47 protein-coding genes and 1 tRNA gene (1 of these 48 cut by a window edge) are annotated in these 49,692 nt (G+C 30.6%); 32 read left to right on the plus strand and 16 right to left on the minus strand.

Translation table 11 applies throughout. From position 1 onward, the window contains the following. The 3 genes from recG to ACEQT4_RS12170 all read left to right on the plus strand — a co-directional run. A protein-coding gene (recG, locus tag ACEQT4_RS12160) for an ATP-dependent DNA helicase RecG (RefSeq protein WP_370228014.1) crosses the window boundary here: on the plus strand, window positions 1-1,438 show its 3' portion. 701 nt of this gene lie to the left of the window's left edge; 1,438 of the gene's 2,139 nt are visible here — the last part of the coding sequence; its start codon lies beyond the left edge, outside the window; the stop codon is at window positions 1,436-1,438. Between the two features lie 54 nt (window positions 1,439-1,492). Continuing rightward, window positions 1,493-2,023: a CIA30 family protein gene (locus ACEQT4_RS12165; RefSeq protein WP_370228016.1), complete on the plus strand. Its 531-nt coding sequence runs from the start codon at window positions 1,493-1,495 to the stop codon at window positions 2,021-2,023. Window positions 2,024-2,296: 273 nt separating this feature from the next. Then, a complete protein-coding gene (locus ACEQT4_RS12170; RefSeq protein WP_370228018.1) occupies window positions 2,297-2,872 on the plus strand; it encodes a hypothetical protein in 576 nt (191 codons plus the stop codon). A 129-nt stretch (window positions 2,873-3,001) separates the two neighbouring features. Here ACEQT4_RS12170 and ACEQT4_RS12175 read toward each other — a convergent pair whose 3' ends face one another. The 3 genes from ACEQT4_RS12175 to ACEQT4_RS12185 all read right to left on the minus strand — a co-directional run bounded on the left by ACEQT4_RS12175 (window position 3,002) and on the right by ACEQT4_RS12185 (window position 5,265). After that, entirely contained in the window at window positions 3,002-4,207 is a 1,206-nt protein-coding gene (locus ACEQT4_RS12175; RefSeq protein WP_370228020.1) for a peroxiredoxin family protein, read from the minus strand. A gap of 87 nt (window positions 4,208-4,294) precedes the next feature. Next, complete coding sequence (locus ACEQT4_RS12180) at window positions 4,295-5,050, minus strand: hypothetical protein (protein ID WP_370228022.1); 756 nt, start codon at window positions 5,048-5,050, stop codon at window positions 4,295-4,297. A 2-nt stretch (window positions 5,051-5,052) separates the two neighbouring features. Beyond that, on the minus strand, window positions 5,053-5,265 hold the full coding sequence (locus ACEQT4_RS12185; protein WP_370228024.1) for a hypothetical protein: 213 nt from the start codon (window positions 5,263-5,265) through the stop codon (window positions 5,053-5,055). Between the two features lie 290 nt (window positions 5,266-5,555). On the opposite strand from ACEQT4_RS12185, the gene pheT reads away from it, so the two are divergent. The 5 genes from pheT to ACEQT4_RS12210 all read left to right on the plus strand — a co-directional run bounded on the left by pheT (window position 5,556) and on the right by ACEQT4_RS12210 (window position 10,144). Further along, window positions 5,556-7,985, plus strand: coding sequence for a phenylalanine--tRNA ligase subunit beta (gene pheT / locus ACEQT4_RS12190; protein WP_370228026.1), 2,430 nt, complete (start codon window positions 5,556-5,558; stop codon window positions 7,983-7,985). Between the two features lie 7 nt (window positions 7,986-7,992). Then, entirely contained in the window at window positions 7,993-8,850 is an 858-nt protein-coding gene (locus ACEQT4_RS12195; protein WP_370228028.1) for a phosphatase PAP2 family protein, read from the plus strand. 12 nt (window positions 8,851-8,862) lie between these two features. Beyond that, window positions 8,863-9,048 (plus strand): hypothetical protein, encoded by a 186-nt coding sequence (locus tag ACEQT4_RS12200; protein WP_370228030.1) that lies wholly within the window; start codon window positions 8,863-8,865, stop codon window positions 9,046-9,048. 101 nt (window positions 9,049-9,149) lie between these two features. Then, the gene (locus tag ACEQT4_RS12205) at window positions 9,150-9,866 is read left to right on the plus strand and encodes a hypothetical protein (protein ID WP_370228032.1); all 717 of its coding nucleotides are present in this window, start codon (window positions 9,150-9,152) and stop codon (window positions 9,864-9,866) included. A 50-nt stretch (window positions 9,867-9,916) separates the two neighbouring features. After that, window positions 9,917-10,144 carry a putative signal transducing protein gene (locus ACEQT4_RS12210; protein WP_027879736.1) on the plus strand — a complete coding sequence of 76 codons (228 nt, stop codon included), beginning with the start codon at window positions 9,917-9,919 and terminating at the stop codon, window positions 10,142-10,144. Window positions 10,145-10,214: 70 nt separating this feature from the next. Here ACEQT4_RS12210 and ACEQT4_RS12215 read toward each other — a convergent pair whose 3' ends face one another. Together ACEQT4_RS12215 and ACEQT4_RS12220 are read right to left on the minus strand one after the other, a co-directional pair. Further along, a complete protein-coding gene (locus ACEQT4_RS12215) occupies window positions 10,215-10,793 on the minus strand; it encodes a fasciclin domain-containing protein (RefSeq protein WP_370228034.1) in 579 nt (192 codons plus the stop codon). Window positions 10,794-10,951: 158 nt separating this feature from the next. Next, window positions 10,952-12,571 (minus strand): ABC-F family ATP-binding cassette domain-containing protein, encoded by a 1,620-nt coding sequence (locus tag ACEQT4_RS12220; RefSeq protein ID WP_370228036.1) that lies wholly within the window; start codon window positions 12,569-12,571, stop codon window positions 10,952-10,954. A 191-nt stretch (window positions 12,572-12,762) separates the two neighbouring features. Between ACEQT4_RS12220 and ACEQT4_RS12225 the strand changes: the two genes are divergently transcribed. Further along, window positions 12,763-14,157 (plus strand): TlpA family protein disulfide reductase, encoded by a 1,395-nt coding sequence (locus tag ACEQT4_RS12225; protein ID WP_370228038.1) that lies wholly within the window; start codon window positions 12,763-12,765, stop codon window positions 14,155-14,157. Window positions 14,158-14,202: 45 nt separating this feature from the next. Here the strand turns inward: ACEQT4_RS12225 and ACEQT4_RS12230 are convergent, their stop codons facing one another. The 4 genes from ACEQT4_RS12230 to ACEQT4_RS12245 form a co-directional block, all read right to left on the minus strand. Further along, window positions 14,203-14,559, minus strand: coding sequence for a heavy-metal-associated domain-containing protein (locus ACEQT4_RS12230; RefSeq protein WP_370228040.1), 357 nt, complete (start codon window positions 14,557-14,559; stop codon window positions 14,203-14,205). An 11-nt stretch (window positions 14,560-14,570) separates the two neighbouring features. Then, window positions 14,571-16,808 carry a TonB-dependent receptor domain-containing protein gene (locus tag ACEQT4_RS12235; protein ID WP_370228042.1) on the minus strand — a complete coding sequence of 746 codons (2,238 nt, stop codon included), beginning with the start codon at window positions 16,806-16,808 and terminating at the stop codon, window positions 14,571-14,573. Window position 16,809: 1 nt separating this feature from the next. Then, complete coding sequence (locus ACEQT4_RS12240; RefSeq protein ID WP_370228044.1) at window positions 16,810-17,535, minus strand: heavy-metal-associated domain-containing protein; 726 nt, start codon at window positions 17,533-17,535, stop codon at window positions 16,810-16,812. Window positions 17,536-17,599: 64 nt separating this feature from the next. Continuing rightward, window positions 17,600-17,992: a hypothetical protein gene (locus tag ACEQT4_RS12245; RefSeq protein WP_370228046.1), complete on the minus strand. Its 393-nt coding sequence runs from the start codon at window positions 17,990-17,992 to the stop codon at window positions 17,600-17,602. A gap of 120 nt (window positions 17,993-18,112) precedes the next feature. Between ACEQT4_RS12245 and ACEQT4_RS12250 the strand changes: the two genes are divergently transcribed. From ACEQT4_RS12250 to ACEQT4_RS12270, 5 genes are all read left to right on the plus strand, one after another. After that, on the plus strand, window positions 18,113-18,904 hold the full coding sequence (locus ACEQT4_RS12250) for a DUF3108 domain-containing protein (protein ID WP_027879728.1): 792 nt from the start codon (window positions 18,113-18,115) through the stop codon (window positions 18,902-18,904). 5 nt (window positions 18,905-18,909) lie between these two features. Then, entirely contained in the window at window positions 18,910-19,242 is a 333-nt protein-coding gene (locus ACEQT4_RS12255; protein WP_106678690.1) for an FUSC family protein, read from the plus strand. A 160-nt stretch (window positions 19,243-19,402) separates the two neighbouring features. Then, a complete protein-coding gene (locus ACEQT4_RS12260; protein WP_370228049.1) occupies window positions 19,403-20,437 on the plus strand; it encodes a M28 family metallopeptidase in 1,035 nt (344 codons plus the stop codon). A gap of 95 nt (window positions 20,438-20,532) precedes the next feature. Further along, window positions 20,533-22,092: a M28 family metallopeptidase gene (locus ACEQT4_RS12265; protein WP_370228051.1), complete on the plus strand. Its 1,560-nt coding sequence runs from the start codon at window positions 20,533-20,535 to the stop codon at window positions 22,090-22,092. A gap of 134 nt (window positions 22,093-22,226) precedes the next feature. Beyond that, window positions 22,227-22,679 (plus strand): hypothetical protein, encoded by a 453-nt coding sequence (locus ACEQT4_RS12270; RefSeq protein WP_304145453.1) that lies wholly within the window; start codon window positions 22,227-22,229, stop codon window positions 22,677-22,679. Between the two features lie 45 nt (window positions 22,680-22,724). Here the strand turns inward: ACEQT4_RS12270 and ACEQT4_RS12275 are convergent. From ACEQT4_RS12275 to ACEQT4_RS12290, 4 genes are all read right to left on the minus strand, one after another. Continuing rightward, window positions 22,725-22,800, minus strand: a tRNA-His gene (locus ACEQT4_RS12275). A gap of 81 nt (window positions 22,801-22,881) precedes the next feature. Beyond that, window positions 22,882-23,598, minus strand: a complete 717-nt coding sequence (gene bshB1, locus ACEQT4_RS12280) for a bacillithiol biosynthesis deacetylase BshB1 (RefSeq protein ID WP_370228053.1) — start codon at window positions 23,596-23,598, stop codon at window positions 22,882-22,884. A 4-nt stretch (window positions 23,599-23,602) separates the two neighbouring features. Continuing rightward, window positions 23,603-24,493: a 23S rRNA (adenine(1618)-N(6))-methyltransferase RlmF gene (rlmF, locus tag ACEQT4_RS12285; protein WP_370228055.1), complete on the minus strand. Its 891-nt coding sequence runs from the start codon at window positions 24,491-24,493 to the stop codon at window positions 23,603-23,605. A gap of 4 nt (window positions 24,494-24,497) precedes the next feature. Further along, window positions 24,498-25,652: a PLP-dependent aspartate aminotransferase family protein gene (locus ACEQT4_RS12290; RefSeq protein ID WP_370228057.1), complete on the minus strand. Its 1,155-nt coding sequence runs from the start codon at window positions 25,650-25,652 to the stop codon at window positions 24,498-24,500. Between the two features lie 142 nt (window positions 25,653-25,794). On the opposite strand from ACEQT4_RS12290, the gene ACEQT4_RS12295 reads away from it, so the two are divergent. After that, the gene (locus ACEQT4_RS12295; RefSeq protein ID WP_370228059.1) at window positions 25,795-26,166 is read left to right on the plus strand and encodes a hypothetical protein; all 372 of its coding nucleotides are present in this window, start codon (window positions 25,795-25,797) and stop codon (window positions 26,164-26,166) included. Window positions 26,167-26,193: 27 nt separating this feature from the next. Here the strand turns inward: ACEQT4_RS12295 and mscL are convergent, their stop codons facing one another. The 3 genes from mscL to ACEQT4_RS12310 form a co-directional block, all read right to left on the minus strand. Then, window positions 26,194-26,652: a large conductance mechanosensitive channel protein MscL gene (mscL, locus tag ACEQT4_RS12300; protein ID WP_370228061.1), complete on the minus strand. Its 459-nt coding sequence runs from the start codon at window positions 26,650-26,652 to the stop codon at window positions 26,194-26,196. A 370-nt stretch (window positions 26,653-27,022) separates the two neighbouring features. Continuing rightward, entirely contained in the window at window positions 27,023-30,235 is a 3,213-nt protein-coding gene (gene ccsA / locus ACEQT4_RS12305; protein ID WP_370228063.1) for a cytochrome c biogenesis protein CcsA, read from the minus strand. A gap of 75 nt (window positions 30,236-30,310) precedes the next feature. Continuing rightward, window positions 30,311-30,718, minus strand: coding sequence for a group III truncated hemoglobin (locus ACEQT4_RS12310; RefSeq protein WP_027879716.1), 408 nt, complete (start codon window positions 30,716-30,718; stop codon window positions 30,311-30,313). Window positions 30,719-30,776: 58 nt separating this feature from the next. Between ACEQT4_RS12310 and ACEQT4_RS12315 the strand changes: the two genes are divergently transcribed. From ACEQT4_RS12315 to ACEQT4_RS12395, 17 genes are all read left to right on the plus strand, one after another. Then, window positions 30,777-31,538: a Rossmann-like and DUF2520 domain-containing protein gene (locus ACEQT4_RS12315; protein WP_370228066.1), complete on the plus strand. Its 762-nt coding sequence runs from the start codon at window positions 30,777-30,779 to the stop codon at window positions 31,536-31,538. Next, a complete protein-coding gene (locus ACEQT4_RS12320) occupies window positions 31,528-32,058 on the plus strand; it encodes an HAD family hydrolase (RefSeq protein ID WP_106678714.1) in 531 nt (176 codons plus the stop codon). The genes ACEQT4_RS12315 and ACEQT4_RS12320 overlap by 11 nt, the downstream gene beginning before the upstream one ends. A gap of 44 nt (window positions 32,059-32,102) precedes the next feature. Further along, window positions 32,103-33,011: a geranylgeranylglycerol-phosphate geranylgeranyltransferase gene (locus tag ACEQT4_RS12325; protein WP_370228068.1), complete on the plus strand. Its 909-nt coding sequence runs from the start codon at window positions 32,103-32,105 to the stop codon at window positions 33,009-33,011. A gap of 2 nt (window positions 33,012-33,013) precedes the next feature. Then, window positions 33,014-33,607: a Maf family nucleotide pyrophosphatase gene (locus ACEQT4_RS12330; RefSeq protein WP_027879712.1), complete on the plus strand. Its 594-nt coding sequence runs from the start codon at window positions 33,014-33,016 to the stop codon at window positions 33,605-33,607. Window positions 33,608-33,640: 33 nt separating this feature from the next. After that, on the plus strand, window positions 33,641-34,543 hold the full coding sequence (locus tag ACEQT4_RS12335) for a septum formation inhibitor Maf (RefSeq protein ID WP_370228070.1): 903 nt from the start codon (window positions 33,641-33,643) through the stop codon (window positions 34,541-34,543). Between the two features lie 40 nt (window positions 34,544-34,583). Then, on the plus strand, window positions 34,584-35,111 hold the full coding sequence (locus ACEQT4_RS12340) for a mechanosensitive ion channel domain-containing protein (RefSeq protein ID WP_027879710.1): 528 nt from the start codon (window positions 34,584-34,586) through the stop codon (window positions 35,109-35,111). Between the two features lie 2 nt (window positions 35,112-35,113). Then, entirely contained in the window at window positions 35,114-36,193 is a 1,080-nt protein-coding gene (corA, locus tag ACEQT4_RS12345) for a magnesium/cobalt transporter CorA (RefSeq protein ID WP_370228073.1), read from the plus strand. Window positions 36,194-36,399: 206 nt separating this feature from the next. After that, the gene (locus ACEQT4_RS12350; RefSeq protein WP_370228075.1) at window positions 36,400-38,928 is read left to right on the plus strand and encodes a PIG-L family deacetylase; all 2,529 of its coding nucleotides are present in this window, start codon (window positions 36,400-36,402) and stop codon (window positions 38,926-38,928) included. A 22-nt stretch (window positions 38,929-38,950) separates the two neighbouring features. Next, entirely contained in the window at window positions 38,951-39,493 is a 543-nt protein-coding gene (locus ACEQT4_RS12355) for a hypothetical protein (protein ID WP_370228077.1), read from the plus strand. A gap of 150 nt (window positions 39,494-39,643) precedes the next feature. After that, the gene (locus ACEQT4_RS12360) at window positions 39,644-41,344 is read left to right on the plus strand and encodes a sodium:solute symporter (protein WP_370228079.1); all 1,701 of its coding nucleotides are present in this window, start codon (window positions 39,644-39,646) and stop codon (window positions 41,342-41,344) included. Further along, entirely contained in the window at window positions 41,337-42,317 is a 981-nt protein-coding gene (locus tag ACEQT4_RS12365) for a Gfo/Idh/MocA family protein (protein ID WP_370228081.1), read from the plus strand. Before ACEQT4_RS12360 ends, ACEQT4_RS12365 begins: the two co-directional genes overlap by 8 nt. A gap of 111 nt (window positions 42,318-42,428) precedes the next feature. Next, window positions 42,429-42,653 (plus strand): hypothetical protein, encoded by a 225-nt coding sequence (locus ACEQT4_RS12370; protein WP_036227210.1) that lies wholly within the window; start codon window positions 42,429-42,431, stop codon window positions 42,651-42,653. Window positions 42,654-42,683: 30 nt separating this feature from the next. After that, window positions 42,684-43,361 (plus strand): tRNA (guanosine(37)-N1)-methyltransferase TrmD, encoded by a 678-nt coding sequence (gene trmD / locus ACEQT4_RS12375; protein ID WP_027879702.1) that lies wholly within the window; start codon window positions 42,684-42,686, stop codon window positions 43,359-43,361. 195 nt (window positions 43,362-43,556) lie between these two features. Continuing rightward, window positions 43,557-43,910, plus strand: coding sequence for a 50S ribosomal protein L19 (gene rplS, locus ACEQT4_RS12380; protein WP_027879701.1), 354 nt, complete (start codon window positions 43,557-43,559; stop codon window positions 43,908-43,910). Between the two features lie 622 nt (window positions 43,911-44,532). Then, on the plus strand, window positions 44,533-45,156 hold the full coding sequence (locus ACEQT4_RS12385; protein WP_370228084.1) for a pentapeptide repeat-containing protein: 624 nt from the start codon (window positions 44,533-44,535) through the stop codon (window positions 45,154-45,156). Window positions 45,157-45,310: 154 nt separating this feature from the next. Beyond that, on the plus strand, window positions 45,311-47,536 hold the full coding sequence (locus ACEQT4_RS12390; protein ID WP_027879699.1) for an NADP-dependent isocitrate dehydrogenase: 2,226 nt from the start codon (window positions 45,311-45,313) through the stop codon (window positions 47,534-47,536). Window positions 47,537-47,615: 79 nt separating this feature from the next. Continuing rightward, the coding region (locus tag ACEQT4_RS12395; protein WP_370228086.1) for a carboxypeptidase-like regulatory domain-containing protein at window positions 47,616-49,692 on the plus strand (2,077 nt) is incomplete at its 3' end.

Consider the following 49,692-nt stretch of genomic DNA (forward strand, 5'->3'; position numbering starts at 1 on the left):
ATTAATTTTAAAAAATTTAATCAATAAAAAGAAGATAAAAGGATTGCCTTTTGATAAAGTTGGAGAACACTTTAACAACTTTTACAAACACCATTTACCGTTCGAATTAACCAATGCACAAAAGCGTGTATTGAAAGAAATTCGCTCAGATTTAGGTAGTCATGCGCAAATGAACCGCTTATTGCAAGGAGATGTTGGTTCTGGAAAGACCATAGTCGCGCTAATGTCAGTGTTAATGGCACTTGACAACGGTTACCAAGCCTGCTTAATGGCGCCAACTGAAATTTTGTCAGTCCAGCACTATAACGGATTAGTTGAGTTGTGTAAAGATTTGAAAATCAGAATTAAACTACTTACAGGTTCAAGTAAAGCTTCAGAACGAAAAGAAATCCATAATTTGCTAGAAAATGGCGAATTAGACCTCTTAATTGGCACACATGCATTGCTTGAAGATAAGGTGAAATTTAAAAATTTAGGACTCGCAATTATTGACGAGCAACATCGATTTGGAGTTAAGCAACGTTCTAAATTATGGAAAAAAGGTCCGTCCATAATTTTAGAAAATGGCGAACAATCTGCTCCTATTCCACCGCATATTTTGGTGATGACGGCAACACCAATTCCGCGTACTTTAGCCATGTCAATTTATGGTGATTTAGACATCTCGATTATCGACGAATTACCACCTGGAAGACAAGCCATAAAAACCGTTCATCGATACGATAATAATCGACTAAAAGTGTTCCGATTTATACGTGATGAAATAGCTAAAGGAAGACAAGTTTATATCGTCTATCCTTTGATACAAGAAAGCGCCCAAATGGACTATAAAGATCTAATGGATGGATACGAAAGTATCGCTAGAGATTTCCCTGCGCCTAAGTATCAAATTTCGATTGTTCATGGACAGATGAAACCTGCCGATAAGGATTTTGAAATGCAACGTTTTGCTAAAGGCGAAACTCAAATTATGGTCGCTACAACGGTCATAGAAGTTGGTGTAAATGTGCCAAACGCTTCTGTAATGATTATTGAAAGTGCCGAGCGTTTTGGCTTATCGCAATTACACCAATTACGTGGTCGTGTTGGTCGTGGCGCAGCACAAAGTTATTGTATCCTAATGACTAGCCACAAACTATCAGAAAACAGTAAAACACGCATCCAAACCATGTGTCAAACCAACGATGGTTTTGAAATTGCCGAAGTGGACTTAAAACTTCGTGGTCCAGGAGATATTATGGGCACACAACAAAGTGGTGTACTTAACTTGCGCATTGCTGATGTGGTAAAAGACAGTAATATTTTACAACACGCTCGTTATTGGGCTAAACAACTACTAAGCAAAGATCCAAGCTTATCACATCCAGAAAATGCGGTTATTTTAAACACCTATCGTCAAATGGCTAAGTTTAAAAACATCTGGAATTATATATCCTAACACCAATTCATTTAACAAACTGCTATAAAATCCGTATTTTTAGAGTAAAAAACTATGAAAACTCTAATCTTAACCTTAATCCTTTTTGCTTTTATGACTTCAATTACAATTTTTCAGTTTAATAACACCAGTAATTTAGATAATTGGCAAATTGTAGATGATGTTGTTATGGGTGGAAAATCTAACGGAAACTTTCAATTAAATAAAGATGGTCATGCAGTATTTAGCGGCGACGTATCTTTAGAAAATAATGGTGGTTTTAGCTCTGTGCAATATACTTTTGATGCTTTAGATATTACCAACTACAAAACGGTTTGTATCAAGCTAAAAGGCGATGGTAACAACTATCAATTTAGATTAAAAAAAGACCAAAACGACTATTATTCTTATAAAAAAGAGTTTAAAACCAACGGAGATTGGCAAACTATTAAATTACAACTAGCTAGTTTGCAACCAACTTATAGAGGTAGATCTTTAGATATACCAAATTTTAATAGCAACAGTATTGAACAACTTACTTTTTTAATTGCCAATAAAAAACCACAGTCTTTTAAGTTAGTATTAGATAAGATTTGGCTGGAGTAAACTGTTTTATTATTTACATTGTAGGAGAAATCGCATCTTATTCACAGTAAAGGATTTGCTTATTCTACTCTGAACTAATTGTGTTATGTCTCACATGTGTTCGACATGACTAAGGGACGCTTTTTAACTCTTTATAAAACGTAACGGTATTTAATATGGATTAATTGGTTTTATATCGAATGTTTTCTCATGTTTTAAACAGAAAATATATCTTCACTTTACAATAGATAAAACTAATTGAAAACTCGACTTATCTAAGTGTTGTAACTAATTATGAAATACTCATTCCTTACAATAATTTTAATGACATTCTTGAACTCTTTTAGTCAAGAATCAAAAGATTTTATAAAATCGGAACAATATTATTTAACTGAAATAGACTCATTAACTATAAAAAAGTATTGGGAAAATTTCCCATATGAAAACTCACCTGAACCAATTTCTATTTATTTAAAAAACAAGAATAGAGAAACTCTGTATGAAATAAAAATATCTGAATTGGAATTTTATAGTGGAACTACAATTGAGATTTTAAATATTGATAATTTGACAAATATCGAGCAAATAATACATTTGGAATCTGGATCTGATGCATGTTGCACCAACTATTATTCGACTTATTTACTAAAAACAAAAGAAGGCAAATTAATAGAACTTCCTGAATTGGAATATCTTCATTGTGATGGACCAACACCTATAACTGAATACAGATTTCCAAATCAAAAGTTTGGAATCAAAAATCAGATTTTATTGACCAAATCAAATCTGAATAAAAATTACGAAGTTGAATCCATTGAAATTTTAAAAACATATTCTTGGAATGGAAAAACATTTGAATTGAAAAAATAACCATTTACAACAATGTATAAATTCATCCGCAATTTTCTATCTTTCAACTCAATCGGAAAATCGTACCGATTTTCCGCAACTGAAATTTATACGTTAACGTAAAGTGTAGTTAAAAAACTAAAACACTTACTATTCCGCTAACAATTTATCCATAAACGCTGTAAACTCTTCTTTAAACTCGGTAAATTTTTCTCCAGTTGCAGGACCGTTAAAACCTGTGTGTATCTTGCGTACTTTACCATTTTTATCTATAAAAATAGACGTAGGATAACTTAATACGTTATTAAGCATTGGTAATTTTTCGTTGGCTTTACTTTTGCTAGTTGTACCAGTTTGCGCTAATAAAATTGGGTAGTTAATCCCTACTCTGTCTTTTAGGCGTTTTATGTTTTTAAACGCTACTTCTTCGGTTTTTGCGTATTCAAACGCTAGCGCTACAAATTCGATGTCTTTATCTTTATTGTTGTTGTAATATTGTGCGTAGTAATTACTTTCATCTAAACAGTTTGGACACCACGTACCCATAATTTGTACAACTACTACTTTATTTTTAAATCTATCATCGGTTAATGATATTTGGTTTCCGTTTTCATCAGGAAATGTAAATTCTAAAGTTTCATAACCATCTTTTAAATAAGTTAATGTGTTGGCATCTGCTAATTTAAAATCGTCATTACGTTTAGCAATAAAAGGTTCTTCCCAATGGTTACCAGAATAAAATGTACCGTTTAATGTACTATCGGTTACGGTTGCAGTAAATAAAAATGCATGTGAGCCATCAAATGTTGATAATTGCATTTGGTTACCACTAATCACTCCATCTAAGTAACGATAATCACCTGTTTCGGTTCTAAATGTTCCTGTTACAGTGTTTCCGTTTTGTTTAAATATTCCTTTTGCTTTATAGCTATCATCTGAATTAGGGCTAAATGTAGTTTCCCAATTACCAGATATATTAGTTTTTGGCAAATTAGAGGTATTAAATCGTGTTTTTTCTGGTTTTGCTGTAAATGGCACGCTACGATCTTTTCCTTCGGTAATGAAATGTCCTGTGATTATTTTGTTTTCTACTTTTGTTTTTATGTAGCTTTCAAATACTGGCATTTGTATAAAAACTGAGTCGTTTTTGTAGCTTATCTCATCTACCGTTATAACTTCTTCTGCATTATAAATTTCTAAAGTATTAGCATCTTTAACTTTAAATAAAAATGGTAGATTAAGGTTGTCTTTTATTTTTAGTTCTGCTCTGTAAAGTCCTGAATATAAAAACTCAGTTGTATCTTGTTGACAAGAAAAAATAAGCACTGCTATTAATAGAATTGTTATTTTACGCATGTTATAAGAGTTTAAGGTGGTAAAAATAGTCACAAAAAAAGTGTTGCCAAAACAACACCTTAGTTTTATGTAAATATTAAGACTACACTACTCTTCTATTTGTTCTATTTTTTGCTCTTGTTTAGCTATTTCAATTCGTTTTAAAGCTACTTTTTCTTTTACTTCTTTAATCTTTAATTCGTGTTGTTTTAGGCGTTCTTCAATCTTATTCATCTTTTCGAACCTAGATTTTGCGTCTTCAAGGGTAAGCTTTTTGTCTTCTAGCATCTGTTTAGTTTTTATCCTTGCTAATTCTAACCTAGATTGGCTGTTACTAACAAATTCTTGACGCTTTTCTATATGTTTCTGACTTATTTTTAAACGCTGTTTAGCCATCTCTGCACGTTTAAGACCAAATTGTTTTTGACTTATTCCAGATTGTTGTCGTTGCTCTTCTAAGATTTGTTTACGTGCCTCTAACTCTTCTTTATAAGAATTATGGATTTCTTTTAGCTCTTCATGCTCTTCTTGACGCAGTTGTTTTAATTCTTGCAGTAACGCTTTACGTTCTTCTGGAGATGCCTCTTTCATTTTTTCTTTAATCGCTTCTGCTTGCTGTTGCATTTGACTATACACTGCTTTGTGTTGCGATTTCATTTTGGCATGTTTTTCTTTTATTTCTTCACGCTTTTCTTGAATATCTTTACGATTTGCTTCATGTTTCTGTATGGTTTTCTCCCTTTCTATTTCTTTTTGTTGCTCGATCTTGTTTTTGGCTTCATTTAATTTGTTTTGCGCCAATAACTGTTGCGATGCTAATCCTATAAAAAAGACAAGCATTAAAAGTGGTTGTAAGATTTTCATAATTATTGATCTAAGTTTTCTAAGTCTTGCAAGTCTTGGTCTATATCTTTAGCTTCTTGGTCTAACTGTTCGACCATCTTCAGTGTTTCTTCTTCTATAGATTGAATAGAATCTACTGCAGCTTCAACATTTTTATTGTCTTCTGTTTTTGTTTCTCTACAAGATGTTAAAGAAATAGTAAGCATTAAAAATACGATACTAAATATTGTTTTCATTTTTATGAAATTAATTAATCATTGTTCAAATTACGTATCATCTAATTAAATAGACTTTCGATTTAGAGGTTTAACACTGTTTTTTAGTTGAATTACACTTTTTACCGATACAGAACATAAAAAACTCAATACCAATAACTTAAGATGGAAAATTAGCAAAGAAGTTTCTTCAGTAAAACTTTTAATTTGCTTTAATTTAAAACTTATAATTTAATTTTTACAAAAAACGTTTTTAGGCGTTTCTATTGCTGCCAAGTATTGTTATATTTGTGCCCTTAATTAGCAGATAAATGAAGATTTCTTACAACTGGATAAAACAGTTTATAAAAACCGATTGGACAGCAGAACAAACTAGCGAATTACTAACAGATTTAGGTCTTGAAGTTGAAGGATTAGACCTTTACCAAAGTGTAAAAGGCGGTTTAGAAGGTGTTGTTGTTGGCGAAGTTTTAACTTGCGTACAACATAGTAATGCAGATAAACTTAAAGTAACTACAGTAAATATTGGACAAGAACAACCTGTACAAATTGTTTGTGGCGCACCAAATGTTGCTGCTGGACAAAAAGTACCTGTAGCTACTATCGGCACGACTTTGTATACTGAAGATGGTGAAGCATGGACTATTAAAAAAGGTAAAATAAGAGGCGAAGAATCTCATGGAATGATTTGCGCAGAAGACGAGCTTGGTTTAGGTAAATCTCATGACGGTATTATGGTATTACCAGAAGATACTATAGTTGGCACACCTTGCGCAGAGCTTTTTGAAGTAGAAAATGATCAAGTTTTTGAAATTGGTTTAACACCAAACCGTGCAGATGCTATGAGCCATTTTGGTACTGCAAGAGATCTTAGAGCTGGTTTATTACAAAAAGGAATTAATTTAGAACTTATTACACCTAGTGTAAGTTCTTACCACGTAGATAGCAGAACTTTAAAAATAGATGTAGATGTAAAAGATTATGATTTAGCACCACGCTATTGCGGTGTAACTTTATCTGGTCTAAAAGTTGAAGAGTCTCCTGCTTGGCTACAAAATAGATTAAAAGCTATTGGATTAGCACCAATAAATAATATTGTAGACGCTACTAACTATGTATTACACGAGTTAGGACAACCTTTACACGCTTTTGACGCTGCAAAAATAACAGGACATAAAGTTGAAGTTAAAACTTACGAAGCTGGAACAAAATTTACCACTTTAGATGGTGTTGAACGCGAGTTACATGAAGACGATTTAATGATTTGTGATGCAGAAAAACCAATGTGTATTGCTGGTGTTTTTGGAGGTGCCGATAGTGGTGTAACAGAACACACAACTGCCATCTTCTTAGAAAGCGCGTACTTTAACCCTGTTAGTGTGCGTAAAACAGCTAAGCGTCATGGATTAAACACCGATGCATCTTTTAGATTTGAACGTGGTATTGACCCAAACCTTACTAAATACGCTTTAAAACGTGCGGCTTTATTAATTTTAGAGATTGCTGGTGGAGAAATTACTAGTGATATTTTAGATTTTTACCCTAAAAAAATTGAAGATTTTCAAGTCACTTTAAGTTTTGATAAAATTACAAAACTTGTAGGGCAAGAAATACCTAAAGAAGAAGTAAAATCTATACTAGCATCTTTAGATATAAAAATAAATAGTGTTACAGAAACTAATTTAGGTTTAATCATACCGCCATATCGTAACGACGTTACAAGAGAAGCAGATGTTATTGAAGAAATATTAAGAGTATACGGATATAACAATATAGAAATTAGCACAAAGATGAATGCTTCTGTATCAAACTCTTCTCGTTTTGAAGATTATAAGCTACAAAACGTTGTTGGTAACTTATTAGCCTCACAAGGTTGGTACGAAATTATGGCTAATTCTTTAACAAGCGCTAAATACATAGAGTTAAGCGAGCAGTTAAAAGAAGAGCATAATATACAAATGCTTAACCCATTAAGTCAAGATCTTGGCGTAATGCGTCAAAGTTTAGTATTCTCTGGTTTAGAAGCTTTAAGTTATAACATCAATAGAAGACAAACCAATTTAAAGTTTTTTGAATTTGGTAAAACCTATCACAATTATAACGGTACAAGAGAAGAACATAAACACTTATCTTTATTTGTAACAGGTTTTAAAAACGAAGAGAATTGGGCACATACACCACAAGAAAAGACTAACTTTTTCCATTTAAAAGGAAGTGTTGCCGCAATATTATCAAGATTAGGTATTGATAGATATCAAGAAAGCACAGCTAAAAATGACGTGTTTAGCGAAGGTTTACAATTAAATATTGGTCGTGATACTTTAGTTGAGTTTGGAGTTTTAAAAAGTAAAATAACTAAACAGTTTGATATTACCCAAGATGTGTTTTATGCAGATTTTAATTGGGACACAATTTTAGTTGTAGCTAAACGAAACAAAATTAAATTTACACCTATACCTAAGTATCCAGAAGTAAGACGTGATTTTGCTTTGCTATTAGATAATAATGTAACCTTTGAAAGCATTACTAAAATAGCTAAGAAAACAGAAAAGAAATTACTTAAAAACATTAATCTATTTGATGTTTATCAAGGTAAAAACTTACCTGACGGTAAAAAAAGTTATGCAGTAAGCTTTACATTTTTAGACGAAAACAAAACGCTTACAGATAAGGTTGTAGATAAAATTATGAGTAAGCTACAAAGCAACTTTGAAAGTGAACTTGGCGCTGAATTAAGATAATACGCTCATGAAAAATCATATTTTAATAGTTTTTAGCATTGCTATGCTAATTAGCAATACAGTTAATAGTCAAAATAAACTATATAAAATTAATCAAGACTCTACATCTACACTTGGTCTTTTAAAATATGATATAAATACAACCTTACAGAGTGTAAAACACGCCTTTACAAGACCTATTTACTGGAAAAAAAAGGATTACACTAAGTTAGGAGGTTTAATTGCAGGTACTGCTTTGTTATCCTTAACAGATGAAAGCGTTAATAATTTTGCAAACAAACATTCTGATAAATTCCCAAAATTAATCAGAGATGTTGGTTGGTATTTTGGTAGTCCTCAAAACTATTTTATGGCAAATGCAGGATTATACGGTTATGGTCTTTTTGCTAAAAACGAAAAAGTTAGATATACTAGCGTTTTAATTATATCCTCATCCATTACGTCTGGATTCTTGCAATCCTTAGCCAAAAATGCATTTGGAAGAGCTAGACCAGGAAGAGACTTAGGGGCATTTTACTTTAAACCACTATCTAAAGAAGGTGGATTTCACTCTTTCCCTTCTGGTCACACTGTATTGTCTGTTACTATGACGCATGCAATTGCAAAACAGTTTAAAAATCCTTGGGTAAAAACAGGTATTTATGCTTTTGGTGCCATACCACCTTTATCAAGATTGGTAGATGACGCACATTGGATTACAGATATAGCTTTTAGCACTGCTTTAAGTATTATTGTTGTAGATAGTATTGATAAGTTTTTAAAGAAAAATAACGCATTTGACATAGACCATAATAGACCTTCAAATAAAATCTCTTGGAACTTTATGTTTAGCGGTAATAAAGTTGGTCTTATTGGTACTTTCTAGCAAAACCTAAACATGTCAAAAAATCAAGGCAGCACTTTTAGTTTAATCCTAGGTATTTTCTTTATATTTTTTGGCATTTACAGAGTCTACAAATATTTTATTAATGAAGTAAGCACTTTTAGAGCTATACTTGGTTTTGGTTTTATTGTATATGGTATCTTTATTTTATTTCAATACAAAAAAGCAAAACAATCATAATTATTACTTGTTAAACAAAACATTTTTTTCTAGTATTCTAAATGTTAAACCTTTGCAATTAAGCTAAGTATGTTTTATTTTTAGGTTAAAAAATAAATGCTATGATTTTTAACCCTACAAACATAGAAGAAAAACTACGTCTGCAACAATCTAAGCAAATAGCACTACCAGACATTTTAAAACAAGTACAAGCCATTTTTGATGCTGAAAATGAAAAAGAAATTAATATTGAAAATGAATTGAAATCTGCCAATAGTAGCACCAGCAATTTGTTTAATGTAGAGCTTTTAAAAAGTGATCAAATTTTTCATATAGACAGCATTAAAAAAACGTGTATTGATTACCGACTTCGATTTTTAGATACTAAGTATTTTAAAAATGAATTTCCGCAAGAAGCCATTAATAAAATAAAAGCTTTAGAAAAAGAACACAACATCACACTAAGCGGATTTAAAATCATGGCGCCTTCTAAACTATTTAAGTTAGAAAACCCTGATGATCCTTTATTATTTGCACCCATAGGAAATGGTTACTATTACTTAATACACAAATGGGGAAATGATTTAAATCCATTTAGAAAATGGCGTATGCTACCTTTTAAAAATTATGAAAACTTATTGGTCTTTGCGTTAATTGTTAGTTTTGCATTAACCTATCTTTTTAATTATAACTTACCGCAAGACAACAATTACACAAGTTATTTTTTCTTATTGTTTCTATTCATGTTTAAATCTATAGTTGGCATTGTTATTTACTATGCGATTTCTCAAGGAAAAAATGTGAATTCTGCAATTTGGAATAACAAATACAGTAAGTAATTTATTGCATAATTTTTAGTATCTTTAATAGAAATCAATACTAAAAAACTATGGAAACGGAATATATAAAAATTTACACTGGAGACTTTTTAACCTCACAACGCATACAACAACGCTTAGAAGATATTGGCATTAATGCAGTGGTAAAAAATGAAGATGAATCTGCAAGACTGGCTGGTTTTGCAAATCCTGTACCAAGCTTGCAAGATATTTATGTACATGAAACCGAACTTGAAAAAGCTAAAACAGTTGTCGATGCTATTAAAAGCGAGATATAATTAAAAGAAAAAAGCCTCTTCAAAACGAAGAGGCTTTTAACACTAATTCAAATAGCATTTACACGGTTTATTATGACTTTGGTAATAATACAGTATCTACAACATGTATTACACCATTAGATTGATTTACATCTGCAATAGTTACTTTAGCTGAGTTTCCGTTTTCATCGGTTACATAAACGTCATTTCCTTTTGTCCAAGCAGTTAATGTTCCTCCTGAAACAGTTTTAATTACTGCTTTACCATCGCCTTTTTTAATTAATTTAGCAATAGCTTTAGCATTCCATTTTCCAGAAACAACATGATACTTTAAAATAGTTTGTAATTGTTCTTTATTTTCTGGTTTTACTAAAGTTGCTACTGTTCCTTCTGGTAATTTATCAAATGCTGCGTTTGTTGGTGCAAATACAGTAAATGGTCCTTCACTTTGTAAAACTTCAACTAAACCTGCTGCTTTTACTGCTGCTACTAAAGTTGTATGATCTTTAGAGTTTACCGCATTTTCTACAATATTTTTAGAAGGATACATTGCTGCTCCACCAACCATTTTTGTATCTTCTTTCATCATTTTGTTTTGAGCAAATCCTAAAGAAGTCACAAAGAATAAACTAAGCCCTAATACGATTTTTGATAATTTTTTTGTTTTCATAATAAATTGATTTTTGGTTTTTATGTTCAGTCTATCTACGCAGTTAAGTTTTGCTTGGTTTTATATTTTTTCAATTTAACAGAGAATTAACAAAATCCCTAAATAAAAAAGCCTTCAAATTAAATCTGAAGGCTTTTAACGTTTTATTTTTAAGATAGTTACACAGCATACATTTTATCACGCTGCTCTTTTATCTTTTTATCTTCCATATACTCATCAAAAGTAGTATATCTATCAATTACTCCATTTGGTGTAAGTTCTACTACTCTATTTGCTACAGTTTGAGCAAACTCATGATCGTGAGTTGTAAAAAGAACAGTTCCTTTAAATTTCTTTAAAGAGTTATTAAAAGCTGTAATACTTTCTAAGTCTAAGTGGTTTGTAGGTTCGTCTAGCATTAACACGTTAGCTCTAATCATCATCATTCTTGATAGCATACAACGTACTTTTTCTCCTCCAGATAGTACATTAGATTTTTTAAGTGCTTCTTCTCCAGAAAAAATCATTTTTCCTAAGAAACCTCTAATATGTACTTCTTCTCTTTCTTCTTCTGTTTTTGCCCATTGACGTAACCAATCTACTAGCGTTAAGTCGTTTTCAAAAAACTTACTATTATCTAATGGTAAGTAAGATTGTGTTGTGGTTATTCCCCAAGAAAATTCGCCAGCATCTGCCTTTTGGTTACCGTTTAATATTTCATAAAATGCTGTTGTTGCACGAGAGTCTCTTGAAAACACAACCACTTTATCTCCTTTTTGAAGATTTAAATCGATGTTTTTAAACAGTACTTCGCCATCTAAAGATGCAGCTAAACCTTCAACATTTAATATTTGATCGCCAGCTTCACGCTCGCGTTCAAAAATAATAGCTGGATAACGTCTTGATGTTGGCTTAATTTCGTCCACATTAAGCTTATCAATCATTTTCTTTCTTGATGTAGCTTGCTTACTTTTTGCAACGTTAGCAGAGAAACGACGAATAAACTCTTCTAGTTCTTTTTTCTTCTCTTCTGCTTTTTTGTTTTGTTGTGCACGTTGTCTTGCTGCTAATTGTGAAGACTCATACCAAAACGTATAGTTACCAGAAAAGTGATTGATTTTTCCGAAGTCAATATCACTAATATGCGTACAAACAGCGTCTAAAAAGTGACGGTCGTGAGATACAACAATTACACAATTATCGTAGTTTGCTAAGAAGTTTTCTAACCAAGTTATTGTTTCGTAATCTAGATCGTTGGTAGGCTCATCCATGATTAACACATCAGGATTACCAAATAAGGCTTGTGCCAAAAGCACACGTACTTTTTGCTTACCATCTAAATCTGCCATTAAGGTGTAATGTAAATCTTCTTTTATACCTAAGTTAGATAGCATAGCTGCAGCATCACTATCTGCATTCCAACCATTCATCTCTTCAAACTGTACTTGAAGCTCACCTATTTTTTCAGCATTTTCATCAGTATAATCTGCATAAAGCGCATCTATTTCTGTTTTAATTTTATATAAAGGTTTATTTCCTTTTAAAACAGTGTCTAAGACTGTATCTTCATCATGCTTATTGTGGTTTTGTTCTAAAACCGACATACGTTTTCCTGCTTCTAAACTAACATGTCCAGAAGTTGGTTCCATTTTTCCAGATAATATTTTAAGGAATGTCGATTTTCCTGCACCGTTGGCTCCGATAATTCCGTAGCAGTTTCCGTTATTAAAAGTGGTATTTACCTCATCAAAAAGAATACGTTTACCAAATTGAACAGATAAATTAGATACTGATAACATAAGCTATAATTTAATTTTTTGCAAAAGTAGAAAATTAGTATCAAAAAACACTATATATTGCCTTATTATAAGTTTTAACAACGCATTAACATTATGAATATATTGCAAAACATATTTTTGTTGATATATAGATAATAAGCCCTTAATATATAATGAATTATAAATTCGTATACTTTTTTTTAGCAATATCTTTGAGTTTTTTTTCTTGCGAAAAGGATAAAAAGGCTAGCCTAGATGGTAATGCTTTTTTTGGAGGCGAAATTATTAACCCAAATTCTAACTTTATTGTTATACTTAAAGAAAACAAAGTTTTAGACAGCGTTTACTTAGATCAAAACAACCGTTTTTCTTATATTTTTAAAAACTTTGAGCCTGGTCTTTTTAGGTTTTATGACGGTAAAGAATTTCAATCTGTACTTATACAACCCAATGATAGTTTGATGTTTAGGTTAAATACTATTGAATTTGATGAATCTTTAGTGTTTACCGGTATTGGCGAAAAAGAAAATAACTTTTTAATTGATTTATTTCTTCTAAACGACAAACTACAAGATTCTGTCTTAAAAATTAGTCAATTAGAGCCTGATGAATTTGAAGAAAAGTTAGATGAAATTAGAAATCAAAAACTAGAAAAGCTTAAAAGTTTTAATGAAAAAAACGAAACTACTGAGATTTTTAACACTTTAGCAAAAGCTAAGATTGATTATAACTATTATTATAGTAAAGAAGCGTATCCTTTTATAAATTACAGAGAAAACGAAGAACAAATTTTTAACGAACTACCTGAAAATTTTTATAACTACAGAAAAGATATAGACTACAATAGTAATTTATTAAGAGAATACAGACCTTACGTATCTTTTTTAAGAGTACACTTTAATAATCTTGCTCTACAACAACATTTTAAACACTCTGAAGATAGTACCTATAATAATAAGTCTTTAGAGTATAACATAGATAAGTTTAATCTTATAAGCGATAAAATAAATGATACATTTATTAAAAATAGACTGCTTTACTATAACATGGTTAAATTTATTAATGGATCTGAAAATGATAAAGATTACGAGACGCTTTTAAATTTATTTAAAAAGAAAAGTACTAATAAAGATCAAATAGTTAAGGCTAGCAAACTTGTCAAGACATACAAAAGATTAAAACCTGGTAACACTTTGCCAGACGTAACAGTAATTAATAAAAATGATGAGTTTTTATCTATTAAAAAGATAATTGAGAAACCAACTGTTATATACTTTTGGGACGTATCCAAACGCTACAGATACCACTTAAAAGATGTACATCTAAAAGCTGCAGAATTAAGTAAAAAATACCCTGAAATAGAATTTATTGCTATAAATGTAAATAACATTAGTACAAGAGAACAAGCAGATATTTTACAGCGTAACCGTTTACCTTTTGTTAATGAGTATCATTTTAAGTCGCCTAAAAAAGCTTTAGAATTATTAGCGATAAGTCCTATTAACAAAGTATTTTTAGTGGATAAAAAAGGTAATATTGTTAATCCAAAAGGTAATATGTTTGACATCAAATTTGAAAATGAGTTATTAGCCTTGATTAATAAGTAAATTATAATTATATAAAAAAAGCCTGCTAATAAGCAGGCTTTTTTTTTAGTCTTTCTTATGATCATTTTGTACTTCAATATCTCTATACCTGCAACATGCGTGTACAGAGTTATAAGCTTCTTCTGTTGCTTTTAGCGTTTTTGTATCGTGTCCTACAGATACTACACTTTTTTGGATGCTATCTAAATTTGTTTTACGCTCATCGTAAATTAGCTTTAATTCGTGTGTTTCTACATTCCAATTAGCACTTTTTACGCCTTTAGTTTGGTAACATGCTTTTTCTATTCGTGCTTTACACATACCGCAAATACCATCTACTTCTAAAGAAGCTCTTTTATTTTTATTTTGAGCAAACGTAGTTGTAGTAACTGTCATAATTAATAAAATCAATAATTTTTTCATTGTAATATATTTTAATTTAATTTATATCGTAATCCTGTATAATACATACTTCCAAAAATTGGACCGTACACAAAATTAGTATCAAATGCTGTTCCAAAAGGGTCATTTGCACTAACTATAGGATTATCTTGTTTTACATTAGTTATATTTTCTCCTCCTAAATATATTTCAAATTTAGATGAAAACACTTTAGTAACTTGCATGTTTAATGTAGCTACTGTTGGAGTAAATTTATTTAATTGATATTGTATTGGGTTATCTATTGTTGAAGAAAATCGTTGTTCTCCTAACCAATTAAAAGTAGCATCAAACTTCCATTGACTTTGGTTTTTTAATTCTGTTTTATATCCTGCATTAGCAAAAAAACGATGTTTTGGAGTTAATGGTTTTGATAATTTACCCGTTTGGTAGTCGGTTTTAACATCATAATATTTATATGCTGTTCTTAAATCGAAGTTATTAAATGCTTCGTAGTTAACTTCAACTTGAAAACTATTTGCGTAACTACTACCTTGTAAATTATAAAAACTAACAGCTTGAGCATTTTCTAAATCTACAACCACTTGGTTTTTAAAATCTGTTCTATAAAAATCAAAAGTTACATCTGCTTTTCTTCCAAAAAGATTAAAACCTTGTAGATATGAAACACCATAATTCCATGCAATTTCAGGATCTAAACCATAAACTGGTCCATTATTATTTAAAATTGAAAACTGTCTTGAAGACGCAAATAAGTTCTGGTTTTCAGCAAAAATATTAGCGCTACGTTTACCGCGACCAAAAGAGGCTCTAAAAGCAGATTTACTCCAAGGAGAATATCTTAAGTGAAAACGTGGTGTAATGAATTCGCCTAACAAATTATGAGTATCAAAACGCAAGCCTGCAGTAAGGTTAAGCTTTTTTAAGTTATCAAAAGAATACTCAAAAAATCCACCAAAGCTACGCTCTACCCTATCATAATTTGTATTTAATGCAAACTCATCATAATTATCATACGTAAAATTTACACCTGTTTTTATTTTATGTCTAGAGTCGCTTATTATCGAGTTATAAATAACGTTAGAATATACACTTGTGTGTTCTATATTATATTCATTTAAACCAAAGTAAGAATCTTGTTGGTGATTACTTAATGCCATTTGAACACCTAGACTTTGCCAAGGTAAATCTGCATTTACATATCCAAATTTACCCGAAATTTCGTAACGTTTAGTATCTATTTCGCTTCCCCAATTATTAGTTGTTAATTTGTCTGTATCTGGATCAAAATCAATTTGACCTGATTGCTTATAATCATCTAAATACTTAAGGTTTAAAAAAGTAACAATACCTTTTTGGGTATTAGTATACTGCCAACGATTCATCAAGTTAATTTGATTAAACTTTGGCATATCCAAAAATCCATCGTCATTTCGATCATGCTCTTCTTGATGCGTATTACCATGTATATAAAGACCTGTACTAATGTTTTTAGAAACATTTGTATTAAAGTGTGTGTTAAGTTCTAGCCTTTCGCTTGTTGCGGCATAAAGGTTAACAAATACATTATCATCTGTCATCGGTTTTTGCAATTCGGCATTAATCTGTCCCGAAATACTCTCGTACCCATTGACAACACTTCCTGCTCCTTTTGTTATTTGTATACTTTCTACCCATGTTCCTGGGATAAAGCTTAATCCGTAAGCTTGAGAAGCACCACGAACTGATGGAATATTTTCGGTAGCAATTAAAATATAAGGACTTGATAGACCTAACATTTTAATTTGCTTAGTACCTGTTACTGCATCACTAAAGTTAACGTCTATAGAAGGGTTAGTTTCAAAACTTTCGGACAAATTACAACATGCAGCTTTTAATAACTCATCACTACTTACATATTGTATGTTTTCTGATTGTATATAAGATCTTGAAGTAGATTTAACTTTAGAGTCTAAAACCACTTCATCTAAACTTGTTGTAGGTTCTAACCAGTGTTTTATCGTTTTACTAGAGTTTACTGTTATTGTATCTGTTTTAAAACCAACATAGCTAATCACTAATTTATTAGATGTTTTACTTAAAGGTAAACTAAAGCTGCCGTCAAACTCTGTAGATGTTCCTACTGTTGTGTTTAACCAAACTAGATTAGCGCCAGGTAAAGGGGTTTCTTTTTGTTCTTCATTTGCTTCATACACATAACCCTTAAGTTGGTTTTGCGCAAAAATGGTTAATGGTAAAAAGCAAAATAGTAATATAAATAGCTTTTTCATATTACCCGTAAATTTCTATTAGCATTACTATTGCCATTATAATCATAATGGAATTTTCTATAAATGTAGCTTTGGTCATTGGTAATTTTAAAGCAGTACCCAAACAAGCACATTGTATTGCTTTTTTGTCCAATAAAGATTTTGTTACACCAACTGTTGTAATGCCTAAAATTATTATTGTAATTATTAATGCTACAGAAATTTCTATTCGCATTAAAAACATTATACCTAAAGCTAATTCTATAAAAGGGTAAATCCAACCATATGCAGGTAAAGCTTTAGCTAACGGGTCATACATTTTAAAACTTTCAGGAAAACCTTTTAAATCTAAAAACTTAAAAAAGCTAAATACGATATAAAAAATACCCATAAAATCTAGCATAAAGTTTGAAACATCAAACCTATTTCTATTTAGTAAATATGAGGCAGCAATAATATATCCAAAGATTAAAAATAGTGGAAATAACTGTCTTATTAGTGATTCTTTTTCTTTAGAAACTGAATCAAATACGTTGCTCTCTTTACTTTTCTTATTAATAGTATATTTAATAGACAATGCGTCTTGTAAAGTATTTATTGAAATGTGTTTAGACATACCTATTTCAACCTCGGCATTTTCTAAGTCTACCGAAACATCTGTTACATAATCTAAACTTTGTAAAGCTTTTTCAACAGAAGCTTTGCAACCATTACAGGTCATTCCTGTAACGTTATATGTGTGTGTCATGATTTTTTAATTTAATTGTACAATTTTTAATTCCGCAAAAGCGGAGCTATATAAAAATTGTAAATCAAATTATGTAAACATCGTGAAGTTGCTGTAAATCTATAACTAGATTTGGTGGTGAATAAAATTGATGCGGAACAGTTTGCTTTGACAAACTTTCTTTAAACAAAAAGAAATTATAAACAAACGCTGCAAACACAATTTGCTTACTTATATCTAAGTCTTCAAACTTAGTAACTTTAAGCTTGTCTTGTCCCTTAATTATTTCTACATCGTCTTTACAGCATGATTTTGGCATTTCAATAACATCAGAGCATTTTTTTACTTTAGAAAATACTGCTGAGTCTACCAAACGATCACCACAATAATGCTTTTCTACAGTAAAAGATAATGTAGAGAACAGCACTAAAAATGCCATTAATACTGAAAAGACGCTATGTAAAATTTTTAGTTTCACGATGCAAAATTACAAAATAAAACGACTTACTAAGCGTTTAACATGTCTTTAAAATATTGTAGATTAATATTCGGCACAATTCGTGTTATATTATATCTTTGAAATTATAATAAACAACCTATGAAACATCTTTTTACAACTATTACTGTTTTATTATTATCCTGTGCTTCTTTTGCTCAAAATAATAATGCTTTTAAAGCAGGTGAAAAACTAACATTTTCAGCAGCTTATAATATGTCTGGTATTTTAACAGATATAGCCGAAGTTAAAATGGAAACAAGCGCTGTAAACACAAGCGGAACTACATTATATCGTTTAAAATGTTCTGCCACTACGTATTCTAATTTTGATAGTTTTTTTAAAATTAGAGATTTATATGAAAGCTATGTTAATCCAAAAACTGTAGCTCCATATTTATACCAAAGAGATATTAGTGAAGGTGGTTATTATAAATTTGTAAAGTACAAGTACAGTTACAAGACCAACACAGTTTCTAGTTTAATTAGAAAAAAATCTAAAAACTTTGCTTCTGGTTTTTGGGACAGAAATAATACTATAAAAATTAAGCCAGGTACAAGAGACATAGTTTCTACTTTATATAAATTAAGAACTTTAGACATACACAAAGCACCTGTTGGAGCTAGTGATACCTTTACAGTTTTATTTGATAATAAAGAAGTTAAATGTAGCTTTAAACTTTTAGGTAAAGAAACTATTAACACTGCTATTGGTAGAAAAGAATGTTATAAAATAGCCATAAACGTTACTAATAATAATGTTTTAAAAGGAAGTAACGCTAATATTATATGGCTTACCGCAGATGAGAATAAGATACCTGTTTATGCTAAATTTAAAATAGCGGTTGGAAGTGGAGAATTAAAAATTAAATCTGCAACTGGCTTAAAAAATTAAAAACTATGAAAAAAGTAACCTTAATATTATCTTTAGTTTGTGCTATTTTAGCAATTATCTTAGCAATATTACCTTTATTTAAATTAGCTTTTATACCAGCAATTTTAGCTTTAGTTTTTGGTATTATTTCCTTTATAAAATCAAAAAAAGATAACCAATCTACGCATGTTGTACAAGTTTCTTTTTTATTAGTAATAATAGCTTTAGGCTTATCTACTTATAAAACTGTTTTTACTGTACAAGAAGTTGGTAACACAGAAGAACTTGAGCAACGTGAAAAAGAAAATGAAGAAAAAGCTTTAGAAGAACTTGAAGATTTAGATATAGATCTAGAATAACAGATTAAATCGTATCTAATCAAAAAAGAGGAATCTTATTTTAAGATTCCTCTTTTTTATTATACTGATAATTAATGTGTTTTGATAAATTTTGAAAAGAAAAACATTTATTTTTGAAACAAATAAACATATCTTTACCGACCAAATATTCATCCTGATAATGAAATCGCTTTTAATAATCTCTGCATTATCCTTAGTTGGTTCTTGTACAACCACTAAATATTCAACTAAAATAAATAATCTTAAAGATTCTATTGTTATAAAAGATTCTGCAACAATTAGTAAATATGCAAAAACAATTACTGTAGAAGAACTTAAATCTCAAATTTATAACATAGCTTCAGACTCTTTTAATGGTAGAGAAGTTGGAAGCAAAGGTCAAAAGTTAGCTGCAAACTACATTAAAGATTTTTATGTCAAAGAAAAAATATTACCTGGTAATGATTCAACGTATTTTCAATATATACCAAAGTCATTTCTTCCAAAACAATATAATGCTTCAGAAAATGTTGTAGCTTTCATAAAAGGTAAAGAAAAACCTGAAGAAGTATTAATTATTTCTGGACATTACGACCATTTAGGCGTAACTGATGGACAGATTAATAATGGTGCAGACGATAATGGATCTGGTACTGTTGCCATGCTGCAAATAGCACAAGCTTTTAAAGAAGCAGAACGTAATGGGATTTTACCAAGAAGAAGTATATTATTTTTACACCTTACTGCAGAGGAAATTGGTTTACAAGGTTCTTTATACTACACACAACATCCGCTTTTTCCTTTAGAAAACACTATTGCAGATCTTAATATTGATATGATTGGACGTGTAGATGATAAACACAAAGATAATCCAGATTATATATACTTAATAGGTTCTGACAGAATTAGTAAAGAGCTCCATTTTATTTCAGAAAAGGTAAACTCTACCTCAACAAACATAGAATTAGATTATACGTTTAATCAAAAAGACGATCCTAACCGATACTATTACAGATCAGATCATTATAATTTTGCTAAAGAAAATATTCCTGTAATCTTCTACTTTAACGGTACTCACGAAGATTACCACAAACCTTCTGATACTGCAGATAAAATTAATTTTAACTTATTAGCTAAGCGTACTAAACTTATTTTTTCTACAGCATGGTACTTAGCGCATAAAGAAGAATTCCTATTACATAACAGTGATATTTAATAATTAAATTCTTCTTAATTATTAAATCTTAGACCTTCAAACTAGAATTTTGTGTTATTTTTGAGAGGCAATTATAGCTCTTAAAACAAATACATATGAAATCATTATTATCTATAGCTAGCTTTAGCTTACTACTTGCTGCTTGTGGTAGTCAACAAAAACAAGCAGAACAAAAAACAACTCAAAAAGAAGTTAGTCCAACAACTTATGCCGAAACAATTACTGAAGCCGAGTTAAAAACTCTTCTTTATGAATATGCATCAGATGAATTTAATGGACGAGAAACAGGTACAGAAGGCGAAGAAAAAGCAGTAAACTTTTTAAAAGCCCACTACATGACTTATGGTGTTCCTGCTGCCAAAGGAAACAATGATTATTTTCAAAAAGTACCACTAGAAAAACTAGCAGCTCCAGATGTAACTTTAACCGCAAATGGTACTGCTTTAAAAAACTTAGAAGACATTGTATCAATCACAGCAATGCCAACAAGTCAATTTTCTGCAAACCAAGTTATTGATTTAGGTTACGGTATAGAGGCTGACAATTACTCTAATTATAAAAATATTGATGTTTCTGGTAAAGTCGTTTTTATACGTTCTGGAGAACCTAAAAACGAAGATGGCACTTACCTAATCTCTGGTACAGAAGAAGCTACTAAATGGTCTAACCTAAGACAAGAATTTGCTACAAAACGTGATATTGCAAAAGAAAAAGGCGCTAAAGCTGTATTGTACTATAATCCAAATATTTTTGGTATGGCTGCTAGACGCTATGGTAGCTCTAGCGGGCGTATGGCACTAAGCGGTAAAGACAATAACATGTATTATATGTTATTAAATGATAATGCTGCAAAAGCTATACTTAAAACAGATACAGCAATAAACAACGCTTTTACTAATAAAGTTTACAATGCAAGTATTGAAATAGACTATACTAATAAATCTGAAGCTTTAAACGGAAATAACGTTGTTGCTTTTGTTGAAGGAACAGAAAAACCAAACGAATATATTATTATCTCTGCTCACTTAGACCACATTGGTAACCATGATGGCGAAATTAATAATGGAGCAGACGACGATGGTTCTGGTACTGTTGCAGTCTTAGAAATTGCAGAAGCTTTTGCTAAAGCCAAAAAAGATGGTCACGGACCAAAACGTTCTATTGTATTTTTAAATGTTACAGGAGAAGAAAAAGGCTTATTAGGTAGTAGCTATTATGCAGATATGGATCCTATTTTTCCTTTAGATCAAACCGTTGCAGATTTAAATATAGACATGATTGGGCGTATTGACCCAAAACGTGAAGGTGACAGAAATTATGTTTACTTAATCGGAAGTGATAAATTAAGTACAGAATTACATAATATTTCTGAAGAAGTAAACAGTAAATACACTAATATAGAATTAGATTACACTTATAACGATGAAAACGATCCAAACCGTTTTTACTACAGAAGTGACCATTACAACTTTGCAAAAAACAATATTCCGGTTATATTCTATTTTAACGGTACACATGATGATTACCATAGACCAAGCGATACTGTAGAAAAAATTAATTATGATCTATTAGAAAATAGAGCGCGTTTAGTATTTTATACAGCTTGGGAATTAGCTAACCGTGACCAAAGAATAGTTGTAGATAAAGCAGAATAAATACAACTACTGCTAAGTAAAATAACTTTTACCATTAATAATCTATCTTTTACTCATTAAAACGTAACGTTTACTCATTACGCTTTTGATAAAAGATAGATTATTTTTTATTTAGAGTAATTAAATTTTTTAAAATGAAATTCTTACTCTTATTTAGTATCCTTTTATCTTACACAAACATATATTATACATCAGCTTCTTTAGACTTAAAGACTATTAAACAAGAAGAAAATCAATCCCTTTTTTTTAAAAATTTAAAAGAAGGAGATCAATTAAGTATAACATATCAATCCTATGGTTGTTTTAATCAACATTCAGAAACTTTAGAATTTAAATATTTAGACAAAACTCTTACAGCTACACTTTTAAGCAACGATATTAAAAAATCGACAATCATAAAACCAACAGAAATTGACTATTTAATTGAATTTGAAACACAATTAATAAATATAAACAACACAAAAAGAGGCTGCACAACAGTAAACTCTTTCACGTTTAAGTTAAATAACGATAAAAGTATAGTAAGAAAAGATGATACTTGTAATTGGAATGGTTATAAAGTATTAAAAGAAAAATTTTTCAAATAAAGCTTACAAAAAAAGCCTTTCATTTCTGAAAGGCTTTTACTTTTTGGGTGGAAGATCGGTCTCGAACCGACGACCTCCTGAACCACAATCAGGCGCTCTAACCAACTGAGCTACAACCACCGTGTATAACGCATATTAAAATGCGTGTGCAAATGTAGTTTATTTACTAAATATCACAAAAGATTTTTAAATAATTTTTATACTATTTTAAATCAAAAAGACTATTTACTGCTGCAAACCGCTCAACTGTAAATCCTTCTGCGTATTCACTATTAATTAAACGCCCTAAATCTCTTGCTCTATATATAATACTATCTGTAAAATTTTTACTAGAAATTGGTGTTTGAGGCTCATTACTGTCTGGATTATAAAATTGTGTTTTATAAGCTAAGACACTTTTCATTTTTATATCAATAAAATCTGAAACGTCTACAACAAAATCTGGTTCTATATGCTTCCATTGTATGTAATGGTAAACCTGTTTTGGTCTCCATTTTTTTTGCGGCTTTCCTTCTATTTCTGTTTCAATTTTTAATAATCCACTTAAAAAACACGCATCACTAACCAATTTACTGGCTTTACCATGATCTATGTGCCTATCATCTATAGCATTACACAACACTATTTCTGGTTGATATTTGCGTATCATTTTAATGACTTCTAACTGGTGTTGCTTATCATTAGTAAAAAAACCATCGGCAAAGCCTAAATTTTCTCTTGCTGCGACACCTAGTATGTTTTTTGCGTCTTCGGCTTCTGCTTTACGTGTGTGTTCTGTACCACGTGTACCAAGTTCTCCTTTAGTTAAATCTACTATAACTACTGTTTTACCATTTGCTACTTCTTTTGCTATGGTTGCTCCTGCGCCTAACTCTACATCATCTGGATGTGCCCCAAATGCTAATATATCTACTTTCATTATGTTATTTATTCCACTGTTTTTGTTGGTCTTCATTTAAAAAAGTCCAAGCTACTACTCTACTCTTTTTTTGACCAATATTAATTGGTAAAGTTTTTATAATTTTTGCTCCTAATTTATCTAAAGACGCATACATCGATTTTATATTATCTTTATTAGCAACTAATGTTGTATACCAAAAGCACTTATTTTTAAACAAGCTACTTTCGTATAAATAATTGTGTAAAAATGCTTTTTCTCCACCTTTATACCACAATTCATTTGATATTCCAGAAAAGTTTCTGTTTATACTATTTGTGTCTTGATTTAATCCTTTTAACTTTTTTAATGTGGCTGAATTTGCTTCAGTTTCATCTTTGTAAAAAGGCGGATTACACATAGTTAAGGCGAAGGTGTCTGTTTTAGCCAAAATACCTTGAAATATTTGATTAGGATTACTCTGAAATCTTATTGATACCTCATCCTCTAATTGGTTTTTAGCTATAATTTTTTCAGCTTGTTTTATCGAACTTTTATTTACATCTGAGCCAACAAACTGCCAATTATAAATTGATTGACCAAGTAATGGATAAATACAATTTGCGCCAGTACCAATATCTAAAACCTTTATGTTTCCATCTAAATCACTACTTAGTAATAAATCTTTTAAAAGATGAATATATGCTGCACGACTTGGTATTGGAGGTGTTAGATTATTGTCATCAAATTGCCAATAATTAATACCATAATTAGTTTTCAATATAGCCGTATTTAAGGCTCTAACTGCTTTAGCTTCAGAAAAATTTATAGTTAAATTACCATACTTATTTTTAAAAACAAATGGTTGAAGTTTAGGGTAGTTATCTATTAAAACTTCAAAATTATAATTATTTGTATGTCCTTTAGCAGATTTCAAAATGTTACTTTTTGATATTTTTTAAAGCTTGTTTTATGTCTGCTTTTAGATCTTTAGTATTTTCTATCCCTACAGAAAAGCGTATTAAACCATCACTAATACCCAATTGCTTCCTCTGCTCTGGTGTTAGTAAAGAGTGTGATGTTTGCGCTGGAGATAACATAGTGCTTTCTACACCTGCAAGACTCATTGATGGTTTAATTAATTGTAATGCTTTTTGAAAAGCTTCTGCGTCTAAATGATCTTTCAATTCAAAAGATAACATACCACCAAAATCTTTCATTTGTGACTTAGCCAATTTATGCTCAGGATGATTTTTTAAACCAGGATAATTAACCTGTTTAACTTCATCTAACTTATTTAACCATTTAGCCATTTTTAAAGCGTTTTTAGATTGTGCTTTAACACGTAGTCCCATGGTTTTCATACTACGTTCTAACATCCAAACCGTAAAGTCACTAAGACTACCACCAAGGTTTTTAGAGACATTCCATATACGATCCATGTGTATTTTGCTTCCTGCTACTGCGCCTGCACAAATATCACTATGTCCGCCAAAATATTTAGTTGCAGAGTGCATAATTAAATCGATACCAAAATCTGCTGGATTTTGATTTACGGGACTTGCAAATGTATTATCAATACTAGTAACAATACCTTTTTCTTTCCCTAATTTGGCAATAGCTTTTATGTCTGTAATTGTTAATAATGGATTTGAAGGTGTTTCTATATGAATTAACTTCGTGTTTGGTTGTATAGCTGCTTCAAAGTCTTCTACTTGATAACCATCTGTAAAAGTGAATTCTATATTTAACTTAGGAAATTCTTCTCTTATAAAATTTGTTGTGCCTCCATAAATTGTGTTTTGTACCACAATATGATCTCCTGCTTTTAAAAATGCTAAAAACATATGACTAATAGCTGCCATACCAGAACCAAATATCATTGCTGCCTCAGTATGCTCTAAAGCAGCTATTTTTTTGGATAAATATTCTTGGTTTGGCGTATTAAAATATCTTGGATAGCGTTTTACGTCTACATCCATAAACTCATATGAAGAAGATAAAAATATAGGTGAAACTGCACCTTTAAATTGTTTATCTTCTACTTCTCCGACGTGAGAACAAATAGTGTTTAAACCAAAGTTTTTATGTTTCATTTTATATTGCAATTTTTAAACAACTAAAATACAAAAATATGCATCTTTAACATTGATAATTATAGATTTATAAACTGGCTTTATACTGGTTTTAACACTTCTTTAACCTAAAAAAACATCTACTTTTCGTATACTAAGGGTTATGGTAACAATTGATAAACAAGAACATACGGACATTTTAGAACAATCTATTAAACACCTAGAATATTTAGGTTTTGAAAACATTAAGGCAGACCTTGATGGTTATGATACGCCAAATTCTTTTACTAAGAAAGATGGTGAAGTAACCGTAACACCAGATATAACTGCTTTTAAACGAAGTAGGAAATATTATTTTGAGCTTGGTATTAAAAGTAAAAGACCTAATCTTTTAAAAACCAAATGGCGTTTGATTGATGTAGTTTCAAGAATGAAAAACAGCCGATTTAAAATTATTACAACAAAAGGTCATTATAGTTTTACTAATAAAATTTTAGATGATCTTAATTTAGATAAAAACCTTATTAAACTATAATATAAAGCCTGTTTAAAACAGGCTTATTTATTTTGAACTTATATCTGCTTTAGATTTAAGGAGTTTGTTTTGTTCTTCCATTAAATCTGAAAGTTTGCTAAGCAACTCTATGTCTTTTGGTGTTGTTACAGTTTTATCTTTTGTATCATGGGACTTGGCTCTTAACCTATTCATTGCTTTAACAACTAAAAAGACAGTTAGTCCAACGATTAGAAAATCTAAAAAAGCTTCAAATAACTCGCCGTAATAAATGGCAACTTCATGTGTAGTTACTTCTCCATTTTTATTGATAATAGCTTCTCTTAATATATAACGTTTATCTTGATAGTTTAATCCATCTGTCATTAGTGACAATGGTGGCATAAATATTTTTTTCACTAAAACATCTATCACTTTATTAAATGAGGCACCAATAATAATACCTACAGCCATATCCATCATATTGCCTTTTACGGCAAACTCTTTAAATTCTTTTAAAAATTTCATCTAAATATTTAACGTGAAGTTATTTTTTTCGGGTTTTATTATAAGCTCTTAGCATGAAAAAAGCCCATAAAATCACTAATATAAATACTATAATAGAAAACCAAAATACAATATTATTTCCCATCGTTTATAAGCTTTATAAAAATCAATATACCAATAAGCATTGGTGCCCAAAGCCCAATAAATATTCCATGAAGTTGATATCCGTTAAGAAATAAGTATTCGGCTACTATAATGATTGCTAGACAAAGAATTAACATAAATATGTTACCCCAACCTAACTTTTTAATATATTCCACTAAAACTAAAAATTAACAATTTATAATTTGTATCAAGTTAATCATTATTTTCTTAGAAAGTAATTAAAAACTTACTTTTTATAAAATTTGATATATTTTCTATAAGAGAAAACACCTAAAATTGCAATTAAAATAGCCGAAACGCCAATATAAATTAAGCTAATATCTTGTCCAGATTGATAAGAATGTAATCCGGATAAATAGAAGTTAACACCAAAATATGTAAAAATAATACTTCCAATAGAAATTACAGACCATAAATTAAATGTCCATCTTCCTCTTAAGCCTGGTATTAATCGCATATGTATTACAAATGCATATATCATTATACTTATTAAAGCCCAGGTTTCTTTTGGGTCCCATCCCCAATATCTTCCCCAACTTTCATTAGCCCATTGACCGCCTAAAAAGTTACCAATAGTAAGCATTATTAGACCAACGGTTAAAGCCATTTCATTTATATAAGTTAATTCCTTAATACTTAAATCTAGCTTAGTTTTATTATTTTTATTAGTAAATGCCATTAAAAATAAACTTACTAACCCAATTATAAAGCCTAGCGTAAACGGACCATAACTAGCAACAATGACTGCTACATGTATTTTTAACCAATAACTATTTAATACAGGTTGTAAGTTTGCTATTGCAGGATCCATCCAACTTAAATGCGCTACCATTAATAATATTGAAACTACAAAGGAAGTTGCTGCAATAGTTAGCTCGCTTTTTCTTCCAAATCCTAAACCAAAAAACATGGTTGCCCAAGCCACATAAATCATAGACTCGTAACCATTACTCCATGGGGCATGACCAGAAATATACCATCTTGCAATTAAGCCTAATGTATGGATCACAAAAAGTACTATTATTAAGACTTTAAATACTTTAATACTTGTCTTTAACCATTTACTATCCATTTTAAAAATTTGCCATATTAATAAGGCTAACAATAAAATTCCTGCTGTTAAATAGTAAATAAATAATTTTTTAAATACATCGTATTTATTGTAAAGTATTTCTGCATTTATCTTAGAGTCGCTTGGCATTACCTCAGCTCCTACTTTAGATTGAGAGGTTTTAAAAGCTTTTAATAATTTTTCTGGTTGGGAGAAATCTCCAGTTTTTTTAGCTTCATTTAAGCTATATAAATACCAATCAAATCCAGCGTTTATAAAACTTCCGTAGGTTGAGTCTTGGATTTTCTCACTATAACCTTCATTTTTATATTCAAATGGAGAAATCCAAGTGTTATTGTCATCGTTAGGTACAGGAAAAATCTTTAACGATCTACCTTCTATCGCATTACTTAATAAATTAACACGATTATTAACCTCTATAAACTCTTTTTGAATAGCTGTTTTTACTTGCGTTTCATAAGCTTCTTCTAATTGCCTATCTAATTTGTAGTTAAAATCGTCTCCAAAGAAATCTAATAACTTAGCATAATTTTGGTCTTTACAAATACCTATAATACTACGTATCGAATCTCCTTTACGTGGTTTTATATAAATAATTGGCACGTTATACCACAACATCGGACTTTCTTGAATGCTTAAGAAAAGTTGATTAGCAGTCATATCTTCATAAGCTTCGTATTTACTTAATTTTCTAAGTAATTCTGAAGCATAGGTATCTATAGGCATCATACGACCATCTAAATCTTGTAAAACTAACTTTGCAAATTCTTCGGCGTGAGATTTTGGTGCTACATTTGCCTTTAAAATAGAATCTATTTGCCTTTTTGATGGTGTTTTTGGTACCGTAACTTGATGATCATGACCATCGTCTTCTGTGTGAATAAGGTCGTTTTGCGCTATTCCGCTTAAAGCGAAACACAAGAAAAATATAGTTAAAAGTTCTGCTTTTTTAGCTTTTACTTTTTCTAAAAGTCTTTTTAAATCTCCAAAACGTGAATTTTTATCAAACATAATTGCCATCAAACCTATGTATAATAAGAAATAACCAATGTAAGTTACCCAAGTTCCCCAAAAATCATGATTTACAGATAGTTTTGTTCCTTTTTCATCTGGATCAAAACCAGCTTGGAAAAAACGATACCCTTTGTGATCTAAAACGTGGTTCATGTAAATATGATAATCAAAATCGCCTTCTTCTTTATCAAAAATGGTCACTTTACTTTCAAAGGTTTGATAAGAGTTTTGTGTCCCTGGATATTTTTGAGCAATAAAATCATTCAACTTTACACTAAATGGTAATTTGTAGACTTTTGCGCCGTATTTTAGGTTAATATCTAAATTATCAATCGTAATTTTTTTGAAAGGATTGTTTGTTCCTTGTCCACCAATTAAACCAACACGTTTGGTTTTTCCGTTTGCAGTAACATCTAGTATAACACCATCTTCATCAAATTTTAATAATTGAGATTTTTTACCAACGCCTATTTCTCCTTTAATTATTGGATTTGGAACAACAAATTGCATGTCTCCAATAATGTAACGCGAACGTAACATAAATGGTTGAATACTGTCTTTAACAAGTTTTCCTTGGCTCATTGTTGCCATTTGCAAATATTCGCCATCAAAAGGGGAATTAATTGTAATTCCGTTTTCAGACTTTGTTAAATTAATAGCACCATCTGTTGGCTTATTTAATGCAAAAAGCACATTATGTATACTTTGTACTTCGCCTTCTTTTAAGAAATGATTGTGTGGTGCGCCTTGACCTGCTTCTACTATTTTTAAATAATTTTCGCCATTTTCATTTGGGATAATTGTTTCTTCTGCACCTTTAATAAACTCGACTAACTCAATACTTACCGGTTGATTATTATAAGCTGTATTTAGACTGAAACTATTTTTCATTCTACCAGAAAAATCAACTTCTTCTTCTATTGGTAGACGTTGTGGTACGCCATCAATCATATAATCACCATCAATATATGCTGTGATGTATGTTTTTTGAGAAAGAAATGCGTTGCTAGTTTCTCCTTCACGTATAGGCATCATACCTTCAAAACTGTAATATCTTGTTATTCCTGCACCTACTATAATTAATATAAATGCTAGATGTAATAATAGCGTTGCCCATTTTTCTTTACGTAATAACCTGTATCTTGAAATATTACCTATAAAGTTAACAACAAATAGTACCATTATACCTTCAAACCACCATGCATTATAAATTAAATTACGGGTGTAAGGTGTTGGAGATGTATCCATTTTGGCATCTAAAAATGTACCAGTAGCCATAGCGATGGCAAATACAATAAATAATATAGCTGTTAATCGTGTTGAGAATAGAATCTTGCCCAATTTATTTTGCATAGGTAAAGCCTTTTTTTGCTCGTGCAAAGATAGTTGTTTTTGTTGGTTTAAAATCAGTTTAAATAGTTAAAAAGTTTAACTGTTTTGTTGCCTTGCTTCAAAAATTTTAAGATGGATAAATGTACCCATTTTTCTTGCTCTTCGTTTAGCTAACTCTGCATTTTCTCCTGCAAATAAGTGTTCTATAGTTTCAAACCAAAGGTTTAACCAAATACCAAAATGATGTTCTGTAATACTATTATTATTTGCTTTATCTACTTTTACGTGCACTTCTAATGGGTTTCCTATATATTTTTTCTTTAAAGGTTTCCCCATAAACAAGCTACTTTCCCAAAACGTGGTTAAGTGATCTAAATGTTGATCCCAATTGGTAATAGCTTGATTAAAAATTGGTCCCAAAATAGCGTTTGCTCTTACTTTTTTGTAAAATTGATCTACTAACAAAGCAACATCTTCTCGTGTATTTATATCGTCTTTAATCATTATAACAAAGATACGTTAATGTCCGTTTTTATAGATATTTTCTTATTATTTTTACACCATGATAAAAATAGTTTTGCTTGGCGCAGGAAATGTAGCCACTCATTTATATAAAGCAATTTCTGCTACGGATAACATTAACGTTGTACAATGGTATAATCGTACTTTAAACAATATTTCATTATACAAAAACGAAGTTAGTATTACCGATAATTTAAACGATTTAGTGGATGCTGATTTATATATTATTTGCGTAAGCGATGATGCAATTGAAACTTTAAGCAACAACCTTCCTTTTGAAAAACGTTTAGTTGTTCATACTTCTGGAAGTGCTAGTTTATATGATATTGATAAAAAACACTATCGCGGTGTTTTCTATCCGTTGCAAACTTTTAGTAAAGATGTTGCTTTAGATTTTACAACAGTACCAATTTGTATAGAAACATTAAGAAAACAAGATTTTAAACTTTTAAAATCTGTCGGAGAAACGTTAGGCTGTCAAACCTATAAAGTTAATCCAGATCAAAGACCTGCTTTACATTTAGCTGCTGTTTTTGTAAATAATTTCACTAATCAATTGTATAGGGTTGCACATGAAATAACAGAACACCATGGTGCTGAATTTGATATTTTAAAACCATTAATTACCGAAACTGCTAAAAAAGTTCAAGACGTTTCACCATTCAAAGCGCAAACTGGCCCAGCTAAACGTAACGATAAAAAAACAATAAAAAGACATTTAAAATTATTAGATAATGAGCATCATGAAGCTATTTATAAACTAATGACCTCATCTATAAAAAAAACACATAATGGAAGATAAAAGCTACAAAGAATACTTACACCAAATCAACACCTTTATTTTTGATGTAGATGGCGTTTTAACTAACGGAATGGTTACTATAACTACTTCTGGCGAAATGATAAGACATATGAATGTTAAAGATGGTTATGCAATCAAACAAGCACTTAATCATGGATTTAATATTTGTATTATATCTGGCGGGACAAACGAAGGTGTTAGATTGCGCTTACAACATTTAGGTATTAAAGATGTTTATTTGGGCGCTCATCAAAAATTAACTCAGTATAACGAATATATTAGCAATAATAACATCAATGCAGAAAACGTGTTGTATATGGGAGACGATATACCAGATGTCCCAGTACTTAAACAAGTAGGATTAGCTACTTGTCCACAAGACGCAGTACCGGAAGTTAAAGACATATGTAATTATGTATCACATAAATTAGGTGGCGAAGGTTGCGTAAGAGATGTTATACAACAAGTATTAAAAGTTCAAGGGAAATGGGACAGCGATTTTGATGCCCAAACATTTTAATGCAACAAAATTAGAATAACAAAAAACTAAAAAACCAACAACTAGTGAATATTATCAACCTAATTAGATATAAAAACTTAATTTTAATTGCGTTAGTACAAGTGCTTATAAAATATGCTATGTTTCCTGCTTTTAATGTAGATACAACGCTTAGTACTTTTCAATTTATCATTTTGGTTATTTCAACTGTATGTATCGCTGCTGGCGGTTATATTATTAACGATATTTTTGATGTAGAAACAGACGCAATTAATAAACCTAACAAGCAAATAGTAGGAAAAACCATTGCAAAAGATAAAGCCTATAATTATTATATGGCATTTACTTTTATTGGCGTTGTTACTGGGTTTTACCTAGCTAACGATGTTAACAGAAGTACCTTTTTTGGCATTTTTGTAGTCATCGCCGCACTACTTTACATTTATGCCTCCTTTTTAAAACCAATGCTACTTGTTGGTAACATTGTAATTAGTGGTCTTGTAGCATTAAGTCTAATTGTTGTTGGTATTTTCGATTTACTACCTACCATAAACATGCAAAACAAGTTTATACAATCTTCGATGTTTGAAGTTATTGTAGATTACGCCGTTTTTGCTTTTTTAATCACTTTTATTAGAGAAATTGTAAAAGATATTCAAGATATAGATGGCGATTACAATGCGCAGATGAAAACTTTACCTATAGTCTTAGGTAAAAACAGAGCTGCAAAAATTGCTTTTGGGTTAACTATTGCTTCCATTTTAATATTAGCCTATTACTTAAATGCGTATCTTTATATGCAGACCATAGCCATTATTTACTTTTTAATTGCTGTGATAGCACCTTTAATCTATATCGCTATAAAATTGTTTTCTGCTGAAAACAAAAAAGATTTCAAATTGATTAGCAGATTATTAAAAGTCGTAATGCTATTAGGCATGCTATCTATGGTCGTGTACTATTTTATCATATAATTATGCTGAAAGAAAAACTAAAAGACAGACATATAATATTAGCTTCTGGATCACCAAGAAGACAACAGTTTTTTAGAGATTTAGGATTAGATTTTGAAGTCCGATTAAAAGACACTAAAGAAGATTACCCTAATCGCTTAATGCATTTTGAAATTAGCGACTATCTTGCGCAATTAAAGTCTTTACCTTTTTTAGACGAACTTAAAGATCATGAAATATTAGTAACCAGCGATACTATAGTTTGGCATAAAGGCGTAGCATTAGGAAAACCTAGAAACAACGACGAAGCATTTGCAATGCTTAAATCTTTAAGCGATAATACTCACGAAGTAATCACATCTGTATGTGTACGTACTAAAATCTTTCAAAAAACGGTAAATGCAACTACAAAAGTTACGTTTAAAGCGTTTACAGATGAAGAGATTTGGCATTACATTAAAACCTACTCGCCTTTAGACAAAGCTGGCGCTTATGGTATACAAGAATGGATTGGACAAATTGGCGTAACCAGTATTGAAGGCTCGTTTTTTAACGTTGTTGGTATGCCAACTCACCTTGTTTACAAAACGTTAAATACCATTGCAGAAGAGTTTTAAGATTGTAAATTTATACTACAATTTCTTACAACCATGCGATTAAAATTAACCATAATTCTACTTTTTTGTATTTTTATTTTTGCTTGCAAAGAACAAAAACAAACTACAGATTCACCTCAAAAAATTACAACTAAAAAAGAAGAAAAAAAGCTACCGCCAGCCTATAAACCTAACCAACAATTTAAAGACTATTGGTATGCTGGTAAAGCCGAAATCACTTCTTACAAACTAGAACAAGCGCGCTATGGCGAGTTGCGAGACGGAAAAGCTGTTTTAGTTTATGTCACCGAACCTTTTTTACCAAAAGTACAAGTAAAAGCAGACCAGAAAAACCCAGAAAACATAAGCGTTTTAAAGTTAAATGCCACTAAAAAATTCAATACTGGTATTTATCCGTACAGCATTATGCAAAGCACATTTTATCCCTTTGCAAACAACCAACACGCTATAAAAGTTAGTGCTTCTATACAAGAATGGTGCGGACAAGTTTACACTCAAATTAACAACAGAGAGCAATTTGAAGTTATATCACATTCCTATTTTGAAGGTGAAGCAGATCAAAATTTCAACTTAGAAAAAGCAGTATTGGAGAACGAAATTTGGACACAACTTCGCATTGATCCAAACAGTCTTCCTACTGGAAATTTTAAAATTATTCCAAGTTTAGAATACATTCGTTTAAAACATAAACCTTTAAAAGCTTATAATGCTTTCGCGGAAATTTCAGAAGGGAAATACATGCTTTCAATTGAAGAATTAAACAAAATACTTACTATTAATTTTGAAAACAATTTCCCTTTTAGCATTACAAGTTGGGAAGAAATTATAGACGGATTAACAACAAAAGCAACAAAACTTAAAACTATAAATACCGCATATTGGAGTCAAAATAGTAATAAAGATTTACCATTAAGAAAAACATTGCAATTAGATTAACAATTCAGTTTAAAATCTATATTTACCAAAATTTTAATACATGTTTGAGCATTTACAAGACGAAATTTTAAAAACAATAGTTCTACTTATTATATTTTTAATAATAAGGTCTGTTTTAAAAATTTCAATTAAAAAAATAGGACAAAAAAGTAGCATCAATGATGCTAGAATTGGGTTAATATCAAGATATTCTACCTTTACTCTAATTCTAATATTTTTACTATTTGTTTCTTATATATTTGGTGCAACACTAGAAAACTTAACACTACTTTTCTCTTCGGTTTTTGCCGTTATTGGTATTGGTTTATTTGCCATTTGGTCAATTTTAAGTAACATTACTTCTGGAATAATCATGTTTTTTTCGTTTCCTTATAAAGTTGGAGACAAAATAAAAATCCACGATAAAGATTCGCCTTTAGAAGGTATAATAGAAGATATTCGTGCGTTTCAGCTTCATCTAAGATTAGATAATGGAGATTTAGTGACGTATCCAAACAATTTAATTCTACAAAAAGCTGTAACTTTAGTTCAGAAAGACGCAATTGAAGATTTTGGAGATTTCCATTAATTATGGCAAAAAACAAACAAAAAAAACGCACACAAAACTATAAAAAGCACTTAGGTCAAATACCTGGCGCATTGGTTTATACAGGAAAAAAAGAAGACGTAAAATTACATCTTCATTCTTTTGATTATACCAATAACGACATACACGAAAAAGACCTTTCTAACATAGAAGAAGCGTTTGTTTTTAAAGATACAGAGTCTGTAACATGGGTTAACCTTAACGGATTAAATAATATAAACGAGATAGAAACCATAGGTAGTTACTATCAACTTCATCCATTACTTTTAGAAGACATTGTAAATACTTCTCAACGCCCAAAAATTGACGAGTATAAAAGTTACATCTTTATCGTTTTAAAAATGATGTATTACGATGATAATGAAACTATTATATCAGAACAAGTAAGTTTTGTACTAGGCAAAAACTATGTATTGACTTTTCAAGAAGCCGAAGGTGATGTTTTTGAAAATGTAAGAGATCGTATAAGACACAAAAAAGGACGTATACGTACAGAAGGTGCAGACTATTTATTGTATGCCTTAATAGATGCTATCGTAGATCATTATTATGCCATTATAGAAACTATGGGTAATAAAATTGAAGACCTTGAAGACGATCTTTTTAATGGAATTTCTCAAGAAGAAATCTCTCAGCAAATACAAAATTTAAAACGAGAAGTTTTAAAAGTAAGACGTGCTATTTTTCCGCTTCGCGAAATTATTGGTCGCATAGAAAAAGACCCAAATAGTTTAATTGAAGAACAGACAACACACTTTTTTAGAGATGTTTACGACCATATTATACAGGTTACAGAAAACTTAGATATTTATCGCGAAATGATTTGGAGTTTAATGGATATGTACATGACAACTATTAGCAATAAAATGAACGAAGTCATGAAGGTGTTAACCATTATCGCTACCATTTTTATTCCATTAACCTTTATTGCTGGGATCTACGGGATGAACTTTGTTAACATGCCAGAGCTACAATACAAGTATGGTTATTATGTGGTTTGGGCTGTAATGATTCTTATTTTCTTAGCGATGCTGTACTACTTTAAACGTAAAAAGTGGCTTTAGTTAGCAGTTAGCAGTTAGCAGTTAGCAAACGTAAATGATTTGTGACAATTCGTGTAATTCGTGTCAAAAAGAAAAAAAATATAGAAATAAAAATTAGCTTCAATTCTTAAAATTAACATCCTAAAAATAACGTTAAAAAAGGCTTAAAACAGCTATTCCGCTAAGGCTATTATGTATATTTACCTCAAACATAATTAACCTTAAAAATGCTAAAAAAACTAGCTTCGCTCCTATTTATTTTTGTTTTGGCTCTGCCTTTACAAGCACAACAACCAAAAAAACTTAACGCATCTCAAATTCATGATGCTGTAAAAAAACTTAACTTTTTAGGTACAGTTCTTTATGTAGCAGCTCATCCGGATGATGAGAATACACGTCTAATTTCTTACATGTCTAACCAAATAAAAGCACGTACAGCTTACCTATCTTTAACTCGTGGTGATGGCGGACAAAATCTTATCGGTCCAGAAATTAGAGAATTATTAGGTGTTATACGTACACAAGAATTATTAGCCGCAAGAAGTGTAGATGGTGGCGAGCAACGTTTTAGTAGAGCAAACGATTTTGGTTACTCAAAACATCCTGAAGAAACTTTAGATATTTGGGACAAAGACCAAGTATTAAGCGATGTTGTTTTAGCCATAAGACAGTTTAAACCAGATATTATCATTAACCGTTTTGATCATCGTACACCTGGTACAACTCACGGTCATCACACAACTTCTGCTATGTTAAGCGTAGAAGCTTTTGATTTGGCAAAAAACCCAAACATATATCCAGAACAAGCTAAAACTTACGGAACTTGGCAACCAAAACGCCAATTTTTTAATACCAGTTGGTGGTTTTATGGTAGTGAAGAAAATTTTGAAAAAGCAGACAAAAGCAAACTTTTAAATTTTGATATTGGCGTATATTACCCTTCAAAAGGGTTATCAAATAACGAGATTGCTGCACTTTCTAGAAGTAAACATTTATGTCAAGGGTTTGGTGCTTTAACACAACGTGGATCGCAAACCGAATATATCGAACTTATTAATGGCGATTTACCAAAAGACAAAACCAACCTTTTTGAAGGTATAGACACAAGCTGGAATCGTGTTAAAGGCGGAAAAACTATTGGAGATATATTAAAGAAAGTTGAGACAAATTTCAATTTTGAAAATCCTTCAACACACGTTAAAGACTTATTATTAGCAAGACAGTTAATCCAACAATTAGATAATGAGTATTGGAAAAACTATAAAACTCAAGAAATTGACGCTATAATTGAAGCTTGTTTAGGTCTATATTTAGAAGCATCTGCTAATACGCCAACTGCTTCTGCAGGAGAAACTATTACATTAAATATTGAAGCAGTAAACCGTAGTGCAATTAATATGGAATTGGTGTCTTATCAACTTTCTACAGATAAAACAGCTACTTTAAAAGCGCTTCCTTTAAAAAATAATGATAAACAAAATGTAGATCAATCGCTTACTATTCCTAAAAATATGCAACCATCTTCACCGTATTGGTTAAATAAAAAAGGAACTTTAGGTATGTATAAAGTTGAAGATAAAAATTTAATAGGAAAGCCAGAAACACCAAGACCAATAAGCGTGACTTTCAATTTAACGATTAATAATCAACCGTTTTCTGTAACTAAACCTATTGTTTACAGGTACTCTAAACCAGATAAAGGCGAATTATATCGTCCGTTTGAAATCATTCCTGAAGCATCAGCAAAAATTTCAGAAAAAGTCATCATTTTTGATACAGATCAACAAAAAGACATTTCGGTAATTGTAAAAGCTGGTCGTGATAATTTAAATGGTTTTGTTCAAATAGCGCATCCAAACAATTGGTCTGTTTATCCTGAAAAGCAAAACATAGATATTAAATATAAAGGTGAAACTCAAACGTTGACGTTTACGGTTATTCCTCCAAAAAATCAAAACGAAGGATTAATAACGCCAATGGTTCATGTTGGTGAAGACGTTTACACGAGAGAATTAGTTGAAATCGATTACGAACACATTCCTTATCAAACCGTTGTGCTTCCAAGCGAAAGCAAAATAGTACGTTTAGATATTAAAAAACGAGGCGAAAACATTGCGTATATTGAAGGTGCAGGCGATGTTGTACCAGAAAGTTTAAGACAAATTGGTTACAATGTAATGGTTTTAAAACCAGAAGACATCACTACTGAAAGATTAAGCGCTTTTGATGCTGTAGTTGTTGGTATTAGAGCGTATAACATCTTAGACGAGCTTAAATTTAAACAGCAAATTTTATTCGATTTTGTAGAAAATGGTGGCAATATGATTGTGCAATACAATACAAATCGCGGTCTAAAAGTGGACAACTTATCTCCTTTTGAGTTAAAAGTGTCTAGAGATCGTGTTACTGATGAGAATGCAGAAGTTACACTTTTAGCTAAAGATCATCCAGTTTTAAATTATCCAAACCAAATTACAAAAACCGACTTTGAAGGTTGGACGCAAGAACGTGGTTTATATTTTCCAAACCAATGGTCTAGCGAGTTTACACCTATTCTATCGATGCACGATAAAGGCGAAACCGAAAAACAAGGTAGTTTGTTAGTCGCAAAACACGGTAAAGGCTATTATATTTATACAGGTCTTAGCTTTTTTAGAGAATTTCCTGCTGGTGTTTCTGGTGCGTACAGATTATTTGCTAATATGCTAAGTATTGGAAAAGACAATTTAGATAACAAAGAACAATTTAAGGATTAATAACTATTTGTTTCCATAAAAAATGTCAATACTCGATTTATTAACTACATTCTGGATGAATTGGATAATGCTTCCTTCATTTATATTAGGAATTATTGGGTTATTATTTTATGTATATTCTACACAAAACAAAAAAATAAATAGAAAAAGATTTAACATAATAGGAATTTATCTAATTATTTTATTTGTATTTAATTGGCTAATCGGATTCAGTTTATCATTGACTTTTGAAACACTCGTAAAAAAAGAATTAATAAGTTTTTTAAACCAACCTAATATCGAAATAAAAATTAATGGTGAAAAACTTGTTCCTGAATACTCAACAAGAGTTGTTAGTGAATTAAAGGAAATAAAAAGTTTACCAGGTCATCACTCATCTCCTAAAGATGAAATTGAATTAAAAATAATATCTGATAAAGACTCGATGACACTAACGATTAAGAAGGATTCGGAAAAAGAATATGAGTTTTGGGTGTTTTCAGATAAATATAATCATACAAAAGAAAATGACATCGGAAAACTTAAGACCTTAGTATTTATAAGATACTACAACAGTAATAGCTAACATAATACAAATTTTAATCTCTTAAAGATAGATAAACTAAAAATGCAAAACCAACCAAAATACCAATGGAAACCAATGTACACCTTAGTACTATTGGCAAATATTTTATACTTAATCGCTTTTTATTTAATCACGTTATATTTTTAAAAAATGCAAACATTAGATTGGATTATTTTAATAAGTACATTACTAATCATAGTTATTTATGGAACGTACCAAACTAAAGGCAGTAAAAATGTACAAGATTACTTAAAAGGCGGTAATACAACACCTTGGTGGACAATAGGTTTATCGGTTATGGCTACACAAGCCAGCGCAATTACGTTTTTAAGTACGCCTGGACAAGCATTCCATTCGGGTATGGGATTTGTACAATTTTACTTCGGATTGCCAATTGCAATGGTCGTGATTTGTATGGTGTTTATCCCGTTATATCACAGATTAAAAGTCTATACGGCTTACGAGTTTTTAGAAAACCGTTTTGATAAAAAAACCAGAACACTTACTGCGATTTTATTTTTAATTCAACGTGGTTTGGCTGCAGGAATTACCATTTTTGCTCCTGCAATTATTCTATCGGCTGTTTTAGGCTGGAATTTACTACTCCTAAACATCATCATTGGCGTTTTGGTAATTATTTACACCGTTTCTGGCGGAACAAAAGCTGTAAACGTTACTCAAAAACACCAAATGGTTGTAATTTTTACAGGAATGATCATTGCGTTTGTTTTAATAATTAATCAACTTCCTAATGATATTACTTTTTCTAAAGCGCTGCAAATAGCTGGAGCAAGTGGTAAAATGGATGTTTTAGATTTTTCTTTCGATTTAAATAACAGATACACCGTTTGGAGTGGATTAATTGGTGGTACCTTTTTAATGTTATCTTATTTTGGGACCGATCAAAGCCAAGTACAACGCTATTTATCAGGTAAATCTGTAAAAGAAATGCAATTAGGCTTACTATTTAACGGACTTTTAAAAGTACCAATGCAGTTTTTTATTCTGCTAGTTGGAGTTATGGTTTTTGTGTTTTATCAGTTTAACGAATCGCCAATAAATTTTAATCCAACAGCAACCGAAGTCGTTTTAAACAGCGAATATTCTCAAGACTATCAAACGCTTCAAAAGCAACAAAACGAATTATTTGCTGAAAAACAACAAGCTATTTTCAATTATGTAAAAACTGAAAATAATGTAACTGCCAAAACTATTTCAGAATATAACACTAAAAGTGATGTTTTAAGAAGCGAAGCACAAAAACTAATTGAAAAAGCTGGCGAATCAAAGAGTTTAAAAGTAGAAAGTAATGATAAGGATTACGTATTTATTCACTTTATATTAAACAATTTACCAAAAGGATTAATCGGATTATTATTAGCGGTAATTTTAAGCGCAGCAATGTCTAGTACCGCTAGCGAACTTAACGCTTTAGCAAGTACAACAACCATAGATTTATACAAACAACGTGTTGGAGAAAAATCTGAAGACGATATGGTTAAAGCCTCTAAAGGCTTTACTTTACTTTGGGGAATTTTAGCTATTGGCGTAGCCTGCGTTGCCAATCTTGCCGAAAATTTAATTCAGTTAGTTAACATTATCGGTTCTATTTTTTATGGTAATGTTCTTGGTATATTCTTGTTAGCGTTTTTCTTCAAATTTATTAAAGCAAACGCTGTGTTTATTGCAGCATTAATCACACAAATTTTAGTTATTGGTTTATTCTTTTTAAATCAATTTGAAATTATCAACTTGCCATTTTTATGGTTAAACTTTGTTGGCTGTTTAATTGTTATGGTTATCGCTTTTGTCATTCAGACTTTAATGAAAAATGAAATGAATTATGCATAAAGAACAAACCATACATTGGGGAATTATAGGTCTTGGAAAAATTGCTGAAAAATTTGCGACAGATATGCAAAAAGTAAGCAATAGCAAGATTTACGCAGTAGCTTCAAGAACATTAGAAAAAGCCGAAACCTTTGCTAAAAAACACCAAGCCACAATGGCTTATGGTAATTATGAAGAATTGTTAAGTGACCCTAAAATAGACGCCATTTACATTGCTACACCACATAGTCTACACAAAGAAAACACACTTATGTGTTTACAAAACAACATTCCTGTACTTTGTGAAAAGCCATTAGCTTTAAACCGTTTTGAAGTAGAAAACATGATAAATGCTGCCAAAGAAAACAATACGCTTTTAATGGAAGCTTTGTGGACATACTTCTTACCACATTATCAAAAGGTTTTAGAATTATTAGAACAAAAACACTTTGGAAACATCTTAAAACTAGAAGCAGATTTTGGTTTTAAAGCTAGTTTAGATCCTTCTGGAAGAGTATACAATAAAACTCTTGGTGGCGGTAGTCTTTTAGATATTGGTATTTACCCAATATTTAGTGCACTTACAACACTTGGTATTCCTAAAAAGACCGAAGCAAAAGCTACTTTTTTTGATAATGGTGCAGACGCTACTTGTAATATGATTTTTTATTATGATGAAGCAATTGCCCGTTTAAAATCTACTTTAGTTGAAAAAACTAACACAGAAGCAATTTTTACCTGCGAAACTGGTGTAATTAAAATAAACTCAAGGTTTCATGAGCCAACAACAGTAACATTAATATCTAATAACGGTGAAGAAAAAACACTTGATTTTAACTACAACTCTATTGGTTACAATTTTGAAATAGAGCATTTTAATCAATTAATCAGAACTAATAAAAAAGAAAGTCCAATTATGAGTTTTCAAAAAAGCACCGAATTAATTGATTTATTAGACTTAATTAAAGCACAAATTGGGTTGAGTTATCAATAATTCTTCATTCAAAACTCTTAGTTTTTAAAATATATTTGAAATTGTTAAGCTTTTAAAGTAACTTAGTACAAACTAGTTACAGAATTATCGTAACTAATTAAAGTTTCAGTTATGGAAAAATCTTTAATTGTAATACTAGCTTTAGTCATTTTTTCGGCAATAGGTTTTGCGTATTCTGTGTTCTTAAAAAGTTATGTCAAAACTTCGTTTGGCGAAAAATGGCTTCACCTTTGGAATAACAAACTTTACTTTTGGCAAAGCACCATTTTTGTTAGTGCAGCGTTTACCTTTTTAATCATGTATCTTTTAAAATGGATTGATGTATTGAATTTTTAGAATATCTTTGCTATCCATTTTAGCAAAGCCATGAGAATAGATATCATCACTGTTTTACCAGAGTTACTTAAAAGTCCGTTTGAAGCATCCATTTTAAAACGTGCTATAGAAGCAGATTTGGTAGAAGTACATTTTCATAATTTAAGAGATTATACTACAGATAACTACAAAACCATTGACGATTATCAATTTGGTGGCGGCGCAGGTATGGTAATGCTTATAGAACCTATAGATAAATGTATAAGCAAATTAAAATCGCAACGTCACTATGACGAGGTTATTTATATGACACCAGATGGCGAAACCTTAAATCAAGGTATTGCCAACACCTTATCATTAAAAGAAAATATCATTATCCTTTGCGGACATTATAAAGGTGTAGACCAACGCGTACGCGATATGTTTGTCACTAAAGAAATATCTATTGGCGATTATGTTCTATCTGGCGGAGAACTTGGTGCTGCTGTACTTTGTGATGCTGTAATACGATTAATACCAGGAGTTTTAGGTAACGAAACATCAGCATTAACAGACAGTTTTCAAGATAATTTATTAGCGCCACCAATTTATACAAGACCTCGAGATTATAACGGACATAAAGTACCAGAAGTATTATTTAGCGGTAATTTTCCAAAAATTGAAAAATGGCGAGAAGAACAAGCTTATAAACGCACAAAAGAAAGAAGACCAGATTTACTAGATGAATAATTTGGTCTGTTCGAGTATTTTGTGAAGTATAAACAAAATGTATCGATGACTTAAAACCGTCTTTGTCAACAAACATTTTTTAAACTTTTACTTTTATCAATTAACTTTTTGCTTATATTTGCACCCAATTTCGGATTAACCTCTGGCGAAATACGTGAATGTTGTTCTGAATCAAACACTTAAACATAAATAAAGATGGAATCTTTAATAAAATTTGTACAAGACGAATTTGTAACAAGAAAAGACTTACCAGAATTTTCAGCTGGTGACACAATTACAGTTTACTACGAAATTAGAGAAGGAGAAAAAGTAAGAACTCAGTTCTTTAGAGGTGTAGTATTACAAAGAAGAGGTACTGGTACTTCAGAAACTTTTACAATTAGAAAAATGTCAGGAACAGTTGGTGTAGAGCGTATCTTCCCTGTTAACTTACCTGCATTACAAAAAATTGAAGTTAACAAAAGAGGTAAAGTTAGAAGAGCAAGAATCTTTTACTTTAGAGGTCTTACAGGTAAAAAAGCTAGAATTAAAGAAGCTAGAAGAAAATAATTTACCACTTCAAATCATATATAAAAAGCCTAAACTTAATCGTTTAGGCTTTTTTTAGTTATTAACTTTTGTTAATAACCATGGTTCATAAACGGTTGATATTTAAATAGTTAAAAACTATAAAAAACTAATAAAAAGACTTATCTTAGTAAAACAATTAATAACAATATTATTTATTGGTTTCGATAAAATGAATTTGATTTAGTTGTATTGTTTTTTGAGGTTTTTGAAAATTACATGTGTAGTCGTGTAAATTGTAAAATTAAGAGATTTTAAAAAGTACTTTATGTGAAAGCAGAAAGGAACTAATAAAATTGAAAGTTTTAAGTAATCTTAAGTAGCAATAGCTACTTTAAGAAGAACAAAACAATGTTTTACAATGGTAATTTCATGAAAATTGAAATTAAAAGAGTAAATCATCTAGAAAAACAATTACTATGTACATTTTGTAACAAGTCAACACATTTTGAAAGTTACCCAAATGTACTATTGATTTGACAAGTGCGTGAACCGAAAAGATGTAAAACGAAAGTTTTGGATCGATTTAATGAAAGTTAAATAGGTCATCGCCAAAGTGTTAATTCAAGAAAGCCATAGCAACAATAGTTAATTCTATTATGTTATGGCTTTTGTTTTTTTAGGTTTCTTATCTTACAGCATAAATAAAAGTACAATGCCTCTACCCTTTATCGCAGATACCGTTTATAAAAACAAAGATTTTACTTCTCAAGCATTACAAAGAGCAGAATATGATAACTGCACATTTATTAACTGTAATTTTGAAAACAGTTTTCTATCGGCTTTTAGTTTTTTAGACTGCGTTTTTGAAGGTTGTAATCTAAGTAATATTAAAGTTAAAGATGCTACGTTTAAAGATGTAACGTTTTTAGACAGTAAAATGTTAGGTATTTTATTTTCTGACTGTAATAAGCTTTTATTTTCTGCAAGTTTTACAGATTGTGTTTTAAACTTTTCTTCTTTTTATAAAATCAAGTTAGTCTCGAGTAAATTTAAAAACTGTGTATTTGATCAAGTAGACTTAACCGAAGCTAATTTTACTAAAGCTACGTTTGATACTTGTAATTTTAAAAATGCTGTTTTTGAACAAACAAACTTAGAGCAAGCAGACTTTAGTAAAGCAATAAATTACAGTATTAACCCAGAAAGAAATAAAATAAAAGGCGCTAAATTTTCAAAAGATCAAATTTCAGGACTTCTTGATACTTATAAAATTGTGATTTCTTAAAATTTTAATCATATTTTATCAAATTCGTAATTTTATAATCTTCTAAATATCATCATTATAATAAAACGTTAAGTGCCAATTTTCACTTTAAAAAACCTCTTGTTTTTCGTATATTCGTCAAGCTAAAAAAATAACTAACATTCAATTTAATTATATGTCAAATTCACCAAAAATTATATATACAATTACAGATGAAGCGCCAGCATTAGCAACGCGTTCTTTTTTACCAATTGTTAAATCTTTTACAGCTTCTTCTGGTATAGAGATTGAAACAAGAGATATCTCTTTAGCAGCTAGGATCTTAGCTGTTTTTCCTGATGTTTTAACAGAAGAACAACGCGTATCTGATGACTTAGCCTTTTTAGGAGAATTAGCAAAAACACCAGAAGCTAACATTATTAAACTACCTAATATTAGTGCTTCAATACCTCAATTAAGAGCTGCAATTAAAGAGCTACAAGCTAAAGGTTATGCTGTACCAGATTATCCTGAAGAAGCTACAACAGAAGAAGAGAAAGATGCTAAGCAACGTTATGACAAAATAAAAGGAAGTGCTGTAAACCCAGTTTTACGTGAAGGAAACTCAGATAGACGTGCGCCAAAAGCAGTAAAAAATTACGCTAAGAAAAACCCACATTCTATGGGTGCATGGTCAAAAGATTCTAAATCTCATGTAGCGACAATGTCTCATGGTGATTTTGCACACAACGAGCAATCGGTAACTTTAGATAAAGCAACTACTGTAAAAATACAACATACTGACAATAACGGTAATGTTACTGTTTTAAAAGATAATTTAAACCTTTTAGAAGGTGAAATTATGGACGCAACAGTAATGAGTAAAAAAGCTTTATTAACCTTTTTAGAAGAGCAAGTAAAAGACGCTAAAGAGCAAGGTGTATTGTTTTCTTTACACATGAAAGCTACAATGATGAAGGTGTCAGACCCAATTATTTTTGGACATGCTGTACGCGTATTCTTTAAAGATGTTTTTGCTAAGCATGCAGAAACTTTTGAAAAAATTGGTGTTGACGTTAATAATGGCTTTGGTAACTTAATAAGTAACTTACAAGAGTTACCAGAAGCAGAGCAAAATACTATTTTAGAAGATATTGAGGCTGCATATAACAACAATCCAGATTTAGCAATGGTAGATAGTGATAGAGGTATTACTAACTTACACGTACCAAGTGATGTTATTATTGATGCATCTATGCCTGCAATGATACGTACTTCTGGACAAATGTGGAACAAAGAAGGGAAACAACAAGATACTAAAGCTGTAATACCAGATAGCAGTTATGCTGGTATTTACACAGCTACTATAAACTTCTGTAAAGAACATGGTGCATTTGATCCAACTACCATGGGTACTGTACCAAACGTAGGTTTAATGGCGCAAAAAGCTGAAGAATATGGTTCTCATGATAAAACTTTTGAAATATCTACTGACGGAAAAGTTGAAATCGTAGATACAGACGGTAATGTTTTAACATCACATGATGTTGAAACTGGAGATATCTGGAGAGCTTGTCAAGTAAAAGATTTACCAATACAAGACTGGGTAAAATTAGCTGTAACACGTGCAAAAGCTACTGGTTGGCCAGCAGTTTTCTGGTTAGACGAAAACAGAGCTCATGATGCAGAATTAATCAAAAAAGTAAATGCTTACTTAAAAGATCATGATACAGACGGATTAGAAATTCATATTCTTTCACCAATCAAAGCAACAGAGTTTACTTTAAAAAGAGTAAAAGCTGGAGAAGATACAATTTCTGTAACAGGTAATGTATTACGTGATTACTTAACAGATTTATTCCCAATTTTAGAACTTGGTACATCAGCAAAAATGTTATCTATTGTACCGTTAATGAATGGTGGAGGATTATTTGAAACTGGAGCTGGTGGATCTGCACCAAAACACGTTCAACAATTTGAAAAAGAAAACCACTTACGTTGGGATAGTTTAGGAGAATTTTTAGCACTTGCTGTGTCTTTAGATCACTTTAGCGAAGTTAACAACAATCCTAAAGCAAAAGTTTTAGGTGATGCGTTAGATGTTGCCACAGAAAAACTACTAGAAAACAAAAAAGGTCCTTCTAGAAAAGCAGGAGAAATTGATAACCGTGGTAGTCATTTTTATTTAGCAATGTACTGGGCTGAGGCTTTAGCAAACCAAGATAAAGATAGAACACTAAAAGCTCAATTTGAGCCAGTTGCTTTAACTTTTAAAGCTGAAGAAAAAACTATCATAAAAGCTTTGAACGATATACAAGGTAAATCTGTTGATATTGGTGGTTACTATGAACCAACCGACGAATTAGCTGATCAAGCTATGAGACCAATAGAATTATTTAATAATATTTTGAAGGAAATATAAATTTCTCTAGCGAAATTAATAAATTGTTAAAAGCTCCTTTTACAGGAGCTTTTTCTTTATTTTTACTTTAAAAATTGTAATGAATTCTAAGCTAATCCTAACCATAGCATTTTTAATTCAAATCTCCTTATCTGCATTCTCTCAAGAAAAATTCACATTAAGTGGAAAAATAACAGACATCAATACTAACGAGTCATTAATTAGCGTAAATGTTATTATTCCTGAATTAAATACTGGCACAACTACTAATGAGTATGGCTTCTACTCTATCACATTACCAAAAGGTAACTACAAAGTGATAATTTCTTATTTAGGTTATGCAGAAACTTCAGAAACTATCAATCTAAATGAAGATATTACTAAAAACTTCAATTTAACTGAATCTGTTGAAAGCTTAGAAGAAGTTGTGATTACAGAAAATGTAGAGCGACTAAACATAAGAAAACCACAAATGAGTGTTAATGCGTTAAAAGCTTCTACAATAAAAAAAATACCAGTAGTTTTAGGAGAACCTGATGTTATCAAAGCAATTACTTTATTACCTGGTGTCACTAACGCTGGAGAAGGTAGTTCTGGATTTAACGTACGTGGTGGCGCTGCGGACCAAAACTTAATTTTATTAGACGAAGCTACTGTTTTTAATTCTTCACATTTATTCGGGTTATTTTCTGTTTTTAATCCTGATGCTATTAAAGATTTAAAACTATATAAAGGAGGAATACCATCACGCTACGGTGGACGTGTTTCTTCTGTTTTAGATATTTATCAAAAGGAAGGAAATAGTAAAGAATTTCATGCAAATGGAGGTATTGGTTTAGTTGCTAGTAGATTATTAGCAGAAGGACCATTAAAAAAAGACAAAGGTTCTTTTCTTTTTGGTGGACGTAGTAGTTATGCTCACTTATTTTTACCACTTTTTGATATTGATAACGTGGCTTACTTTTATGATTTAAACACCAAATTAAGCTACAAACTAAATGATAAAAATAATATCTATTTATCTGGATATTTTGGTCGTGATGTATTTAGAATTGCAGATAGTTTTGATAACACCTACGGTAATACGGTTGTAAACTTTAGATGGAATCACTTGTTTTCTGATAAGTTATTTTCAAATATGTCATTAATATATTCTGATTACTATTATGGATTAAAGCTTAATTTTGTTGAATTTGATTGGGATTCAGGAATTAGAAATTTTAACTTTAAATATGATTTTAAACATTATATTTCTAATAATTTCAAACTTCAATATGGTTTAAACAGTATATATTATAAGTTTAATCCAGGAGAAATTGAACCTTCTACACCAACTTCAGGAATAAATCCTTTCAAACTAATAGATAAATATGCATTTGAAAATGCTATTTATTTAGATGCAGAGCATGAACTATCTGATAAACTATCTATTAATTATGGGTTAAGGCTAAGTTCTTTTTTACGTTTAGGTCAAGATGAATTAAACATTTATGAAAACGATCAACCTGTAATTTTTAATGAAGATTTACAGATTTATGAAAAGGCAGAACCAATAGGTACAGAAAACTATAACAGAAGTGATGTTATAAAATCCTTTTTTAATTTAGAACCAAGATTTTCAGTTGCATATCAATTAAACAAAAATAGTTCTATAAAAGCAAGTTATAATCGTATGACACAGTATTTACACTTGTTATCAAACACTAGTTCTCCAACACCTTTAGACGTATGGACTCCAAGTGGTAAATATGTAAAACCACAACTGCTAGACCAAATAGCTGTAGGATATTTTAAAAGTTTTAATAATAACGATTACTCCTTAGAAGTAGAAAGTTTTTATAAAACAATAAAAAATAGAATCGATTATATAGACGGCGCAAATTTGATAGCTAATAATGCAATTGAACAAGTTATTTTAAACGGAAAAGCAAGAGCTTATGGATTAGAAATTCTTTTTAAAAAAAATGTCGGAAAATTAGAAGGTTGGATAGCCTATACTTTATCAAAATCAGAACAACAAACAACAGGAAGAACACCTGAAGAGCTAGGTATAAATAACGGAAATTGGTACAATACTGCATTTGATAAAACTCATGATATTTCAATAACTAGTAATTACGAATTGAATAAAAAATGGACTTTTAATGCCAATTTTGTTCTTCAAACAGGACAACCTA

This window comes from Mesoflavibacter sp. (genome assembly GCF_964226795.1).
GTDB lineage: Bacteria > Bacteroidota > Bacteroidia > Flavobacteriales > Flavobacteriaceae > Mesoflavibacter > Mesoflavibacter zeaxanthinifaciens.

Coding starts and splice junctions, on each gene's coding strand:
- ACEQT4_RS12295 (WP_370228059.1), top strand. CDS start 25,795: ATGGTAACAATTGATAAACAAGAACATACGGACATTTTAGAACAATCT.
- rplS (WP_027879701.1), top strand. CDS start 43,557: ATGGAATCTTTAATAAAATTTGTACAAGACGAATTTGTAACAAGAAAA.
- ACEQT4_RS12195 (WP_370228028.1), top strand. CDS start 7,993: ATGAAAAATCATATTTTAATAGTTTTTAGCATTGCTATGCTAATTAGC.
- ACEQT4_RS12290 (WP_370228057.1), bottom strand. CDS start 25,652: ATGAAACATAAAAACTTTGGTTTAAACACTATTTGTTCTCACGTCGGA.
- ACEQT4_RS12355 (WP_370228077.1), top strand. CDS start 38,951: ATGTCAATACTCGATTTATTAACTACATTCTGGATGAATTGGATAATG.
- ACEQT4_RS12370 (WP_036227210.1), top strand. CDS start 42,429: ATGGAAAAATCTTTAATTGTAATACTAGCTTTAGTCATTTTTTCGGCA.
- ACEQT4_RS12220 (WP_370228036.1), bottom strand. CDS start 12,571: ATGTTATCAGTATCTAATTTATCTGTTCAATTTGGTAAACGTATTCTT.
- ACEQT4_RS12390 (WP_027879699.1), top strand. CDS start 45,311: ATGTCAAATTCACCAAAAATTATATATACAATTACAGATGAAGCGCCA.
- ACEQT4_RS12315 (WP_370228066.1), top strand. CDS start 30,777: ATGATAAAAATAGTTTTGCTTGGCGCAGGAAATGTAGCCACTCATTTA.
- pheT (WP_370228026.1), top strand. CDS start 5,556: ATGAAGATTTCTTACAACTGGATAAAACAGTTTATAAAAACCGATTGG.
- ACEQT4_RS12360 (WP_370228079.1), top strand. CDS start 39,644: ATGCAAACATTAGATTGGATTATTTTAATAAGTACATTACTAATCATA.
- ACEQT4_RS12255 (WP_106678690.1), top strand. CDS start 18,910: ATGAAAAAAGTAACCTTAATATTATCTTTAGTTTGTGCTATTTTAGCA.
- ACEQT4_RS12365 (WP_370228081.1), top strand. CDS start 41,337: ATGCATAAAGAACAAACCATACATTGGGGAATTATAGGTCTTGGAAAA.
- corA (WP_370228073.1), top strand. CDS start 35,114: ATGGCAAAAAACAAACAAAAAAAACGCACACAAAACTATAAAAAGCAC.
- ACEQT4_RS12240 (WP_370228044.1), bottom strand. CDS start 17,535: ATGACACACACATATAACGTTACAGGAATGACCTGTAATGGTTGCAAA.
- ACEQT4_RS12205 (WP_370228032.1), top strand. CDS start 9,150: ATGATTTTTAACCCTACAAACATAGAAGAAAAACTACGTCTGCAACAA.
- ACEQT4_RS12250 (WP_027879728.1), top strand. CDS start 18,113: ATGAAACATCTTTTTACAACTATTACTGTTTTATTATTATCCTGTGCT.
- ACEQT4_RS12330 (WP_027879712.1), top strand. CDS start 33,014: ATGCTGAAAGAAAAACTAAAAGACAGACATATAATATTAGCTTCTGGA.
- mscL (WP_370228061.1), bottom strand. CDS start 26,652: ATGAAATTTTTAAAAGAATTTAAAGAGTTTGCCGTAAAAGGCAATATG.
- ACEQT4_RS12175 (WP_370228020.1), bottom strand. CDS start 4,207: ATGCGTAAAATAACAATTCTATTAATAGCAGTGCTTATTTTTTCTTGT.
- ACEQT4_RS12260 (WP_370228049.1), top strand. CDS start 19,403: ATGAAATCGCTTTTAATAATCTCTGCATTATCCTTAGTTGGTTCTTGT.
- bshB1 (WP_370228053.1), bottom strand. CDS start 23,598: ATGAAAGTAGATATATTAGCATTTGGGGCACATCCAGATGATGTAGAG.
- ACEQT4_RS12170 (WP_370228018.1), top strand. CDS start 2,297: ATGAAATACTCATTCCTTACAATAATTTTAATGACATTCTTGAACTCT.
- trmD (WP_027879702.1), top strand. CDS start 42,684: ATGAGAATAGATATCATCACTGTTTTACCAGAGTTACTTAAAAGTCCG.
- ACEQT4_RS12385 (WP_370228084.1), top strand. CDS start 44,533: ATGGCTTTTGTTTTTTTAGGTTTCTTATCTTACAGCATAAATAAAAGT.
- ACEQT4_RS12340 (WP_027879710.1), top strand. CDS start 34,584: ATGTTTGAGCATTTACAAGACGAAATTTTAAAAACAATAGTTCTACTT.
- ACEQT4_RS12215 (WP_370228034.1), bottom strand. CDS start 10,793: ATGAAAACAAAAAAATTATCAAAAATCGTATTAGGGCTTAGTTTATTC.
- ACEQT4_RS12270 (WP_304145453.1), top strand. CDS start 22,227: ATGAAATTCTTACTCTTATTTAGTATCCTTTTATCTTACACAAACATA.
- ACEQT4_RS12265 (WP_370228051.1), top strand. CDS start 20,533: ATGAAATCATTATTATCTATAGCTAGCTTTAGCTTACTACTTGCTGCT.
- ACEQT4_RS12180 (WP_370228022.1), bottom strand. CDS start 5,050: ATGAAAATCTTACAACCACTTTTAATGCTTGTCTTTTTTATAGGATTA.
- ACEQT4_RS12210 (WP_027879736.1), top strand. CDS start 9,917: ATGGAAACGGAATATATAAAAATTTACACTGGAGACTTTTTAACCTCA.
- ACEQT4_RS12310 (WP_027879716.1), bottom strand. CDS start 30,718: ATGATTAAAGACGATATAAATACACGAGAAGATGTTGCTTTGTTAGTA.
- ACEQT4_RS12350 (WP_370228075.1), top strand. CDS start 36,400: ATGCTAAAAAAACTAGCTTCGCTCCTATTTATTTTTGTTTTGGCTCTG.
- ACEQT4_RS12200 (WP_370228030.1), top strand. CDS start 8,863: ATGTCAAAAAATCAAGGCAGCACTTTTAGTTTAATCCTAGGTATTTTC.
- ACEQT4_RS12185 (WP_370228024.1), bottom strand. CDS start 5,265: ATGAAAACAATATTTAGTATCGTATTTTTAATGCTTACTATTTCTTTA.
- ACEQT4_RS12165 (WP_370228016.1), top strand. CDS start 1,493: ATGAAAACTCTAATCTTAACCTTAATCCTTTTTGCTTTTATGACTTCA.
- ACEQT4_RS12230 (WP_370228040.1), bottom strand. CDS start 14,559: ATGAAAAAATTATTGATTTTATTAATTATGACAGTTACTACAACTACG.
- ACEQT4_RS12235 (WP_370228042.1), bottom strand. CDS start 16,808: ATGAAAAAGCTATTTATATTACTATTTTGCTTTTTACCATTAACCATT.
- ACEQT4_RS12320 (WP_106678714.1), top strand. CDS start 31,528: ATGGAAGATAAAAGCTACAAAGAATACTTACACCAAATCAACACCTTT.
- ACEQT4_RS12335 (WP_370228070.1), top strand. CDS start 33,641: ATGCGATTAAAATTAACCATAATTCTACTTTTTTGTATTTTTATTTTT.
- ccsA (WP_370228063.1), bottom strand. CDS start 30,235: ATGCAAAATAAATTGGGCAAGATTCTATTCTCAACACGATTAACAGCT.